At 38.7% G+C, this 57,671-nt stretch carries 57 protein-coding genes and 1 riboswitch (1 of these 58 running past the window's edge); of the genes, 25 read left to right on the top strand and 32 right to left on the bottom strand.

Going from position 1 to position 57,671, the window contains the following annotated elements:
• The 6 genes from I4641_RS05570 to I4641_RS05545 all read right to left on the bottom strand — a co-directional run.
• Positions 1–69 carry the 5' portion of a WecB/TagA/CpsF family glycosyltransferase gene (locus I4641_RS05570; protein WP_229639481.1) on the bottom strand. 720 nt of this gene lie to the left of the window's left edge, so the window shows 69 of its 789 coding nt (coding positions 1–69); its start codon is at positions 67–69; the stop codon falls past the left edge of the window.
• A 347-nt stretch (positions 70–416) separates the two neighbouring features.
• Positions 417–2,033: an Hsp70 family protein gene (locus I4641_RS05565; RefSeq protein ID WP_229639480.1), complete on the bottom strand. Its 1,617-nt coding sequence runs from the start codon at positions 2,031–2,033 to the stop codon at positions 417–419.
• 83 nt (positions 2,034–2,116) lie between these two features.
• Entirely contained in the window at positions 2,117–2,917 is an 801-nt protein-coding gene (locus I4641_RS05560; protein ID WP_229639479.1) for a hypothetical protein, read from the bottom strand.
• 29 nt (positions 2,918–2,946) lie between these two features.
• The gene (locus tag I4641_RS05555; RefSeq protein WP_369426729.1) at positions 2,947–3,963 is read right to left on the bottom strand and encodes a YegS/Rv2252/BmrU family lipid kinase; all 1,017 of its coding nucleotides are present in this window, start codon (positions 3,961–3,963) and stop codon (positions 2,947–2,949) included.
• Complete coding sequence (locus I4641_RS05550) at positions 3,941–4,159, bottom strand: acetyltransferase (RefSeq protein WP_229639541.1); 219 nt, start codon at positions 4,157–4,159, stop codon at positions 3,941–3,943. The genes I4641_RS05555 and I4641_RS05550 overlap by 23 nt, the downstream gene beginning before the upstream one ends.
• 54 nt (positions 4,160–4,213) lie before the next feature.
• Complete coding sequence (locus I4641_RS05545; protein ID WP_369426728.1) at positions 4,214–5,464, bottom strand: cation:proton antiporter; 1,251 nt, start codon at positions 5,462–5,464, stop codon at positions 4,214–4,216.
• 177 nt (positions 5,465–5,641) lie between these two features.
• Between I4641_RS05545 and I4641_RS05540 the strand changes: the two genes are divergently transcribed.
• Positions 5,642–5,959, top strand: a complete 318-nt coding sequence (locus I4641_RS05540; RefSeq protein ID WP_229639476.1) for a hypothetical protein — start codon at positions 5,642–5,644, stop codon at positions 5,957–5,959.
• Between the two features lie 167 nt (positions 5,960–6,126).
• On the top strand, positions 6,127–7,644 hold the full coding sequence (locus I4641_RS05535; protein ID WP_229639475.1) for an FAD-dependent oxidoreductase: 1,518 nt from the start codon (positions 6,127–6,129) through the stop codon (positions 7,642–7,644).
• 226 nt (positions 7,645–7,870) lie between these two features.
• Here I4641_RS05535 and I4641_RS05530 read toward each other — a convergent pair whose 3' ends face one another.
• The 3 genes from I4641_RS05530 to I4641_RS05520 are packed head-to-tail and all read right to left on the bottom strand — an operon-like array spanning position 7,871 to position 11,034.
• Complete coding sequence (locus I4641_RS05530; RefSeq protein WP_229639474.1) at positions 7,871–9,427, bottom strand: metallophosphoesterase family protein; 1,557 nt, start codon at positions 9,425–9,427, stop codon at positions 7,871–7,873.
• 16 nt (positions 9,428–9,443) lie between these two features.
• Entirely contained in the window at positions 9,444–10,523 is a 1,080-nt protein-coding gene (locus I4641_RS05525; protein WP_229639473.1) for a TIGR00341 family protein, read from the bottom strand.
• A 34-nt stretch (positions 10,524–10,557) separates the two neighbouring features.
• A complete protein-coding gene (locus tag I4641_RS05520; RefSeq protein ID WP_229639472.1) occupies positions 10,558–11,034 on the bottom strand; it encodes a TspO/MBR family protein in 477 nt (158 codons plus the stop codon).
• Between the two features lie 830 nt (positions 11,035–11,864).
• Between I4641_RS05520 and I4641_RS05515 the strand changes: the two genes are divergently transcribed.
• The 8 genes from I4641_RS05515 to I4641_RS05480 are packed head-to-tail and all read left to right on the top strand — an operon-like array spanning position 11,865 to position 20,423.
• The gene (locus I4641_RS05515) at positions 11,865–12,959 is read left to right on the top strand and encodes an acyltransferase family protein (RefSeq protein ID WP_263858150.1); all 1,095 of its coding nucleotides are present in this window, start codon (positions 11,865–11,867) and stop codon (positions 12,957–12,959) included.
• 7 nt (positions 12,960–12,966) lie between these two features.
• Positions 12,967–13,506: an acyltransferase gene (locus tag I4641_RS24025; RefSeq protein ID WP_304956520.1), complete on the top strand. Its 540-nt coding sequence runs from the start codon at positions 12,967–12,969 to the stop codon at positions 13,504–13,506.
• 10 nt (positions 13,507–13,516) lie between these two features.
• Positions 13,517–14,314 (top strand): sulfotransferase domain-containing protein, encoded by a 798-nt coding sequence (locus I4641_RS05505; protein ID WP_229639470.1) that lies wholly within the window; start codon positions 13,517–13,519, stop codon positions 14,312–14,314.
• A 41-nt stretch (positions 14,315–14,355) separates the two neighbouring features.
• On the top strand, positions 14,356–15,489 hold the full coding sequence (locus tag I4641_RS05500; protein WP_229639540.1) for an acyltransferase family protein: 1,134 nt from the start codon (positions 14,356–14,358) through the stop codon (positions 15,487–15,489).
• Between the two features lie 15 nt (positions 15,490–15,504).
• A complete protein-coding gene (locus tag I4641_RS05495) occupies positions 15,505–16,743 on the top strand; it encodes a glycosyltransferase family 4 protein (protein ID WP_229639469.1) in 1,239 nt (412 codons plus the stop codon).
• The gene (locus I4641_RS05490; protein WP_229639468.1) at positions 16,730–18,046 is read left to right on the top strand and encodes an O-antigen polymerase; all 1,317 of its coding nucleotides are present in this window, start codon (positions 16,730–16,732) and stop codon (positions 18,044–18,046) included. Before I4641_RS05495 ends, I4641_RS05490 begins: the two co-directional genes overlap by 14 nt.
• Positions 18,047–18,057: 11 nt before the next feature.
• On the top strand, positions 18,058–19,248 hold the full coding sequence (locus I4641_RS05485; RefSeq protein ID WP_229639467.1) for a glycosyltransferase family 4 protein: 1,191 nt from the start codon (positions 18,058–18,060) through the stop codon (positions 19,246–19,248).
• 2 nt (positions 19,249–19,250) lie between these two features.
• Entirely contained in the window at positions 19,251–20,423 is a 1,173-nt protein-coding gene (locus I4641_RS05480) for a glycosyltransferase (protein WP_229639466.1), read from the top strand.
• 88 nt (positions 20,424–20,511) lie between these two features.
• Here I4641_RS05480 and I4641_RS05475 read toward each other — a convergent pair whose 3' ends face one another.
• From I4641_RS05475 to I4641_RS05465, 3 genes are all read right to left on the bottom strand, one after another.
• On the bottom strand, positions 20,512–20,847 hold the full coding sequence (locus I4641_RS05475; RefSeq protein WP_229639465.1) for a hypothetical protein: 336 nt from the start codon (positions 20,845–20,847) through the stop codon (positions 20,512–20,514).
• A gap of 199 nt (positions 20,848–21,046) precedes the next feature.
• Entirely contained in the window at positions 21,047–21,928 is an 882-nt protein-coding gene (locus I4641_RS05470) for an ABC transporter permease (protein WP_229639464.1), read from the bottom strand.
• A gap of 64 nt (positions 21,929–21,992) precedes the next feature.
• Complete coding sequence (locus I4641_RS05465; RefSeq protein ID WP_229639463.1) at positions 21,993–23,276, bottom strand: TldD/PmbA family protein; 1,284 nt, start codon at positions 23,274–23,276, stop codon at positions 21,993–21,995.
• Positions 23,277–23,563: 287 nt separating this feature from the next.
• Here I4641_RS05465 and I4641_RS05460 point away from each other — a divergent pair, with 287 nt between their 5' ends.
• Complete coding sequence (locus I4641_RS05460) at positions 23,564–24,484, top strand: class I SAM-dependent methyltransferase (protein WP_229639462.1); 921 nt, start codon at positions 23,564–23,566, stop codon at positions 24,482–24,484.
• 26 nt (positions 24,485–24,510) lie between these two features.
• Here the strand turns inward: I4641_RS05460 and serS are convergent, their stop codons facing one another.
• The 8 genes from serS to I4641_RS05420 all read right to left on the bottom strand — a co-directional run bounded on the left by serS (position 24,511) and on the right by I4641_RS05420 (position 31,252).
• On the bottom strand, positions 24,511–25,791 hold the full coding sequence (gene serS / locus I4641_RS05455) for a serine--tRNA ligase (protein WP_229639461.1): 1,281 nt from the start codon (positions 25,789–25,791) through the stop codon (positions 24,511–24,513).
• Between the two features lie 70 nt (positions 25,792–25,861).
• Positions 25,862–26,899, bottom strand: a complete 1,038-nt coding sequence (locus I4641_RS05450; protein WP_229639460.1) for a hypothetical protein — start codon at positions 26,897–26,899, stop codon at positions 25,862–25,864.
• Positions 26,900–27,025: 126 nt separating this feature from the next.
• Entirely contained in the window at positions 27,026–27,319 is a 294-nt protein-coding gene (locus tag I4641_RS05445) for a hypothetical protein (protein ID WP_229639459.1), read from the bottom strand.
• Positions 27,320–27,337: 18 nt separating this feature from the next.
• Positions 27,338–28,390, bottom strand: a complete 1,053-nt coding sequence (locus I4641_RS05440) for a S1 family peptidase (protein WP_229639458.1) — start codon at positions 28,388–28,390, stop codon at positions 27,338–27,340.
• Positions 28,391–28,452: 62 nt separating this feature from the next.
• On the bottom strand, positions 28,453–28,989 hold the full coding sequence (locus I4641_RS05435; protein ID WP_229639457.1) for a COP23 domain-containing protein: 537 nt from the start codon (positions 28,987–28,989) through the stop codon (positions 28,453–28,455).
• 218 nt (positions 28,990–29,207) lie between these two features.
• Complete coding sequence (cobW, locus tag I4641_RS05430; RefSeq protein ID WP_229639456.1) at positions 29,208–30,257, bottom strand: cobalamin biosynthesis protein CobW; 1,050 nt, start codon at positions 30,255–30,257, stop codon at positions 29,208–29,210.
• 26 nt (positions 30,258–30,283) lie between these two features.
• A complete protein-coding gene (locus tag I4641_RS05425) occupies positions 30,284–30,958 on the bottom strand; it encodes a HupE/UreJ family protein (RefSeq protein ID WP_229639455.1) in 675 nt (224 codons plus the stop codon).
• Between the two features lie 156 nt (positions 30,959–31,114).
• Entirely contained in the window at positions 31,115–31,252 is a 138-nt protein-coding gene (locus tag I4641_RS05420; protein ID WP_229639454.1) for a hypothetical protein, read from the bottom strand.
• Positions 31,227–31,378, bottom strand: a riboswitch (cobalamin riboswitch). Its footprint overlaps the gene before it by 26 nt.
• A 138-nt stretch (positions 31,379–31,516) precedes the next feature.
• On the opposite strand from I4641_RS05420, the gene I4641_RS05415 reads away from it, so the two are divergent.
• From I4641_RS05415 to I4641_RS05405, 3 genes are all read left to right on the top strand, one after another.
• Positions 31,517–31,843, top strand: a complete 327-nt coding sequence (locus I4641_RS05415) for a hypothetical protein (protein WP_229639453.1) — start codon at positions 31,517–31,519, stop codon at positions 31,841–31,843.
• A complete protein-coding gene (locus tag I4641_RS05410; protein WP_229639452.1) occupies positions 31,776–32,558 on the top strand; it encodes a hypothetical protein in 783 nt (260 codons plus the stop codon). Before I4641_RS05415 ends, I4641_RS05410 begins: the two co-directional genes overlap by 68 nt.
• 79 nt (positions 32,559–32,637) lie before the next feature.
• Positions 32,638–33,180, top strand: coding sequence for an FKBP-type peptidyl-prolyl cis-trans isomerase (locus I4641_RS05405; protein WP_229639451.1), 543 nt, complete (start codon positions 32,638–32,640; stop codon positions 33,178–33,180).
• A 40-nt stretch (positions 33,181–33,220) separates the two neighbouring features.
• Here the strand turns inward: I4641_RS05405 and I4641_RS05400 are convergent, their stop codons facing one another.
• From I4641_RS05400 to I4641_RS05375, 6 genes are all read right to left on the bottom strand, one after another.
• A complete protein-coding gene (locus I4641_RS05400) occupies positions 33,221–33,811 on the bottom strand; it encodes a TerD family protein (RefSeq protein ID WP_229639450.1) in 591 nt (196 codons plus the stop codon).
• Between the two features lie 5 nt (positions 33,812–33,816).
• Complete coding sequence (locus I4641_RS05395) at positions 33,817–34,431, bottom strand: DUF1361 domain-containing protein (RefSeq protein ID WP_229639449.1); 615 nt, start codon at positions 34,429–34,431, stop codon at positions 33,817–33,819.
• A 4-nt stretch (positions 34,432–34,435) separates the two neighbouring features.
• Positions 34,436–34,744, bottom strand: a complete 309-nt coding sequence (locus tag I4641_RS05390) for a hypothetical protein (protein WP_229639448.1) — start codon at positions 34,742–34,744, stop codon at positions 34,436–34,438.
• A 161-nt stretch (positions 34,745–34,905) separates the two neighbouring features.
• A complete protein-coding gene (locus I4641_RS05385) occupies positions 34,906–35,403 on the bottom strand; it encodes a MogA/MoaB family molybdenum cofactor biosynthesis protein (protein ID WP_229639447.1) in 498 nt (165 codons plus the stop codon).
• 110 nt (positions 35,404–35,513) lie between these two features.
• Positions 35,514–35,849 (bottom strand): photosystem II reaction center protein Psb28, encoded by a 336-nt coding sequence (psb28, locus tag I4641_RS05380; RefSeq protein ID WP_229639446.1) that lies wholly within the window; start codon positions 35,847–35,849, stop codon positions 35,514–35,516.
• Positions 35,850–35,946: 97 nt separating this feature from the next.
• Positions 35,947–36,288 (bottom strand): histidine triad nucleotide-binding protein, encoded by a 342-nt coding sequence (locus tag I4641_RS05375; RefSeq protein ID WP_229639445.1) that lies wholly within the window; start codon positions 36,286–36,288, stop codon positions 35,947–35,949.
• A 112-nt stretch (positions 36,289–36,400) separates the two neighbouring features.
• Here I4641_RS05375 and I4641_RS05370 point away from each other — a divergent pair, with 112 nt between their 5' ends.
• The gene (locus I4641_RS05370) at positions 36,401–38,449 is read left to right on the top strand and encodes an amylo-alpha-1,6-glucosidase (protein WP_229639444.1); all 2,049 of its coding nucleotides are present in this window, start codon (positions 36,401–36,403) and stop codon (positions 38,447–38,449) included.
• Here I4641_RS05370 and I4641_RS05365 read toward each other — a convergent pair whose 3' ends face one another.
• The 3 genes from I4641_RS05365 to I4641_RS05355 all read right to left on the bottom strand — a co-directional run bounded on the left by I4641_RS05365 (position 38,450) and on the right by I4641_RS05355 (position 41,253).
• Positions 38,450–39,370 (bottom strand): N-acetylmuramoyl-L-alanine amidase-like domain-containing protein, encoded by a 921-nt coding sequence (locus I4641_RS05365; protein ID WP_229639443.1) that lies wholly within the window; start codon positions 39,368–39,370, stop codon positions 38,450–38,452.
• 94 nt (positions 39,371–39,464) lie between these two features.
• Complete coding sequence (locus tag I4641_RS05360; RefSeq protein ID WP_229639442.1) at positions 39,465–40,583, bottom strand: branched-chain amino acid ABC transporter permease; 1,119 nt, start codon at positions 40,581–40,583, stop codon at positions 39,465–39,467.
• A 163-nt stretch (positions 40,584–40,746) separates the two neighbouring features.
• On the bottom strand, positions 40,747–41,253 hold the full coding sequence (locus I4641_RS05355; RefSeq protein ID WP_229639441.1) for a hypothetical protein: 507 nt from the start codon (positions 41,251–41,253) through the stop codon (positions 40,747–40,749).
• A 303-nt stretch (positions 41,254–41,556) separates the two neighbouring features.
• Between I4641_RS05355 and I4641_RS05350 the strand changes: the two genes are divergently transcribed.
• The 7 genes from I4641_RS05350 to I4641_RS05320 all read left to right on the top strand — a co-directional run bounded on the left by I4641_RS05350 (position 41,557) and on the right by I4641_RS05320 (position 50,365).
• Positions 41,557–41,937: a hypothetical protein gene (locus tag I4641_RS05350; RefSeq protein WP_229639440.1), complete on the top strand. Its 381-nt coding sequence runs from the start codon at positions 41,557–41,559 to the stop codon at positions 41,935–41,937.
• 162 nt (positions 41,938–42,099) lie between these two features.
• Entirely contained in the window at positions 42,100–43,137 is a 1,038-nt protein-coding gene (gene fni / locus I4641_RS05345; RefSeq protein WP_229639439.1) for a type 2 isopentenyl-diphosphate Delta-isomerase, read from the top strand.
• A gap of 87 nt (positions 43,138–43,224) precedes the next feature.
• A complete protein-coding gene (locus tag I4641_RS05340; protein ID WP_229639438.1) occupies positions 43,225–45,003 on the top strand; it encodes a spondin domain-containing protein in 1,779 nt (592 codons plus the stop codon).
• A gap of 345 nt (positions 45,004–45,348) precedes the next feature.
• Positions 45,349–45,801: a hypothetical protein gene (locus tag I4641_RS05335; protein ID WP_229639437.1), complete on the top strand. Its 453-nt coding sequence runs from the start codon at positions 45,349–45,351 to the stop codon at positions 45,799–45,801.
• A gap of 77 nt (positions 45,802–45,878) precedes the next feature.
• Positions 45,879–46,370, top strand: a complete 492-nt coding sequence (locus I4641_RS05330) for a hypothetical protein (protein ID WP_229639436.1) — start codon at positions 45,879–45,881, stop codon at positions 46,368–46,370.
• 44 nt (positions 46,371–46,414) lie between these two features.
• Positions 46,415–47,509, top strand: coding sequence for a calcium/sodium antiporter (locus I4641_RS05325; protein WP_229639435.1), 1,095 nt, complete (start codon positions 46,415–46,417; stop codon positions 47,507–47,509).
• A 69-nt stretch (positions 47,510–47,578) separates the two neighbouring features.
• Entirely contained in the window at positions 47,579–50,365 is a 2,787-nt protein-coding gene (locus tag I4641_RS05320) for a cation-translocating P-type ATPase (protein ID WP_229639434.1), read from the top strand.
• Positions 50,366–50,368: 3 nt separating this feature from the next.
• Here I4641_RS05320 and I4641_RS05315 read toward each other — a convergent pair whose 3' ends face one another.
• The 3 genes from I4641_RS05315 to I4641_RS05305 form a co-directional block, all read right to left on the bottom strand.
• Positions 50,369–52,093, bottom strand: a complete 1,725-nt coding sequence (locus I4641_RS05315) for a CocE/NonD family hydrolase (protein ID WP_229639433.1) — start codon at positions 52,091–52,093, stop codon at positions 50,369–50,371.
• A 132-nt stretch (positions 52,094–52,225) separates the two neighbouring features.
• A complete protein-coding gene (locus tag I4641_RS05310) occupies positions 52,226–52,759 on the bottom strand; it encodes a hypothetical protein (protein WP_229639432.1) in 534 nt (177 codons plus the stop codon).
• A 475-nt stretch (positions 52,760–53,234) separates the two neighbouring features.
• Entirely contained in the window at positions 53,235–54,572 is a 1,338-nt protein-coding gene (locus I4641_RS05305; protein ID WP_229639431.1) for a hypothetical protein, read from the bottom strand.
• Positions 54,573–55,147: 575 nt separating this feature from the next.
• On the opposite strand from I4641_RS05305, the gene I4641_RS05300 reads away from it, so the two are divergent.
• The 3 genes from I4641_RS05300 (at position 55,148) to I4641_RS05290 (ending at position 57,473) form a co-directional block, all read left to right on the top strand.
• Entirely contained in the window at positions 55,148–55,336 is a 189-nt protein-coding gene (locus I4641_RS05300) for a hypothetical protein (protein ID WP_229639430.1), read from the top strand.
• A 36-nt stretch (positions 55,337–55,372) separates the two neighbouring features.
• The gene (locus I4641_RS05295; RefSeq protein WP_229639429.1) at positions 55,373–55,570 is read left to right on the top strand and encodes a hypothetical protein; all 198 of its coding nucleotides are present in this window, start codon (positions 55,373–55,375) and stop codon (positions 55,568–55,570) included.
• A gap of 271 nt (positions 55,571–55,841) precedes the next feature.
• A complete protein-coding gene (locus tag I4641_RS05290; protein ID WP_229639428.1) occupies positions 55,842–57,473 on the top strand; it encodes an alpha-D-glucose phosphate-specific phosphoglucomutase in 1,632 nt (543 codons plus the stop codon).
• Positions 57,474–57,671 lie beyond the last annotated feature (198 nt).

Here is a 57,671-nt window from a genome sequence, read left to right as displayed (position 1 = left end):
TTCTAATAGCTCTTGCATGCCTATATTATCAATTTGAATATCTAGTATATTTACTCTCTTCGCTTTCATAGCTTTTTAAGATATTTGTATAGTTTCTGGTGAATACTTAATTTATCAGGTTTGTCATACTTCTACGTTTATATTTTCGATTTATGCCTTTAAGTACTTATAACTAAGTATTTGTCAAGAAAAAGGTAGTATTTCGTCCCAGTCTAGTTGTAGTTTTATTAATTACCAAAGTGTATTTTTGAACGACTGTATCAATCTCAAGTTAGATTTTTACCATAGTTTTTACTTAAATTTGTCTTTAATCGGGATTTAACCGCATAAATAACTAAGTAATTACCACATTGATACTAAATCTTCAAAATATTGGCTCATGGTATTTACTTATCTACATATTACAGTATGGTTCATCAATTTAGCTGCACCACAATGTAATTATTCAGTAAAGTTTGTTGGGTCAATAAATCCTCTACAGTGATGCGTAAATATCTCTGAGAATCTATGTTGAAGAGAAGTTTTAGGCGATCGCTTCCAGGGTTTCCCAGAGGCTCTAACTTGGCGATTGTTCTTGCTCCTTCGCGATCGTTTAAAGGCTGAACTTGAGTATTATCAGCATCTACAGCATGAGTAATCAGCCGATCCCCATCAAAATAAACTTCTGTATTGCCAGTCTCGGCAGCTAATTCACCAATAATTAATTCGAGACTGCTTTGATTAGGGGTAGAAGCTCCCAAAACCAGTTCCACTGGGCGATTGGTTGGATAAGGCTGCCCTGTTTTAATAATTGGATGCCAATCGTGACGCCCGATTTTACGATTCCAATAACGAATGCCATAACTGTGGTATAAAAAGTCTTCTATTTCAACGCTTTGAGACACTTGCAATGCTCCCGTAGCGATCGCCTCAAAATGCCGTTGATTCTTTATCAAAGCTTCATCAAAGTATTGTTTGATCCAGTTTTGTACTGCTGGTATTTTTACTGATCCACCTACTAAAAGTATACTATCAATCTCAGTATTTTCCACACCATTACGTCTTGCTTGTTGTAAAACCTGAGTCATCAAATCGTCCAAGCGATCGAAAAAACCCTGTTGTTCTAAAATGCGCTCGAAAGTTGGACGATCTAACCCTAATTCATAAGTTTCTAAAGTTTCATCATTAAAGTAAACTTCTCTAGCCTCTTTCTCTTCAGACAGTTTAATCTTCAGTCTTTCTGCCAAACGAGTAGTCAAACTAGACTTGGGCAATTCTTGAGTGCGAGCAAAATAATCTACTAGCCAATTATCAATATCTGCTCCTCCCAGGTTAGCACCAGCTTTGGCAATTACCCGCGCGATGTTCTTTTTTTGGGCTGAGTTCTCCCCCAGCATTTTTTGCCCCCACTTGAGGATATAACCGCGAGTTTGAACCGCTGTAGTAGATAGTTGCACCAAGGAGAGATCGATCGTACCTCCACCAAAATCCACTACTAACAACAATTCTCCTCCTACTGCACCATATCCCAAAGCAGCAGCAGTCGGCTCGTCTAGAATTCTAATTTGCTCGACAGCTAAAGACTGACACACCCCCATCAACCAATTGCGATAGGATTCAAAACTATCAACGGGTACAGTTAAGACTAGAGACTCTAAATTCTCTTTTGTTTCTCCTTGAAGATTGACGATTAATTCTCGCAAAAACCATTCTCCTACCCGCTCGAAAGATAAATTTTGACCATCTAGCTCGGGTAAAAATCCTTGAATATCCGTGGCAATTCCTCTCTTGAAATTACGAAAAAAACGCGGATTATTGGCAAAATCCAAACCGCGATCGCGTACTGCTTGTCCTGCAATAATTTCACGCTTTTGGGCATTTTTTACATATATCAAACTAGGAATTAGAGGGGGCAAAGAAGCAAATTGTTGAGATAAACTAGGTAACCTGACTAATTCTCCTTCTTGGGTAACAGCATTCCAACGGGCGATCGCCGTATTGCTAGTACCAAAGTCAATTGCGTAAGAGCTAGTAGAATTAGAATTATTTACCATTGCAGAATTTGAAGCCAGTCTAATAAGTTTATTAATTGGGAATTAGTGTATCGCATCTTGGTTGATTAATTAGGTAACAAGACTTATACGGGATACATTTCCTCAAGTAGATTGGCAGTTATTTGAGCAATGGGGATTATTTTGGTCGTTGTGGGAGTCAAAGATAAATCTTGATATCGAGCAAAAGCTAAATTATTTTTCTTGACGGGAATAGATAATGGGGATTGGGTTTCTAATAAACTACGAATATTATTAGCGATCGCTTGTATTTCTGAATCCCTTGATTGACAATTTATCGTACCCAAGCGTAGATAAAAGTCATTATCTATGGCATCGGTAGTTTCATGATATTTATGTAGCAAATTGAATTGCTGAAAATTACGACGTAGCTTATCTATCCCTAAAGTTACTCGATTATCTTGCCACGACCAACCAATTAAGATGGGTATGACCCCCTCTTTTGCTGGCTGGAGTTGAAACGAGCGATAATAAAGATGTTCGTTACGACTGAAATAATTATATTCCCCGTCGCGATCGTATCCCCCAAAACGAATAGTTAAAGGTAAATCTACTTGATGTTGAAGATAATTAATTAAACCAGGAAAATCTATATACCTAGTTTCTTGTCTGCGATCGCAAAACCATTTATTTATTACCCCCGATTGAGTTTTCAAGCCTTCACAACCAATAACAGTGGCATGGACTTGTTCTAGTTGGTAGGGAATAAAACTATCTCCTCCCAGACTACTGGTTATCTCTCTTTGTAGTTGTTGAATTAATTCTTTTAACTGGGGCGATTTATGACCATAGAAAGCTACCAAACTAACATTAGGAATGCTAGGAATTTCTAAATTAGTTTCCTTTACGATCTTCTCTGATTTCATCCTGACTGTGGTGTAATCCCAGCAATAAACTACTTCAATTTAACGTCTATTCCAGGCAAATTATCTAACTGTTCGTCAGCCTGTTCTTCAGACTCTAAAGGAACAAAAACAGTCAATCCACCAGGAATACATTTGACTTCGATGGGAGTCTTACCAATAATTTCGCCGTCTAACACTACCTTTTGTGAGGGATCGGTAGTTACCTTGACCCATTTAGCACGCAGATATCCCACTCCCTCTCTTTCTACCGTCTCTTCATTAGCAGCGCTTTGCAATAGCTGAATCGAAGTAGCGATCGCGCCTGCTGCGGTTTGTGGGGAAAGGATAGTAATATCCAATAGTCCATCATCAAAAATTACACCTGCCGTTCCCCGGGCTAGTACAGAAGAGGGCGGAGCAGCATTGGCAATAGTTACCGCAGCAGTATCTACCGTAATTATTTTATCTGGAGTTTCAATTTCGGCAGTAAATTGAGTCATTTCTCGAAGCTGTTTTAAGCCAGATAACACATAAGCCAGCATACCCAAGCGATCTTTAGCTTCGCGATCGGCATCTTCGACGGTTTCTGCTTCAAAACCTACTCCTGCTAAGAGAATCATCGGTTTATCGTTGCACATTGCTGCATCCACTTTTCGAGTAGCACCATCAACAATTACTTTGCAAGCTGCCTCAACCGTATCTGGTATTCCCAGAGCATTAGCAAAGGCATTCGCTGTTCCTCTAGAGATTGCACCTAAAGGAATGTCAGTGTTGATTAGAGCCTCGGCTACCGCTGAAACCGTACCGTCTCCTCCAGAAGCAAGAATTATTTCGGCATGGCCCTCGACTGCTTGGCGGGCTAACTCTCCGCCACTGACTTCTTTGGTTGTAAACTGAATATCAAGGTCAAATTCTGGTTCTAAGATGCTTTTTATCATAGCTAAATCTTGGTCAGAATCACCCTGTCCCGCGACAGAATTAAAGATTAAACAGGCTGAACGCTTCATAGTTTTTGAGGAGAATAGGTTTGACGGTGAAGTAAGTCTATTTAGATTTTTTAGATTTATAGTTGCTATCGAGCCAGCATTGAGGAAGATTTTCACCAGAAGGAAAAACTAAGTCTGACTTCTTAAAAGGTTCGGGTGGTTGTTCCTCTTCTCCTGCCTGAATTTGAGCTGTTACTTCTGCCCTGGAAGGATTAATCAGTTCGATAATTTCAGTAATTTCGACTAGTACATCATCTTTTTTGATTTTTAATAGCATCACGAAGTTCCTAATTATTTTTTTGGGTTTGTATTGTTTTGAAATTTAAACGTTTTAAGAAACTGCTTTTGTAGGAGAAGCTTTTGATTTCTCTTTAACTCCCTCATACCAAGCCATTAAAGGAGATGCGCTGATTCCATGAACCAGTATAGACAGCACTATTACCGTATAGGTAATCCAGGCGATCTGTTCTGCCACAGTTCCCGAAAGTCCTTTACCCAATGAGTAGGTAAGATAATAAATCGAACCTAAGCCTTTAATACCAAACCAACCCATAAGAGAACGAGTTGTTTTAGGTAAATCGCCTCCTAACATAGCTAACCATACTCCTACAGGACGAATCACTAAAAACAGCAACCCCGCAACGAGTAATGATTGTCCTGCATATTTGAGCATCGGCTCGATTAACAGCATAGAGCCTAAAATAACGATCGCCGTAACTTCTAATAGCTTCTCAATCTGTTCGGTAAATTCTAACTGTGCCAGGCGTTTATCCTGCTGGGTGAAATAACTGCGCTGCACCACCAACCCCGCTACGAACACTGCCAAAAAGCCATAACCGTTCACAAGTTCGGTTAGGGAGTAAGTCAGCAAAATAATGCTCAGTGCCACAAAATCTTCCATCAAGTCATCGGCAGGACGACGCTTTTGCAGATGGCGATCAAGCCATACTATGGCTTTAGCGACAATAATACCCATGATAATCCCTGATGCGATCGCCCAGAGCAGATCGATTCCCACCCACTTGGTAAACCAGTTGTCCCAATTGTCATCTTTAAAGGCATAGATGCCGAAGTAAACGAATGGAAACGCTAAAGAATCATTTAGACCGCCTTCGGAGGTTAAGGCAAAGCGCAACTCGTCTTTATCTTCTACATGAGATAACTGTACCTCTGAAGCTAATACGGGGTCTGTCGGTGCAAGTATAGCTCCCATCAGTACCGCAGCCCCCCAACCCATACCCAGAACGTAATGAGCGATCGCTGCTAATGCCAAGATAGAAATAGGCATCAGCAGCCCAATCAATCTAATCGTAGACTGCCATCCCCAAAGTTTTAAGGGGCGATTAATTTTTAATCCGCAACCAAATACAGAAACAATAACTACAAATTCGGTCAGTCTTTCCAAAAATTCGGTGTTTGGTCTTATTTCAATTAATCCAAAGCCATATGAACCTAATACGATACCTACTATGAGATAAATTAGGGCATAGGAAAGAGGTAAGCGTTTTATCCAGCCCGAACCTAAAGTTACAGCTAACAATAGCAAGCCAATAACTAAAAGACTGAGAATATAGGTATTCATCATTATTTATTAGAGTTGTCCTAACCTATCACAGTAAGTATTGTTTACCTGTCAATCATTAGTTGGATTCTGATTCTGAATTGAACGAATAATTAAGTATGTCTTGAGGATGATTGCGGAACATCTCAAACAATAGATTAATAAGAGATTGAAACCTTAGTAAATTTGGGTAAAAAAATGTTTCTATTGTCAAAAACTCAGCTTCGTCGAGTTATAGCTATTGGTTTGATTTCAATTACTCTATTTTTTAGTTCGGCATGGGGTCTCAATAGCGATCGCGCTTTGGCAGAAGTACTTAAACAAGATATCGTTGGTATTTCTGAAGATAATGTATTAAACGATGCAGAATACGAATCAGCAAAAATAAGTCGCAATCAAGAGCAAGCACAAAGATCTAAACAGGCTGAAGAAAAAGCCGAGAGAAAAGCGGAACAAGAAAGTATTGCCGAAAAATTAAATTTAGATGAAATTGAAGAAACTTTAGATTTAGATTAAACAAACCAGCAGCAAATATCTGTTTATTTTTATCCTATATTTCTCTAAAAATAGGCAGATACACTTTAGTTCTATTCTTTACAAATAAGGCTATTGATAGATAGATTTTTTGATGATAGTTATTTAGGCTTAAAAGACGATCAAATCCTCTCTACTAATTAAAGATTATGACAACTTTACCTGGGAAACCAGTTTCTTTTTGGCTCGATTCTACTGCCAAAACGACTTATCCCCAAATGGAAAATGTCACCGTTGATGTAGCAATTGTTGGTGCGGGCATTACAGGTATCACCGCAGCTTACTTACTCAAAAAAGCTGGTAAGAAAGTAGCTTTGATCGAAGGACAACATATCGCAGCCAGTGCTAGCGGACATACAACGGCAAAGGTTACTTCTTTACACCAGTTGATTTATGCCGAGCTGATTGACAGGCATGGAGAAGACAAGGCTAGACTGTATGGCGAATCTAATCAAGCAGGGGTAGAGTTTATTGCTTCTACCGTAGAACAAGAAGGGATCGACTGTGATTTTCAACGCAACGATACCTATTCTTTTGCTGAAGATAAAAATAATTTAGATAAGGTACAAAAAGAATACGACGCAGCCGTCAAATTAGGTCTTCCTGCGGAATTTGTCACCGATACTACCCTGCCTTTTGATATTGCAGGAGCAGTTAAATTTAACAACCAGGCACAGTTTCACGTCCGCAAGTATCTACTGCATCTAGCAGATTTGATTCCTGGTGATGGTAGCTATGTATTTGAGAATAGTCGAGTTAAAACCGCAGAAGAGGGAACACCCTGTAAAGTGTTTACAGACAATGCAACCTTACTGGCAAATGACGTCTTGCTGACTACTCATCTGCCAATTATGGATCAGGGACTGTTTTTTGCTAAAACCTATCCTCAACGTTCTTATATTATTGGTGCCAAGATTAACTCTGCCAAAGCTCCTGAAGGGATGTATATCGGCGTAGGTAATAATTATTACTCTATTCGTACTACTCCTACAGAAGGTAAAGATTTACTGCTAATGATTGGTGGTGGCAGTCACAAAGTAGGTGAGAAAAGTGAAACCGAAGAGTCTTACCAAGAATTAGAACGCTACGCCCATTCACACTTTGAAATTGATAAGATTGACTATCGTTGGTCGAGTCAAGATTACGAGTCTTTCGACCAACTGCCTTTTATTGGTAAACTAACCCCTGCCAACGATCGCATTTATGTGGCGACAGGCTATAGCCTATGGGGTATGAGTAAAGGGACAATGGCGGGTATGATCTTGTCTGATTTAGTTCAGGGTATAGCTAATCCTTGGGTAGATTTATATGATTCGCTGCGGGCTACTCCCTTTGTAACCAAGGAATCAATGAAAAATAATCTTGACGTAGGAATGCACTGGGTAGGCGATAGATTAAAAGGATTAACAAGCTGGTCAACGGATGATGTTAAACCAGGAGAAGGCAAGCTAATCAACTATAAAGGTGAAACCGTAGGCGTTTACAAAGACGAAACTGGTAAAGTCACGGCAGTAAATGCTACCTGTCCTCATCTTGGCTGTATTGTTAATTGGAATAGTGCTGAGAAAAGTTGGGACTGTCCCTGTCATGGTGGACGTTTTACCTGTGAAGGAAAGATTATTCAAAGTCCTGCGACCAAAGATTTAGAAGTAAAAACTTTGTCTTAAATTCTCTACAAATAGATTCTGCCAAGGCGATCGCTTTGTAAATGCGATCGCCTTTTTCATTAATTTCTACTACTAAACTATGGCTTAGGTATCCAAAAAGAAATTTTATTGCTTCACAACAATTAAAGCAGATTTTAAATGATCAAAATTTGCCTTGGTCGAATCATTTATCAGTAGTCGTATAAGAGTCTCAAAGGGATTCCCTCGCGGGAGAGCGATGGGAGGTTCAAATTTCAAAAGAGTCGATCGCATATTCGTGCCATTGACGTTGATGCCATTCCGCTACAAAAGGATTAATCGTAAACCTAGGTTTATCCCCATCTTCCACATCAATACGTAAAAAAGAATAAGGGCGTTTGTGATGTCTTCCGCTACCACTGCGCCCTACATATAGGTGCGACTGGCCGATAGGTTCGGAGTTCAAGTCTGCATCTTGATACAATACTGTTCCTTCATGACGTTGACGGCGCAAACTATGACCGCTACCACCGCAGACGATCCAATTAGTATAGGAGTCCCCATGTCCCGTCTCTTTAGTATAAAGATATTCCAGACAGTGAGCGTGACCCGATAATACTATATCTACTAGAGATCGCCCTTCGGGTAATGCACCTATTTCTTTAGCTGCATCATCAAATACTTGACGCAAGCGATCTCGTACCGCCAAAGTCTGCCCCTGATTCCATTTGGTAGTTTCCGTAACATAGGGAGGGTGGTGTAAGAAAATAATTCTGCCTCTAGCTGCTTCATCTTGCCAAGATGCAACCAAACTATCCTTTAACCATTCTAATTGCTCCCAATCAGTTGCTTGGTTCTGTTTATTGAGTTGTTTATTAATATCTCGCTGGCTTTCACTGATATGCTCTAGTTTTGCATAGTAATCGTCAATTTCTTCGAGATCTTCGGGATTGTTGCGATCGAGTCGATCCAATGACTCTTGAATTTTTTGTTCGCGATTTTCTAGTTCCCTTTGACGAGTTAATAGTTTTTCTCTCCTGCTTTCTCCTTCTTCTGTATCGGGAATAGCCAGGGGTTGATTGAAAGTATTAGAATCTAAAGCAAAAAAATCAATCCCACCATAACGAAAAGTATAATAACGGTTGGGTAAACGGGTAAATTTTCCTGGCTGATAATGCAAACAGCGATCGCCTGTATGGTTAGCGGTATAGTGATCGTCTAGATATTGTTTTAAACTAGACTGGTCTTTGAGATCGGCTAAGTAATTTAGAAAAGCCCTTGCATAAGCATCTCCACAATCCGAACCATACCAACCTACATCTAGATCGATTCTTCCTCGTAACAAACGTCGCGGTAGCCAGGTAGCCTGGGCTAAAATTCCAGAAATTAAAGGAAGATCGTAATAGTCATGATTTCCAGGTACGAGAAAAAACGGCGATTTGAAAGTTAGAGAATCATATTTAAGCCGACTGGAATTTTCTCCTCCCACTAAAAATTCTTGGTAAGGATCGATAAAATTTTGTGGATAATATTCCCTCGAACCCACCTGATATATAACATCTCCAGTATGAAGCAGAAAAGAAGAATCATCCTGTTGCAGTATCATCTCAGCTATCTTGCGTTGGGGATGGTGTTTGAGATGAGATCCGCAGCCACTATCACCAATTACTGTAAAAGAGAAATTAGGATTGTCCGTATCTTCCTGGTCAATTACTAGTTTGGTTTGGGCGATCGCTCTTTGTTTGATTGGATCGTCTTGCCAACGCACTCTGCGCTTCATGCGGTGGATTTTGACAGATATATCGGGATCCCTTACAAATTTCATTTTTTATCTAATAAATCTAATCTTGGTGGGACTTAATCACTCGCAGAGGAATTACTTCTACTCTCAAATCAATCGGCTGATTAATGTTTTCTGCCAATATTCTTCTCAAGCGATCTATATCTACTTGAGAGATAGAATCTAAAGGTGCAGCAACTTCTATTTTGATCTGAAGAAACTTATTTCGAGGAGTAACAGTAATAAAATTAACATCTGCATTCTTAAAAATATCTGTTTCTTCCACAATTAAATTGGAAATTTGAGAAGTAACATTCTTTTTAAGGATCAAATCTCGCATGGAAAGAGTTAATGGTACCCCCAGGGCAAACATGACCGCAGTAGACATTGCTAGTCCTTTCTTTGCCCGATTTAGATTGCCATAAGACTGAAATAAAAATACTAAACTACCAAAAAATATAATACAAATTAAATTGGTTAAAAACAACAAAAATGCCCCAACAGCAATTTCTTGTTCTCCCAAACCCAAACCAATACCAATCACACTGAGAGGAGGGACTAATGCTACGGCGATCGCAACACCAGGAATCGCATCAGCAATACTGCGACGAGTTTGAGTAAAAGCCCCAGCCAGCCCTGCTGCCATAGCAATACCAAAATCAATTAAAGTAGGGTTAGTACGAGAAAGTATTTCAGATTCAACTGTTTCTAAGCCAATAATTGAAGCGGTCAACCAAGAAGCGACAATGGTTAAAATTATGCCCTTAAATAAAGTTAAACTAGAGCGACGCAATAGCTTACGATTGCCCATCGCGACGGAATAAGCCATCCCGATAATAGGTCCCATTAAGGGTGCAATGATCATCGCCCCAATAATGATAGCTACGCTGTTTGCCAGTAGTCCCAATGTAGAAATAATTGCCGACAACACCAGCATAAAATGAAAACTAAAAGTGGGGACAGACAAACGCCACAAGGTACGATTGAGACTGGCAATGGGAGTTGCTTTTTCTTTGACCCACTTCCAATCGCCGTTATCTTTTTCCCACAGTTTCTTGAGGTGTAATTGACGAGTAACTATTCGGAGGAAGTATTTGAAACGAGTAACGTATCTGGGAGTCGCAGCAAATATAGGTATCATAGCTTTTGATCAAGAAATTAAAATAAAATTATCGTTAGGCATCAATAGGGTTTAGCTGCATCATTTGCCAAGTAACAAAAGTTCCCACGGGACTCCATAGTAAATAGGGAACTAACAACCAAAATGCAACGCTAGATATGGGTAATATAATTACTGCCAACATTGCCCCCAAGAAAAACCCCGTTCCGCCAATAATCGTTCCTACCTTGAGGCTGCGAGTTTTGCACATCACTAGAGTATACAAAGAAATTGCTGTCTCTACTAGCAAATAAAACCCCATCAACAACCACGTTGAAGTCTCTCTTGGATTTGCTTCCCAGACATTGTAAGCCGACCAAGCACCACAAATAAATACGACTGTCCAGATAATCGGAATTGCCCACTCAAAGGTCAGCCAGTTGGGACGACGCAAGCGTTTAAACCAGCGAAAATCTCTACTACTGATTAAACGATTAAAAGCAAAGGGAACAGCTAGGGTAACAACCCCAATTGCCAGCCAGGAAGGAATCATAATTGTTTATTTTTTTAAAAAATTAGTTACCACTATCAAAGATTTTGGCATCAAAAGCTACATAAAAATTAACAGCACCTTATGATGCTGTATTTTTCATCCTAATAACTTCCCTCTGGAGATAGAATTTTGAGTTGCGTTTGTCGAACTGATTCGCGATCGCAAATTGTGGCAAACATTACAAACCAATAGTCGTCAATTAGTTGAAGCTGAATATGATTGACAAGCTATATTTTCTAGCTACGAAGATATTTTAGAGAATAAATGCAACGTTACTTGATTTTATCCCCAAACAAATCCTCGATTAGCTTTATGTTCAGCAAATAGTTCCTCATTATCTTGTAACCAGCGAAAGAACTTGTAAGACGATATTTTCTTTTAATTGTTTGATTGACTAATTTTAGAGCTATATCTGGCTTTTTGATGAAATCTTTATCCTCTTTTCCTTCAAGGAATGAATCGGCTTTTTGAGATAATTCAACGATATGATGGAATACTTCGGCTCTACCAGACTTGTGATGTAAAACTAATAAACAAGCAGATAAGCTAAAAGAAGTCAAAAAAGTGTGTCCAAAAATTCTATAAAGCGTTTCATAGGTCGAGCTAAAAATATAGTTTGGTGGACTATAGTCAATATTTGTCTATAATTTTTTTTGACAATTATCATTATTTTTTATTTGATATATTTGTAACGTAATTAAATGAAAACTCTAATAGTAAAAATACTAGTATATTCTGAACGTAGTAATTTTACTTATATTGTAATTACTGAAGTCAAATGAAAATTAAAATGCTAGAAATAACTAAAAAGATACACTTAATCAAAAACACTGAATATTGCAGTATGTTTTTATTTACTCATTGAATTCAATGTTTACTCGGAGAAGATTGTATTTGGCACTTATCGTACTTTATTAGCATTTATGGTTGTTGCTCTTCATTTGGGAGGAATTAAGCTAATTGGCATATATGCAGTTTTTGGCTTCTATATTTTGAGTGGATACTTGATGACCCTAATTATGCACAAAAGTTATGGATATTCTATTAATGGAATTATTAAATTTACATTTAATAGATTTCTAAGAATTTATCCACTTTATTGGTTATCTTGCTTAATATCTCTCTTGCTTATTTTGTGGGTAGGGAAAAACTATGCTTTTAATTATCATGAAGCACTATGCCTTCCTCAAAATATTACTTCGGCAATCAAAAATATTTTTATTTTATTGTCTACCCAAGAAACTCCTCGCCTAACTCCTCCTGCATGGGCTTTAACTGTAGAAATTTTTTATTATATGGTTATTGCTTTAGGATTATCTAAAAATAAAACATTAACCATTGGTTGGTTTTTATTTAGTGTTTTATACCATCTGTTAATTAATTTCAAAGGACTAGGATTAAACTATCAGTATTTTATAATTCCTGCTGCGTCACTTCCTTTTGCTATTGGAGGTTTGACATATTTTTATCAAAATAAACTTATTTCAATCTTGGAATCATTAAAGTATTTTGAATATTTTATCTCTCCAATTACTTTAATGATTTTATTTATTTTTAACTGGCTTTTAGGTTTGAACTTTGAAATATTTGGGAATTTTAGTTTTTATACTAATTGCTTAATTCATGCCCTAATAATTATCAGCCTATTAAATATAGATAGCTTACCTTACATATCTAAAAAAACAGATAAATGGATCGGCAGTTTTAGCTACCCTGTGTATTTAATTCATTACCAAATCGGCTTATTTATCCTAGTCATCTTTGATAATTTAGGAATTGGGTATCAAAGACCAAGTATAGCTCTTATGTTTGCTTCTATATTGCCAATTTTAATTGTTTCTTGGCTTTTAAATACTTACATCAAAAACCCAATTGAAACCATCCGACGTCAAGTAAAAGCTAATCAAAAACTAGGACAAGCGTAATAGATAAATGAGAAAAAAAGTTTTAGCTGGCAGCACGTTGAGCTATATTTATTGCCATTTTGTTAGCTACTTACCATCCAACAAACTAAGAATGTCTTATCTTCAAGCTTATTTAGCTGAAGTAGGAGAAAAAACTTCCGTACAGATGGGGTGTCGGTTTCTCAATGGTCGTAAAGTATCTCTAGGCGATCGCAATGTAATTAATTTTGGTTGTTTATTTGATGGTCGTCACTACAAAATTAAAACAGGTTCGGATGTCTCGATTGGTCCTGAAGCTACAATTCTTACTCTTGGACACGATCCTCAGTCTGCTGAATTTGCCGACCAAGGAGGTGATGTTGTTATAGGCGATCGCGTTTGGATTGCTTATCGAGCAATTATTTTACCAGGGGTAACTATTGGCGATGGTGCGGTGATAGGTGCGGGATCGGTAGTGACGAAGGATGTTGAAGCTAATACTATAGTAGCGGGTAATCCTGCTCGCATTATTAAAAAGCGCAATCCCAACTTAAAGTATCAATTGAATTATCAACCTTGGTTAGTTTAGGCATTTAATTATGGAAACATTCAAAGATATTGGTAAGCCAATTGTAATTGCTAGTCATCCGCGATCGGGTACTCATTTGACGATAGATTTATTGCGGAAACAATTCAAAGAATGTCAGTCTAGCAAAAAACTAGGAGAACCTTTAAATCGACTCTATTGTGGCTTAGATCCACAAAATTTACTATCCGATCTACAAGCATTCAATATTTTACAGCAAGTAAAAAGACCTTTAGTAAAGACTCACTGTTATCCTCAGTTTTCTTATTTATCTTCTGAAAAAATATCTTGGGTCAATTGGCTAAAAAAAGAAGCAGATATTTATTATGTGCTTAGAGATGGACGTGATGTAATGTGTTCTTTGCACTTATTTATGCAATCCTACGATCCGTCTACTAGATGTTCTCTTAGTGAATTTATACGTCAAAAAACAGGAGATACGAGCAGAATCAAAAACTGGGCTAATCATATTAAAATGTGGCTTGACGAACCAAAAGTTAAGATATTAAAGTTTGAAAATGTTATTAAAAATACTGAATCGGTGTTGGAAAATATTCAACACGATTTGGAATTAACTCCACTGCATCAGCAACCTATCTTACCTACAAGAATTAAAAGTTTATGGCATGGTCGCTGGATTATATTAACCCAAAGAAAAGCAGAAAGTACTGCAATCATTGGTTACTATCGCGGTCAAAAAGTATCAAAGTGGCAAACGGCTTTTACCCTTGAAGATCGCAAGTTCATAAATTCAGAAGTAGGAGATTTATTAATTCAATTAGGCTATGAAAAATCTAATAATTGGATGTAATTAATATTGTTTTTATTATTAAGAATTTTAAAAAAGTGGCAATGTTAACTGAAACCAAAAAATCTTTAAATCTAAAAAGCTTAGATGCTTTGCGAGGTATATTAGCTGTTTATGTCCTTTTGGGACATTGCCGTTGGTTACTTTGGGCTGGTAATAATGAATGGAACAAAATAGATCGTTCTTGGTGGTCTGATATTTTGGCGACTGCTTCGGCTAGTCTCAGATATGGTCATGAAGTAGTCATGATTTTCTTTGCTCTTAGTGGTTTTTTTATTCATTTAAGAATATCTAAGCAGTTAGCAGAAAAAAACAGCTTTAGTTTCGATCTGACTCGCTTTTTCAAGCGTCGTTTACATCGACTAGTTCCACCTTATATATTTGCTTTAATTTTAACTTTAATAGTAGATTTAATTGGTTATTATTTATATCCAACTCTTTATCATGCAGCCACAGGAGATATCTTATTAGATACTAATTTCATCAGAAAAGATTTCTCTCTCACTTCTATTATTCCTGCTTTATTTCTATTACCCAGTAGTTTGGGTAAAGACTTTGGTACAAATGGCCCTTTTTGGTCTCTTGGTTATGAATTTGTTTACTATCTTTTGTATCCTTTATGGCTAATGGTGCGCCGTTTGGGAGCGTGGCAAGGCTATATAACTGGCTTTACTTTGGCGATCGCAGGAAATTATTTTTTACCGCCTAGTTTTATTCGCGCCATTTTAATTCATTATCCTATCTGGTTAAGCGGTGCATTAATTGCTGAATTTTTGGTTAAAAAGCAATTACCTAAATGGATTATATTTATTAGTTATTTGAGCTTATCAATTAGTTTTATTGCAATTAATTATAATTTTCCCGACTCATTCAACTTCTTTTTGTATTGTTTACTTGGTTCTAGTACCTTATTAATAGTAGTAAGTTTGCCAAACTCAATTTTCAATCATCCTATACATCGTTTATTTGAATTTATCGGCATGGAATCTTACACGATTTATATCTGTCATTTTCCTCTAGTAGCTTTTGTTAGTGCCTGGACTATTGAAAAATTTGGAACAAGACCAATGCACGGTTGGCTAGCTTTAGTCACAGCTATTGCTACTTTATTGTTGTGTCATTTGTTTTTCCTATTGTGCGAACGTAACTTCATGCACTCCCGTTTAAAAGTAGAATAATTTATTGTATTTTTTATGCTAGCTCAAAACTCTCCCGACTCAACCTGGATCTGCTGCCAAATAGGAGCAAGAGAGCATTATGCTATTCCTAGAGCTTTGCATCAACAAGGACAATTAGAGTACTTAATTACAGATACATGGATCGAACCTAATTCACCTTTAAATCGGCTACCAAAGCCCTATTTAGCTAATTTACGAGAAAGATTTCATCCAGAATTAAATAACGTGTTAGTTTATTCTTTTAATCAATCTTTGTTTCAATTTGAATTAACTCAAAAACTCAGACAGAGTAGAGGCTGGAAGAAGATTATTGCCCGTAACGATTGGTTTCAAGATCGAGCTTTGAAGGTACTTAAAAAATATCCTCCTAAGCTTAATTCCAAAATTACTATTTTTGCCTATAGTTATGCAGCTTTAAAACTATTTCGCTATGCAAAAAATCGAGGTTGGCAAACTGTTTTAGGTCAAATAGACCCTGGTATCACTGAAGAACAAATAGTAAATCAAGAACATCTCAAACATCCCAATTATCAATCCCATTGGCAACCAGCACCATTTGAATATTGGTCTGATTGGAAACAAGAATGCAATCTAGCCGATAAAATTATTGTTAATTCTGCATGGTCTAAGAATGCTTTACAAGCCAATACTATTGCCCAAGACAAGATAGATATTGTTCCTCTAGCGTATCAATCTCCAAAAGTAGGTCAAGATTTCATTCGCACCTATCCCCGTATTTTTACTCACCAACGTCCCCTACGGGTTTTATTTCTCGGTCAAATTATTTTACGTAAAGGTATTGCAGATCTAATTAAAGCTGCCGAAGTACTTCAAGATGAGCCTATTGAATTCTGGCTGGTTGGCTCGTTGGGAATCACTCAACTAGAAAATATCAGTCCAAACATAAAATTGCCAGGAGCAGTACCTCGAAGCGTTACAGCCCAATACTATCAACAGGCGGACATCTTTTTATTTCCCACTCTTTCCGATGGTTTTGGACTAACTCAATTAGAGGCACAGGCTTGGCAATTACCGATTATTGCTTCAGAAAACTGTGGTGCGGTGGTCAAAAACAAAATTAATGGGTTAATATTGCGTGAGTTAACTCCAGACGCGATCGCAAATGCTTTAAGGTTTTGTCAGCAAAACCCCCAACAACTACAAGAATTCGCTACTCAATCTTATATTACTTCTGAGTTTAGTCTCCAGAATTTATCCTCTCGTCTTAAAGCTATTACTCATGGCTGTACTTGAATATCCAGTATTACTTTTCGCTCAAATTATATTAATTATTGTTAGTCTTTATTGGTTGATCCGACGCAATGATGTTGTTCCTTTACTAGTCAGTAGTTTTTTATTCTATGTTGCATCCTATCGCTATTGGTCGGTAACATCAGATTTAGGCAGATGGGTAAATGTTACGGCTTTTCTGAGTGACAATCCTGAGGTTGATGGTTTAAATGCCTTAGCTTGTATCATCTTTGGTCAAATCTGTTTATTGAGTACCTATTGGTATTGTCAAAAGCAAGCTATATCTGTCTCTAAAGCAGGAAATGACAATTCCCTACTAACTTGGTTAAGACCAAAAGTATTATTTCTAGGTTTACTTTGTTTTCCTTTGGTAATTGCTACTCGTTCCGGTATTCTTGCTCAAATTAATAGCGGTAAGTCAGCAGCATTTGAAATCAGCGGTTATCTGTATCTATTTCCAATGGTTTTAATTGGAATTGCGGTATTGACCATAACCCTGTGGAAATTTGGTGGATTGCCCAGCACATTACATAAATTATTGGCAACTGTAATTTTGATTGGGGTATTTTACTTAACCTTCAGTCCAGCATCTCGTTTCCAATTCATTGGCTGGATTGTAGCCAGCGCAATTATTCTTTCTTCTTCTTTCAAACCTCAAAAAAGACTATGGGTTTTTAGTATAGCTGCTGTTGTTGGTTTGGGCTTATTTGCTTTTGCTGGTGCCATGCGTAATGTGGCGTTGTCCGAAGTATCTTTAGAACAGGCTGCCATAGCGCGGGCTATGAGTGCAGAGGATGGCAATATGCTCGATGGCTTTGTGATTGTCCGCAGTCTTTTTCCCAAACATCTAGATTTTCGTTATGGCATGGAACACTTGGAAATTTTGATGCGCCCTATTCCCCGTAGTCTTTGGGCGGGCAAGCCTGTAGGAGGAAGCTACATGGAGTATTTGGGATTGAGTGATGCTTCAACAGGAATGACGGTAGGCTTTTCTCCTACTTTGTTTGGTTCTTTTTATATTGACGGGGGAATATTCGGTATTGTCAGTTGGTCGTTAATCTATGGTTGGGCTTTAGCAAAAATAACTACCTATAGTATTCGTCTCAAACCTTTTGCAGGAGTAATTGTACGGGCGGTAGTCTGTGCTTGTTTGATTCCCTTATTACGAGGCGGAGATTTACCTGGTATCTATGCTTGGGTGGGTATGGCTTTTTGGCCTTGTTTTTTATTGTTATGGATTAAGCGTCGTGAATTGAACAAAGCCAGATTAATTCCCAAACGCTTATTGTTGCAACATTATCGTTAAATGAATTTACTATGCACTTAGTTATTGTTTTCTATAATATTGGCGGTTATCATGCTGCACGTCTGAGAGAAACTTATCTTGTCTGTCAACAAAAAGGTTGGGATTTTACAGCAATAGAAGTTACCGACAATACGACAGATCGTCCCTGGGGAAAAATGGATGATTTGTTGTCGTTTGAAGTTAAGACTTTATTACCCATTGCAGCGACACCCAATACTATAGATCGCAGTCCTTTTTCGCAAGTCGCTGCGTCTTTAATTACTGAATGCTTGACAGATATCGACCCCGATATTGTTGCTATTCCTGGTTGGGGTTTTCCTGTCTCTCGTGCTGCTCTTAGTTGGTGCCAAAAACATCGAGTACCGACAATACTAATGAGCGAGAGCAAACAAGATGATGAACCCCGACAATGGTGGAAAGAGTTATTAAAATCGCAGTTATATATTAAAAAATACGATGCGGGTTTAGTGGGTAGTCAACAACATAAAGATTATTTAGTCAAATTAGGTTTTGCCGAGGAAAAGATTTTCTTGGGCTACGATGTGGTTGATAATGAATATTTCTCTACTGGTGCTAGCCGAGCCAGACAAGACATTATTAGTACTAGAAAAAGAGAACCTAATATTCCTCATAAATCTTATTTTTTTACAGCTAATAGATTGATCGAACGTAAAAATATTGCCAGATTAATAGAAGCTTATGCTTTGTACGATCGCGAAATAAATTCAGAAGATAGTTGGGATTTAGTTGTCTGTGGTAGCGGACAAGAGTTAGACAATATCCAAACAATTGTCAATAACTATAAGCTAGAAAATCGGGTTCACTTTCCTGGTTTTATTACCTACGATCGCACTCCCGATTGGTATGGTCTAGCTTCTGCTTTTGTTCATCCTGCAATTCAAGAACAGTGGGGATTAGTTGTTAACGAAGCCTGTGCTGCGGGATTACCAATTTTGAGCAGTAATACAGTAGGTGCTACTCGTGAATTAGTAGTAGAAGGGAAAAATGGCTATTTATTTAACCCAGAAGATAAGCAGGATATGGCTAATGCTTTATTAAAAATTCATCGCTTAGAGTCAGCTTCCCGCGATCGCTTGGGAATTGCCAGTCAAACAATAGTTAAAAAATATCATCCTTCAGTATTTGCCAGGGGGATTTTTGCAGCTATTGACTCTACTTTACTAGTTAAAAATAGTAATTAAAAATGAAAATTTTAGCGATCTCACCTTATATTAGCTCGGTTTATGGCGGTACTTCTAAGATGGTTTTGGAGTTAGTTCATACTTTAGCTAAATTTAATATCGAGATAGATTTAGTCACTACCAATGCTAATTATAAAGAGTGTATTTTAAATCAATGGATATCAAAAAATAATTATCGGATTCGCTATTTTAATTGTTGGCATCAAGACGATCTAATTATTAGTCTTAGTTTAGTTGGCTGGCTGTTTAATAACGTATCTAACTATGATTTAGTTCACACTCATACCTTATTTTCTCCTTTAATTTCGATCGCCCATAGTATTTGTCAACTAGCTAAAATTCCATATATTATTACTCCTCATGGAATGTTAGAGCCTTGGGCTTTATCTTATAAAGCTAGAAAAAAGCGCATTTATTATAATTTATGGGAAAAACCTGCATTACAAAAAGCAAGTGCCATTCATACTTTAGTCAATTCTGAATCCAATAATATTAAATCTTTGGGAATTAGATCGACTACAGCAATTTTACCCAATGGTATTCATCGCGAAGACTTTAGGGAAAAAACCGACCCTAATATTTTTTATCAGCAATATCCTCCAACAAAACATAAAACTTTAATTCTCTTTCTCGGTCGTATCGATCCGAAAAAAGGTTTAGATTTATTAGCAGCAGCTTTTGGTAAAATACACCATCAATTTCCTAATACTCATTTAGTTGTTGCGGGTCCAGATAATATTAACTACTTACCAAAAGTCAAAGATTTTTTTAGCCAAGAAAAATGTCTAGAAGCAGTTACTTTTACAGGAATGCTAACAGGTGAAATTAAAAAATCTGTCTTATCAGCAGCCAGTTTATACGTCGCTTCTTCCTATTCTGAAGGATTTAGTATGTCGGTATTAGAAGCAATGGCATCGGGCTTACCCTGCGTTATTACTACGGAATGCAATTTCCCCGAAGCAAATACAGCTCAAGCAGCTAAAGTCGTGGAAGTTAACGATAAGGAGATCGCCACCGCACTCACTGATTGCTTAAACCATCCTCAACAAGCAAGAGGTATGGGCGATCGCGCGCGCGCGTTTATATTGCAAAACTATACTTGGGATATTGTGGCTGAAAAATTAATTAGAGTTTATCAAGATATTTCAACTCCTCAAATTATTTCAACAAAATAAAAAAGAAGACTAGATAAAATACATCACAGTCTCCATTGTAATTAAATTAGGCGAAAGTTATGCGATCGCTAAATGGTGAAATAGTTAATTAGCTATTAGGTACAGTTTGAACGTCAGTTGCACCATCCACACCTTGGGCAACTTTTTCTGCTTGGGCTAAAACTCCTTCTGCATCGGGATTGTATTTTAAAACTACGGTGCTACCAGTTTGAGCTACCCAAAGTCCGACGCTATCAGAAATATTGGCATCGTCTAGTGCTTTAGCAACGCGCTTTGCCAAGCCACTTTCGTCGAATTGACCGTCTAGACCCACTTTTTCAGGAGCAATATCATTATCTTTGGCTGCTGCCGCAACAGATACATTACCCGCTGCTGCTGCTTTATCTTCTTCTTTTTTACCAAATAGTTTTCCTAGAAAACCCATATTTATATCCTCTTAATCTTAATTTCAGTTCGTAAGCACAAAACATAGCTGCACTCTGTTAGGCAGTATAAAGGGCAATCGTAAAAACACAGTCAAGAATTGACGCTTCTCGTTACTGTTAACCAACTACAAACTGAAGTGCGGAATGATAATTAGATAATCATTACGTTCTTTTGCAGGTAATGATATCCACGCTTCGTTACGTATTGCGCGATCGCAAATTCCGCGTACCAGGATTTAACAGGTCCCCTAATCCTTCTCCTACCAAAGACAAACCCGTCACCATCAAAGTCATAGCTAAACCAGGAAAAGTAGCCGACCACCAAATTCCTGTAGGCAAAGCATCTAAAGCAAGTCGCAGATCGTGACCCCATTCTGGTACTTCTGGAGGTAGCCCCAAACCAAGAAAACCCAAACCACCAAGAATGAGAATTGCATCGGCAGCATTGAGGGTAAATAAGACAGGGACGCTTTGAATTACATTGAAGAATAAGTAGCGGGATAATATTCTACTAGTGGGCGCGCCCATTGCTTGTGCTGCTTCGATAAATAATTCGGTTTTAACGCTAGTGGTATGATTGCGAACGATACGATAATACTGAGGGACATAAGCAATACTCAAAGCCAAAGCTGCGTTTAATACTCCCTTTCCCACCACAAATGCTAAAGTTACTGATAATAACAGCCCAGGCAAAGTATAGATAGTGTCCATAAAAAATATGAGAACCTTATCTATTTTACCTCCCAAATAACCGCTGACTAAACCTAAGGGAACACCAAGGATTAAACTGATGGTAGTTGCCAAGACTACTACTTTTAATGCTGCTTGAGTGCCGTAGAGAGTGCGAGAAAATACATCATATCCCTGTCGAGTTGTGCCGAACCAATGTTTTGCCCCTGGTGCTTCGTGTATGGGGTTAGCTAGGGCTTCTAAGGGATCTTGCAGCCAACCAATATCTTGTAACCCAGAGGCGAATAAAGCGATCGCAATAAAGGTTAGAGTAATTATTAGACCAATAATAGTCAAGCTTTGAGACAGGGTAAGACGAAATCGACGGGGAAAAGGAATGCTAATAGTCATATTAGAGATAAGGCGTATCTATCAGTAGGAGGTTGGGAACTATAATAATTAGATGTTTGGCAGTTTAGCCCACAACTGAAATACCATCAACCATAATTGAAGGAGTAAAACAAGAACCATTCCAAATGGAATCATTGCCTAAAACAAGTTCTTGTTTTAAGATTTGATAAACATTACCTGCGATCGCAGTATCTTTAATCCGACCAGTTATTTTGCCATTTTCTACTCGATAACCCAGGTCGACATTGACAGAAAAGTCTCCACTAATATCTGCACCGCCACCCAATAGTTGATCAACAATAATTCCATTATTTAACTGAGCGATCAATTCGGCAAAACTAGCATTGCCAGAATTAACAATCAAATTGACTAAAGAAGGACTGGGATAAGTGTCCAAACCAGGACGAAAACCATTTCCTGTCGATTGAATATTTAACTCCCTAGCAATAGTGCGATCGCAATAAAATTGATTTAAAACTCCTTTGTTGATTAGATTTAATTCTTCAGTGACCATTCCTTCATCATCAAAAGGACAGTCATAAGGTAGTTTATCGGGCTGCTGGGATAAACTAATTTGTTCGGAAATAACAAGCTGTTGCAGTCGATCGCTCCAGGGAGAAGACTTTTCCTTGACTCTCTTGCCATTTAAAGCAGAAGAAACCGTACTCCAGAGTAAAGTTGCAGCATTAGCTGTTAACAATACGGGGACTTTGCCTTGGGGTGGATTAACATTTTGCTTTGCCCAATTTAGACGCTGAATAATCTGTTCTACAATTGAATTTAGATCTAGTTTATCTTTGGTATATTCCCCGTCATAAATACCTAAAAAATCTTCTCCTCTAACCAATTCTGCACCGAGATAATAACTCAATGCAGACTCACTATACTGACAGGATAATCCCTGAGAATTAATTAAAATAGTGGTTTCTCGTTCCGATTCCAATTCTGCCGAACAAATAAGTTCGGGACATTCTTTCCGTAATTGAGTAATTGCTTGATCGCCTAACTGAATCAATTCGGGTACAGAAGCTGTAGCACCTTCTAAATTATGAATGGCTGTTCTAGGTGGTGCTAATTCAATAATTTCAGGATCGTTAAGTTTAGCCAGAGCGATCGCTTTTTTTACCAATAATTCGGGATCTATTTTGCCATAGGCTACTGCCAAACCAGGACGATTATCTTGCCACAATCTTAAAGCCGTGCCGATTGATTGAGAGCTTTCTAGCTGCTTGAGGCGGTTTCCCTCAAAGAATACTGGCTGAGACTGGGATGTTACCTGATAAACTTCTGCATGACTCGCTCCTTGACGAGATGACAATTCTAGAAGTGATTCTAATTCATTACTCATTAAATTTAGATAATTTGAGATCGCTAACTTAGATAGTAGTTCTGAATTTGGCAATCTGCCGAAATTTACTAGCTCCAATTCTAATATTGTTCTCGCTGAAGTTGGTATGGATAAAACTAATTTTGCGATCACTCTCCATGATGAGATGTTCGGAGAGTATCAGTCTGCTGTTACTACTATTGGACTTTGGACAAAATAGTAATTTATTACCTCAGGAAAAAAGAAAAGACCGGGATTATATCTTAAAATAATTGAGCATTTAACAACTCAATACCAATTCCTTTTTAATGACTGTCACTACATCCCAAACCAAAATAGGAATAGCTTCTCGTCTCGTCAATGGTGTTCTGGCGATCGCACCTTTAGCCAACTTTGCCAAAAATCGCGCCCGTAACATGATGATTAAACGAGCCGAATCAATTGGCGTACCCTGGCGAGAAAATGTTCGGCAATTAAGCGATCGCGATTGGTCAGAAGATTTAACCGCAGTCGAAAACCCCGATCTAGAATATCCTGCATATTACACCACTTCATTTCATGCTTATGATGAAGGTAATTTAAGCTGGAAAGCTGCTTGGGAAGTGGAATCTGCTTCTCGTGCCGTTCACGCTCAAATTTGGTCGAGTGGCGATGTCAGTGGCGATCCGATGCTACGCCAAAGCTATAGTCAAGCAATTCTAGAAAACATTGCGATCGCACCCCATAATATTCTCGATTTGGGTTGTGGGGCGGGAATGAGTACTTTTGAATTGCAAAATATTTACCCCCAAGCTCAAGTTACAGGAGTCGATCTTTCTCCTTACTTTCTGGCAGTGGCAAAATATCGCGGGCAACAGAATAATCAAAATGTTAGATGGGTTCATGCTGCTGCGGAAACCACAGGCTTACCCGATGCTAGTTTTGATTTCGTTTCTGCTTGTTTGATGTTTCACGAATTGCCTACTGATGCTGCGGAGGCAATTATTAAAGAGGCGCATCGCTTGTTACGCCCAGGGGGATATCTAGGGATTATGGACATGAATCCCCAGTCAGAAATATTTCTCAAAATGCCTCCCTATATTCTTACCTTGCTAAAAAGCACCGAACCCTATTTGGATCAGTATTTTGCTCTAGATATGGAACAGGTATTTACTAAAGAGCGTTTTACAACTCCTAGTATTACGATCAATAGCCCCCGACATAGAGCGATAATCGCTCAAAAACTATAACCCTATCTAAATCTAACTTTGTATAGCTATAAAACATCCCTCTTTAAATAAGGCTGTAAAACATCAGGAACTTTAACAGTACCGTCTGGCTGTTGGTAATTTTCTAAAACTGCTGCCATAGTTCTACCAATAGCCAACCCCGAACCATTGAGGGTATGGACGTACTGCGTACCTTTTTTTCCTGCTTGCTTAAAACGAATATTGGCTCGACGAGCCTGAAAATCTCGAAAATTAGAACAGCTAGAAATTTCGCGATACATTTTTGCCGAGGGCAACCATACTTCTAAGTCATAGCATTTTGCAGCCCCAAAACCAATGTCTCCCGTACATAGTTCGAGAATGCGATAGGGCAATTTTAAAGCTTGTAAAATAGCTTCCGCATTTTCTACTAAAGCTTGATGTTCGGCATCGGAAGTTTCGGGGGTGACTACCTTGACTAGTTCTACCTTATTAAATTGATGGAGTCTGATCAAACCTCTGCTATCTCTGCCCGCACTACCAGCTTCGCGACGGAAACAGGGAGTGTAAGCACAGTGATGAATAGGCAGTTGGCTATCTTCGATCACTTCATCTCGATAAAGGTTGGTAACGGGTACTTCCGCAGTGGGAGTCAACCAAAGATCGTCATTAGTGCATTTAAAACTGTCTTCGGCAAATTTGGGTAGCTGGCTTGTACCAATCAGAGAAGCACTATTAACCAAGACGGGAGGCATAACTTCTAGATAACCAGCAGCAATTTGAGTATCAAGCATAAAGCTAATTAAAGCTCTTTCTAAAGCTGCTCCCGCACCAACAAGATTGACAAAGCGACTTTGAGCCACTTTCACTGCTCCTTTGAAATCGAGAATGCCTAGTTTTTCACCAATTTCCCAATGGGGCAAAATATCCTTATTTTCGGGGATATATTCATCGCCCCAACGTTTAATTTCTACGTTGTCTTCTTCTCCTTTGCCCAAAGGAACGGATTCGTCGGGTAAATTGGGCAATTCCAACAGCAAAGCTTCAATTTGAGTTTTTAATTCTTTCTCTTGGGGTTCTAAATCGCTTAACTGAGTTTTAATCTGGTTTCCTTCAGTTTTTAGCTGGGCGATCTCTTCTCCCTGAGGATCGCTACCGCTACCAATTTTTTTGCCAATTAATTTGCCAATTTCGTTACCCCGCGCGCTTAACTGACTGCGGTTGGTTTCTAGCTCTCTTGAAGATCGATCTAATTCTACAATCGATCGCACTTCGTAATTACCATGACGGCGATCGATTAATTCTTGGATTTTTTCGGGGTTGGATCGAATTAGTTTTAGGTCTAGCACCGCTTTTATCTTGTTAAATCATTGGCTTGTTTTTCTCTATGTTAGGATATCCTGTTTTCGATCTTTAAAGTCAAAAAGGAAATTCTAATTTAATCGAAGATTCAAATTCGCCATCTTTTTCTAAATCGGCATCTAAACCTACTAAACCCAATCCAGTTTTAGCTTTCCAGAAAGCACTCCCCCCAGTGAAAGTGGTTTCGCCATCGACGTTAGCCTTGACTCCCAAAGTTCCTAGAGCAGTCTTAGCACCTAGTTTGAGACTACCTCCAGTAAAGGTTGTGTTTTCGTCGAATTTGCCACTCACGCCAATATTTGAACCAAATAAGAGATTGGCATCCCAAGCAGCATTCCCTCCACTAAATCTAGTTGCTTCATCTAGTTTGACATCGGCAACTAAAGAACCAATCAAAGTCTTGGTGGATATTGTGACATCACCTCCTGTAAATACGGTGTGGCGATCGAAGTTACCTTTTAATGCCAACGAGCCTAACTTAGTTTTGGCTTTCCAGGCTGCATTTCCTCCCGTGAATGTTGTTTTTTCGTTAAAATTTCCTTGGATTGCGATCTCTCCTAGTTTTGTTTTAGCTTTCCAAGCGGTATTTCCCCCAGAAAAGGTAATTTCCTCGTTAAATTTGCTTTCTACGATGAACGAACCCAAAAATGTCTCGGTTTGCCATCCAGCAGTGCTTTTGATGGGTTTAAGCTCGTCGTTGAGGTTGATACCCAAATTTACCGAACCAAGTTTGGTTTTAGTTTGCCAAAAAGCTTTTCCATCGGTCAATTGGGCGCGATCGTTAAACTTACCATCAAATTTTAGAGAACCTACGGTAGTATCGGTTTTCCAAGATGTTTTTCCTGGCTGGAAAGAACTTAATTGTTCGTCAAAATTATAAAAATTAGCATGACTCAAGCTAACAAAGTTCCGATCGATCGCAAAACTAGAAATCAAATCGGGAGCATAATTTCCTTCTTTATCGGTAATTGTCAAACCCTCAAGGCGATCGCTTTGAACCTTGTTCTGGGGAAGATTGAAGTCACTATCTAACTGAACTGGTTCGAGAAAATTAATCTGCGTGCCAAGAAATATTCCTGTTGCTATTAACCACATAGTATAAATCTTTTATAAAATCGATCGACTAAAATTTCTTATATGTCTTCTAGTTTAATTTTTTGCAGATGAAGATGGTGTAATGTCGATCTAAAGTTTCCCTCGATTGCTCTATTGTAGCAATAGTTAAAAATAGCTAGAAACAGAACGTAATTGGGAAGGAATGGGAGTATCTGCGGAAAACTCCAAGCTGGTTTCGCGATCGCCTAAATATCCAGATTCGGTAAAAGAGACTAGCATTCTAGCCAGCGCAACCCACACTTCTCGATCGTACTCCCAATCTTTGTTTCTAGAGGTAAAACAGGCTATGGATTTTAAAGCCCAAAAATAGCTATTTCGAACTACCGAACCACCTTTTTTATAGGGTGGTAAATCTTCATGGGCAATCAACAAAATATTTTCTTCTATTCTGACTCGCATCAACCTACAGTAAATTTCTTAAAATTCGTTTTCTATTTTGCCTTCGCGATCGAGAGAATTGATTCCACGCTCTTGGCAGTCTCTAACAAGTGATTCTGCTTCTTGTTGCATTGTGGTAATTATTTTAGAATCTTCGGCTGCAAGATTGGATTTGGGAGTTGTTTTTATATTGGAAGATGGTCTAAGAGATTTTAATTGAGGATTCAACTCAATAGTTTTTTCAATGGGAATAGCCAAACTAGAGCGAGTAATCAATTTTTCTAAAGCCGAACAAAGTTGAGTTCCATCTTGATAAAGTTCTGGAGATTCCCACAAAGGATAAGCGTGTTTACCATTTACCCCGACAACCTCCCCTTGACTGTTTAACAACGCTCCTCCACTCATACCCTTCTTGACATCGTTTGTATAGCCTATTTGATAGCCTTCTAGTAGAGCTTGATTTAAAATAATAGTTATTCTACCTGTTTTAACAGCCAGTCCTGTTAAGGGGTTGGTTTGAGAATTTTCTCTGTCTCTTTCCGCAGGATTTTTGACTCCGACTTCCGAATAAGGAAAACCCGCAGCATAAATAGGCTCTCCCACTTCCAAATAAAGCGAACTACCGATTTTTGCCACGGGATAATTTACATCAGCAGAAAATTGCAAAACTGCTAAATCATATTTGCGATCGCTCTCAACTAAAGTAGAAATAACTTCGGCAGAGTGAATTTTTCCATCGGGGGTTTGGACGTTGTAGGGTGCTTCTCCCGCCCTTAAGACATGCTGGTTAGTAATCACAACATATTTATTCCCTTGTTGCTGCACTATAAAACCAGAGCCTAAAAACTCTTTATCCAACACTTTGATACTTATGTCCGCAGCAATTTCTTTGATTTCTGGAGATGACTCTTGGAAAGAATTAAGGGCAAAAATCTTTTTTAGCCCAAATCTATTCAGGGAAAAAAACGCCCCCGTACTTATTAAACAAGTTAGTCCAATGACGAGGGGAATTGATTTGGGCAAGTTTTTGTCAGAAGCAGTTTGTCCTGCTTGATTTTGCTTTTGTGACCCTCTACTGGGTAGCCATTTCATTCACTAGTGTTGATAAATGTTTGCGAGTTTAGATGGTGAAAATTCAATTTTTTAACGGTAACTTAGTTATTTACGGGGACTGATTCGATAAATTTATCCATATCTACATAAAACTCCCCGCCAGAATAGAAGCCCGCATCATCAGCACTTAGAGTTAAAGTTTGACCGCTGACGCTGCGACGGAAATCGACTAATCTGATCAAAACCCCTTCAGGATCTGTTCCTGGTTTGAGAGTAATGAGAACGTTATCTTCAGGACAAGCACCACCACGAGCGTTAGCTACGCAGAGTACGGGCATTTTGTTGATTTCACCCGTACGAATAAATTTTAGGTTGCCATCGTCGAGAAAATTTTGAAAACGCTGGGATATAGTCGAACATCTTTTTTGAGGAGTCCAGGTTTCGGAAAACTTGTTTGCCCAATTAATTAGAGTTACTCGACCTCTGGGAGTGTTGACAAAAGTATTCCAGTTGCCATCTAATTGGGCGCAGTAATAGGTGTTGTTATTTTTGGTTTGTGCTTTGGCGGGATTTGCGATCGCGCTGCCAAGAACAACGCTTAATCCAGCAAGCATGACTGCTAACGATCTGATTTTCATAGTACTTCTTGAGATATAGGAGCTATTACATTTAAAGCAAAGTAAATTATATAAAATAAACTACATATTTACTCCATCTTCATTTTAGCTGAATTTGATTCAGCCGAAACTATACTATACTGACAAATTGTGAAAATTTTACCGTAAATTCACACATATATCTGGGATGGCAGTTTCTAGTGATTGGTGATTTTGCGGGAAAATCAGTTAATTACTGACTAAGCTAGTATTTTGTCTCCTAAAATTGCTTGTTCTATAATATTGCGCTCTAATTTATGTCCGATTAAGACTAAACGGGTTTGTCTAGATTCGTCGGGTTGCCAAAGGCGATCGTAAAACGTATCAAAACGATTGCCTACTCCTTGTAATACCAAACGCATGGATTTATTTGGCACGTCTACAAATCCTTTGACGCGATAAATTTCTTGTTCTTGTAGTAGTTGTTTGAGCTTATCTGTTAAGACTTGGGGGTCAAAAGCTCTATCTAAAATAAGCTCGATTGAGTTAATATCATCGTCGTGTTCGTGTTCTTCTTCGTCGTCGTGATGAGAATGACGGCTTTCCAGATTATCTTCTACTGCTGCATTAAAACCGAGTAATAGATCTGGCTCGATTTCTCCTTGGCTAACAGTGACTATTTTTACCCCAGGCTTTAATTCTTGTTTGAGCCAGGCTTTAATTTTGTCGAGTTGCGTGCGATCGACTAGATCGGTTTTGGTCAACAAGACCATGTCCGCACAGGCTAATTGATCTTCAAATAGTTCTTCGATGGGGGTTTCGTGTTCTAGATTGGGATCTGCTTGTCTTTGAGATTCTAAAGCATCTAGATCTCCCACCAAATTCCCCGTTGCTAAGGCGTAACAGTCTACCACTGTAACTACTCCATCTACCGTAGCACTATTGCGAATTGCTGGCCAACGAAATGCTTGTATTAAAGGCTTGGGCAGAGCTAATCCCGAAGTTTCGATCAAGAGACAGTCAATTTTATCTCGTCGCTTGAGTAACTCTTGCATTACAGGATAAAACTCTTCCTGCACTGTGCAGCACAAACACCCGTTCGTTAATTCTACGATATTGCTATCGGGACTTTCTGATTCGTCGCAAACTTGGCAAGATCGCAATAAGTCCCCATCAATACCAACTTCGCCAAATTCATTCACCAAGACAGCAATTCTTCTTCCTTGGTTATTTTGCAACAGGTGGCGGACTAAAGTTGTTTTCCCTGCGCCGAGAAATCCTGAAATTACAGTAACGGGTATTTTATGCATTATGTATTATTTTTTTGGAGAAAGAATTAGCCTAAAATTGTGTTGGAAAGAAATCCCAAACCAATGCCACAGATAGTAAACCCAGCAAAACGCAGGGGAAGATTGGTTGGTAAAGTTGTGCGGTGGAGCATTTGCTTGCCTAAATAATAAGCAACGATACTGATGCCTAATTGAATAGCGCAAAAGCCTAATAAATAAGCTCCCAGAGCAGTAGTTTCTGCCCCTACAATCGACTCGCCATAAGCATAGCCATGAAAAATTCCTGCGATCGCGCTAACTGCCGTCAATAAAGCTAGGTTAGCTTGTTTTTTTCTCGTCAAAAAGATGCCCATCCCTAGCACTGAAGCAGAAATAATTAATTCGACTAAAGGTAGATCGATGCTTTGTAGGTGTACTCCCGTACCAATCGCCGTAGCTACAATAAAAGCTATAGGAATAACCATGCCCAATCTACTGCTCAAAGCTGCCAATAAACCGATCGCAATCACAAATACTAGATGATCGATGCCGATCACAGGATGACCTAACCCTGAGAGAAATCCTGCCATCAAGGTGCTAGGAATTTTACCTCCATTGGGATGATGTGCCAACACAGGAGAAGCATTAAGGACAAGACTTATCGCCAATGCGATACTAGAGACGAAACTGACTAGGGCGATTGCCTGATGACTAGGCTGAATCGACACTTTATTTTTATTCATATTTTGCCCAATTTAATTTTAATCAAATACAACCAAATTACTTGCAAGATGATTGGAGTAACTGGTTGTTTGCAAGCGCAAAGCATTATAGTCTAATTAGTTCGACAGAACTATTAAACGTAAGAATTCACAGTTGTTAACTTTCGTTTGTTTTGCTTAATCGTTAGTAACAAATGCTGAATGAAACTGATATTTTGTAGAGTAAGTAGAAAATCTTTTTGGTTGTTGCGGATCGACAAAATCTGTACCTCGCAGATCTAGAATAGTATTCCCAGTTGTAATATCGGCGGGCATTCTGACTATAGAGATTGTCACAGGCAAACTCTTCACAGTTGCGGGACAGTGAGAGATTTTCACTCTTGCTTTCCCCCTTACGTTTAATGAAGGATTTCCATTAAAACCGATTAGCTTATCTTGATACTTATTGCTACTTAATGTCAATCTATATTTGTTTAAATTATTATGATGAAGGAATTTTTAATACTTTTGTAGATCGGATTGATTTTATGATTAAGCGCGATCGCCAGAAAAAAGTACCGCAATAACTTATTCTTCGTTATGGAATCAGCAGAAAACCGAGAGAAATCGCCTCCAGCTAATCAGCCAGAAGAATCTAATGATTCTCGATCTTTGTCTAAAACAGAAACGATTAAGCTATTAAATGAAAGTATTGATCGCCTAGAATCGACGATCAAGGATATCAGCCAAAATTCTGTCAAAGATTTGCCTTCCTCTGACTCGATTAATACTTTATTGAACACCACTCAAGAATTGGCAGATTCTGTAGCTCCAACTGCTCCAAATCCCCCCCCCCGTTGTGGAAGAAACAGCACCGCCAGGAGTAACACCACAAGAGACTATTACCATTGCTCCAGAGGAAATTAAAGCAACTCCTCCTTTAGATCCTCCGATGGCAAAAAACCCGACTCAAGAAAAGAAAAAAGAGAATCGAGGTTTGGCAATTATTGGCGCGATCGCCATTTCTATAGCAGTTATTGCCCTAATTTGGTTATGGCTGCCCCAAAACAAAAGTATAGTCTCTTCAATTCCCGAACCAACTGAAATTATTGGCGATCGATCGATTGAACCCCAGCCAACAACCATCGATATTCCTGCAAATATTCCCGAACCTACCCTCGATGCAGTACCAGAGGCAAAATCTCCCCTTGAAGAACAATCTACCACCCTGGAGATAGACACTCCTCTAGAAACATCAATTCCTCAAGACTTAGTTTCCCCAGGAAGAGCCACCCAACTCAAAATAGTCACCATCGAACCTGAATTAACTTTTACCCCCGAACAAAGCCTAATTGCTGCGTTGCAAGCCAAATTAGCAGAGGTGATCGACAACTACGATCCCGAACTGTTTGAGACTGTGCGAGTAGACTTGCCTAACAACAGCCTTTTAGTAGAAGTAACAGATAATTGGTACGAGTTAAACGAATCTCGCCAAAATAAATTTGCTAATGAAATTCTTAAACGATCGCGACAGTTGAATTTTGGTCAGCTACAACTTCAAGATTCTACGGGTACATTAGTTGCTCGAAACCCCGTGGTTGGCGATCGCGCTATTATTTTGCAAACTAGCAAAAATAATTAATCGAATATGCTTCATCCTGCGAAAAATGTACAATATCTCTGGAGTAATTCTTAAACTTTAAACAAGGATACAGTAACAGGTGGTCAAAAAATTGAGTAATGAAATCTTAGCGAGCATTGTTGTTGTTGTGATTTGTAGCTCTGTATTAATCTTTTCTGCTTTTGCGGGTAACACTCCTGGGCAACAAGCGATCGCATCTGAAAGACAACAGTCTACAAATACTCCCCAACTAATCGCTCAAAATAATATATTTGAAGAGGAAACTTCTATGGATTTATCCAACGCTGTCACTACAGAATCGGGATTGAAGTACATTGTCGTCAACGAAGGTGATGGTGCATCTCCTCAAACTGGCGAAAATGTTACCGTTCACTATACGGGTACATTAGAAGACGGCAAAAAATTTGATAGTTCTCGCGATCGCAATCGTCCTTTTTCTTTTAAAATTGGTGTCGGACAAGTTATTAAAGGTTGGGATGAAGGAGTTGCTGATATGAAAGTCGGCGACAGACGAACTTTGATTATTCCTCCCGAATTGGGTTATGGCGCAAGAGGTGCAGGTGGAGTGATTCCTCCCAATGCAACTTTGATTTTCGATGTGGAATTATTAAAGATTGGCTAGTAGCCAATAGCCAATAGCTAATAGCTATTGGCTCGAAGATTTAAGTGTAAATTTTAGCAATATCAGCTAAAGTAGCTACTTTAAAACCATTTCCAACTGCTGCCATTTTCCATTCATCATTATGACGATAGACATCCGCTAGAATCATCCCCGTCATACCTTGATATTCTGTTCCTGAAAGGTCATAACGAGCAAGCTCTTGATTAGTCGTACGATTCACTAGCCTAACAAAAGCATTATTAACCATACTAAAGTCTTGCTTGCGTTCTTGGCACTTATAAATATTGATCGCGAGGACTAAATAAACAATATTAGACGGAATTAGAGGTAAATCGATATTAATTACCTCGTCGTCTCCTTCTCCCGCGCCAGTTAGATTGTCTCCTTGATGGGAGATCGCGCTAGAACTATGTCTTAAGTTGCCAAAGTAAATTATATTTTTAACATCGGTCAGCTTTTTATCGGCATCGAGGCAGATTACCGAAGAGTCGAGATCGAATTGTTTGTTATTGCCAAAGAATCCACCAGACTTCGGTGCGACATCCCAACCCAGTCCGCACATAATCTGTTTGAGGCTAGGATCTTCTTTGGTGAGAGAGATTCGTTGTCCTTTTTTTAAATTGATTGCCATCGTAATTAGTCATTGCCCGAATTAGGCACAGCAAAAGAATTATTTACTAGTTTAATCAATTCTGAAAGCAGCCAGATTAAGAAAAAAGCGATCGCAATACTAAATATTTTCCAGATATCGAACAAGTCTTCGACTGTGGTGAGAATTACCTTTCCTGGTTTGGTAACTAAATCCCAGCTATTAAAACGTTCAAATCTACCTAGATAGATGCCAACCACGCATAAAAAGTGAGCCAGCCCATTAATTAGAGTTATATATTTGCGATCGATAAAATCAATAAGATATCGATCTAATTTAATTAGAGAAACAACATAAGTCCCAAATCCTACGGTGATAAAAAATGTATACTGAGGAATTAAAATAAAAGCAATTGCCCAAAGAGGATAGTCTTTTTGGCTTAATTCAATAATATGAATTGAGTCGGTTAAAATATATGGCGCGTTGGGTAAAAATGCCAAAAAAACAATTAATGCTATCCACCAAACTAGATTGCGAATAGCTAAGGGACGAAATAAATAATAACTAAGTATCAGGGGAATAAAAGCTAGAAATAAATTCCAAATAATGCGATCGCTACTTTGGTTAAATAAGTCGAGAGATATTCTAATCCAATCAGTCATTTATTTATTTATTGCGCGAACTTAATTTGTCCTGTTTGTATTCGTTTTCAAGCAAGTCGTCACAATCATGAGAGTCGATCTCGGCTTCAGTATCTTCGCTTTTCTCTTTTGCTTCGGGGTCTGAAATTTCTCGATCGCATTCGTAAAAAGGATAATCTTCTGCTTGTTCTCGTATCTCGATCACTTCATTATCGACTTCAGGAGGCGCGCTAAATACATATTCTGTAGAATTAGCTGGAAATGCTCTAACTGCAAACAGTACTATAGTTAAAGTTCCAGAGCATTTTAAAGTAGTAAATAATCGATTAATCATAATTAACTAACTTCGTTGGTAACTACAAAAAAAGAAAGAGACTTTGCAATCATTAATTGTTTTTTTTTGCTCTAAACTTATTTAAGCACAACATTTAACGATGTCTCTTGCCAAGAATTTATCTAATTTATTATTAATTAATAATTGTTGATTATTGGTAATTATCCTTTTAGTTGACTTACTAAATGATTCAACTCAGGTAAAATAAGTTCCCTCACTGCTAGTTTTACTGCATTAGAAGAACCAGGCAAAGAAAAGAGTAATTTATGATTTTTAACTCCTGCAACAGCGCGAGAAGCGATCGCTCTCGAACCGATTTCTTGATAGCTGAGATAGCGGAATATTTCTCCAAAACCAGGCAAAGTCTTATCTAACAAACCACTAATAACGTCGTAGGTAGTATCTCTGGGAGCAATTCCCGTACCGCCATTAAAAATAATTACATCTAACTCCAAATTGCGATCGAGTTTGATCAACCACTCTTCAATAGCAGCAGGTTCGTCTTTGACGATACCGTAAGTAACTACATTGTGACCTGCATCGGTTAACAATTGCCTAATTAATTGACCGCTTTTATCTGTTTCGGGGGTACGAGTATCGCTAACGGTAATAATGGCACAATTAATCGCGATCGCTTTACTGTCGGGATGGGGAATCATAAACGCTAAATAATTAACAAACAACAAACAAAATAGGGAAATCTCGTACAAACTACGAAATCTCCCGTGTTGTTATCTATATTGATTTTTTTAAGGTTGCTTTGGATAGATTAATTTTTATCTAATCCCAATCCGTTTTCTGCGGCATACTTGTCCATAAAACGCACAAAGCGTTCAAATTCAGCTTCCGACTTCATAATCAATACAGCTTCAATGCCCCTAGCTTCACCATTGACAAACTTCCCCTTGACTTCACGGCTGACAATTTCACCTTCGTCATCAATTAGATACATCCCAGTAATTTCATCCGAGCTATCTTTACTCAAAATTTGGGGATCTGTAAAATAAAAAGTTGCCGTGCCAGTATTACCCGTTTTAGAACGAGTAACTTTAATTTCAGGAATTACCTCCTCTTTGATACCTCGGGAAAATTGAATTTCTGCCACACTCCGACTCCTAATATCTTGACAATCTGTTAATAATCTTTAATCATCTCATAAATTAAGGGAGTCAAGAGCATTAAAAATTGGCGTTGTTATAGACCTAACCAGGAGGCCAACTCATCGAGCGATCGCCTAAAATATGCAGATGGAGATGATCTACTGTTTGTCCCCCATCGCTACCATTATTGATCACTACTCGATATCCATTGGTGAGATTAGCTTGTTGGGCAACCTTTTGAACTGTCATCAACAAATGTCCCAACAGTTCGGTATCCTCTGCCGTAGACTCGGATAAACGAGGAATGGGTTTTTTAGGAATTACCAAAATATGAGTGGGTGCTTGAGGGTTGACGTCTTTAAATGCCAAAGCCAGATCGTCTTCATAGACAATATCTGCGGGTATTTCGCGACGGATGATTTTGCCAAAAATAGTATCGCTCATAAGTCAAAGTTAATTGATAACTATCGTCAATTTTATTAACAGCCATTATTGTAGTAGTATTCTTCTCTACCTTTATTCTCTTTATCTTTATACTTAACTTTCGTTAGGAATTATGGGTGACAAACTTAGCAGTGATATATTGTACAGTGATTTGGCAAATTCAGAATCAAGGGAATGGCTGATCGCTAATGGCATTGGTGGCTATGGTGCGGGGACTATATCAGGTCTTTTGACCAGACGCTATCACGGCTTATTAATAGCTGCCCTGAAACCTCCTTTGAAACGTACTTTATTGCTCTCTAAGCTAAATGAAACTGCCGTCTATGACACGCAAAAATATCCACTATATTGCGATCGCTGGGCAGATCGAGTCGTTCATCCTAAAGGTTACGAACATATAAGCAATTTTTTTTTGGTTGGCACTACTCCAGTTTGGGAATATGAATTTGCCGATGCCTTATTAGAAAAGCGCATTTGGATGCAGCAGGGAGAAAATACGACTTATATTCGTTACACCCTTCGCCGTGGCGAACTACCTCTGACATTATCCCTACAGGCGTTAGTTAACTATCGCGATCATCATGGCGATACCCATAATAATGACTGGCAAATGGAAATTAAGTCCATCGCAGAAGGAATTGAAATACAAGCTTACTCCGACGCTGCGTCTTTATATCTTTTTGGCGATCCTCACCAAGAAATTAAGATTGCTTGGCAACCCAATCATATTTGGTGCCACAATTATTCTCTATCAACGGAAAAATATCGCGGTCTGATTCATTGTGAAGATCATTTGTTAGGTGCTACGGGTACGGTAACTCTCTACGAACAAGATTCAATTACGGTGATTGCTAGCACTGAACCTCGACCAAATTTAGATGGCGAATCAGCTTGGAAAAAGCAATATAAATACGAACAAGAATTACTCAATAAATCTCAAAGAGTCACCTTAAACAAACCAAGCAGTGGGCGATCGATTCCGCCTCAGTGGATCAGCAAACTAGTACTCGCCGCAAATCAGTTTATTGTCGATCGCCCGACTAAAGTTGCCCACGATGGTAAGACTATAATTGCAGGTTATCCTTGGTTCAATGATTGGGGTAGGGATACCATGATCAGTTTACCAGGATTAACTCTAGCGATCGGTCGTCCTAGTGTAGCTCGTTTTATTTTACGCACCTATGCCGAATATGTCGATCGCGGAATGCTACCCAATGTTTTTCCCGATGGTAAAGAAAAACCAGACTACAATACTGTCGATGCTACTCTATGGTACTTTGAGGCTATTTTTGCCTACTATCAAGATACTCTAGATAAAAGTCTGATTAAAGAGCTATTTCCCGTTTTAGCTAATATTATTACTAGTTACAGTCGAGGTACTCGTTACAATATTCATCAAGACTCCGACGGCTTGTTATATGCAGGAGGAGACGGACATCAGTTAACCTGGATGGATGCCAAAGTAGATGATTGGGTAGTTACACCCCGCACGGGAAAGCCAGTCGAAATTAATGCTTTATGGTACAACGCTTTGATTGTGATGGAGCAATTGGCGATGGAAATCGATCGCCCCCACTCAGAATATACCAAATTAGCAAGTTCTGTGAGGGAAGGCTTTCAAAAGTTTTGGCATCAAGAACTAGGTTATTGCTACGACGTAATAGATACTTCTGGGGGTAATGATGATACCTTTCGCCCCAATCAAATTTTCGCTGTCTCTTTGCCATCCGTGAGCCAGGCACCCCCTCTACTAACTCTCGAACAACAGAAAAGCATTATCAATCTAGTTACCCAAGAATTAGTAACGCCTTGTGGATTGAGGACTCTTGCTCCCAGCCATCCTGACTATCACGGAACTTATGGAGGCGATCGCAAAGAGAGAGATGGAGCGTATCATCAAGGCACTGTCTGGGCTTGGCTTATCGGTCATTTTGTCCAGGCTCATCTCAAGGTTTACCAGCAACCCGAAACCGCACGGGAATTTTTAACTCCTATGGCAAATTTGTTGGAAACTGGATGTATCGGTACGATTGGAGAAATTTTTGATGCCGATCCTCCCTTCGCTCCCAGAGGATGTTTTGCTCAAGCTTGGAGTGTAGCAGAGGTGTTGAGAAGTTGGAAGTTAATCGACGAATACGAACGAGTAATGACAAATAAGTAATTATTTGTTTGCTCTGCTGACAACAATACCGATCGCTTGGTTAACTTTGCCCACATAATTTTGTAAGTCTGGAGCGATCGCTACTTTTCCTGCGGGGGAAGCATGAATTAAGCCGATTTTGCCATTAGGCTGACGATAAACAAATCCTGTATGGGTAAAGTCTAATCCTGCAATATTGGTAGCTACCCCCACAATATCCCCTGGCTGTAGTCGGTCATATACTCGATGGATGTTTTTAGTGGGAATATAGTTAAAGTTATCCGACAAGCTTTCTTCTACTTCCGCAATACATTTAAAATTGGCATCGCTTTTGACTAGGTTAGGATAACTATGGCTATGACTGGTCATAAAGTTGAGTTTTTTGACTGTATCGACTCCACCCAATTGCTCGGTAATATTTTGGATGTTACCTCTTTTTTGATTGTCTTCAATCCAATCTGAGAAATAATGCAAACGGCTACAATAACCGTTCATTTTACCATTCCAATAACGTTGATTTTCTACGGCTCTACTAAAGGCTTGATAACCATAGTTTTGTTGCTTAATATTATTGGCGATCGCTAATACTGTCTCGACAAATAATAAACAATCAAATTGCTTGAGGGAAATAATTAATGTTTCGTGGGGCGATCGATCCAATAACCCTGCTTTATATTCTGCACCCAGTAATTCTTGGGCTACTTGCTGCACTATTTCTCCAAAAGATACTTGCTCTAAATTATTATTAATGATGCCTTCAATGATAGTTTGATATTTTTCTCGATCTTGTAAATCAGAAAAATCTAGACTATTTTCAGATGTATTTGTCGTCAAGGCAAATAGTTCGTTGTCCTTGGCGATCGTTTCTATGGCAAAAATAGCAACCAGAATACCTAAGACTAAGATCGGTTGCATCGATAATCGAGAAATTATTCGTTTCATCTTACTAATTATTTTATTGTGTCCCCAAGCTTTTGAATGCGATCGTGTGGAGTCATCAATCTATAGAATCAACAACTACCTAAGAAATAACCGATTATTTCCCTAAAGTTAATTCCTCTTTTTTACCCAAAATACCTTGTGGTCGCCATACCATCAGCACCATCAAAATTAAGCCAATTACCATGACGCGAAATGCACCTTCTTCCGAACTGCTAAACCAACCCAGTTTGGGTAAATAAAAGCGAGTTAGGGCATCATAAGCCCAAAAAACGATCGCTCCTAAAATTGCCCCAGGGTTATTACCCGCACCGCCCAAGACTACCATCGTCCAAACATTAAACGTAATCAGAGTTTGAAAATTACTAGGATAGATAGTTGTCAATTGCCAAGCATAAAATGCTCCTGCCAAACCTGCGATCGCGCCACCCAACATAAACGCCTGTAGCTTATACCAAAATACGTTTTTGCCCAACGCCCTGGCTATTTCTTCGTCTTCTCGAATGGCTTTGAGGACTCGACCCCAAGGTGACTTAACTAGTAGCTCCAAGCCCCAATAAACCACTGCTAAGGCAATTAATACAAGCAGCATCAACCCCGCTTTATAATTGTAGTCGAGGAGGGCAGCGCAACCATTAATATAAACAGTTAAAATAATTCCTAAACCTAAGATTCCCCAGATAATCAAACTAAGGATTTTAGTAGGCTGATAGCTTTTACCTTGAATTGATTTTCCTTCGCGATATTGCGATCGCAATCCTTGACCCAATTGCCAAGCAGCAAATATTGCCAGCAAAGTTAAAACACCAATTAAAAGATATTCTTGAACTAAATTAGGTTCAAAGCGATCGAGAGGAAGGGGAAAACGTTGAATCCCAAAAGAGCCTTTAGTCAACCATTCTTCATTGAGAGCAATTAAGCGCAGTAATTCGGAAACACCAATAGTAACGATCGCTAAATAGTCTTCGCGCAACCGCAGGGTAGACATGCCAATCAATAGCCCCAACAATGCTGCGATCGCAATACCTGCAATAATAGCTAAAATTAAAGGAACACCTTGAGAGCTAAGTAAAACCGTCGTATATGCCCCAACCGTCATGAAAGCAACATGACCAAAATTAATTAAACCTGCATAGCCCCACTGTAGATTCAATCCCAAGGCAAACAGGGAATACAACCCCACATATATTGTCAGAAAAACTAAATATCCAACCATTGATATTTCTCAGCCGTTAAATCCATTATCGCAGCCGATTGTAACCTAGTTAAATACTTTCTTCGGATTAATTAATACAAAAAAGCACGATATACCCGATGGAGTATACCGCACGTCAAATATTTGCCAGGAAATTATTCTGACGTTAATTTATGCCCAAACTTTATGCCAAAACAAAATCAACTTCATCCGCGCCATCAGTAGCACCTGTTCCGCTAACTAGCTTTTCGCCGTTAACTTCTACTGCGAAATCCGTACCGTCTAATTTAAGATTGTAATCAGTTGCATCTCCTGTATAGCCAACGCTGGCGACCATTTGACGACCCGCATCAGTATATTTAAACGCCATCATCTGGTTTTTATCTTTCTCATTATCTTTTGCCCAGATAACCATATATTGTTCGTCTTGATATTCAAACACTTTAGGCGATCGAGTTGGAACATAACGACCAGGGTTGCCAAAACTTTTATCCAAAAAGTCTTGAACCGAACTAGGTTCAACCACAGCATAGGCTACTTCGTCTGCTGCTACGATTTCTGCGTCGCCTTCACTTTCTTCGACAACTTCTTCCTTGTCGCGATTACGCATATAGTCTACTGCTTTTTTAGTTCCGATCGCACCGACGGCTGCTACCCCAGCACCAATCAAAATATTACGTAGTTTACTCATGTTTTGCTCCAAGATTAACAACTATATCCTTTAATAAATAGCATATTGGTCGATAATCCTTGATTATCTTGCTTTTTTTTAATAGTTAATCTGAGTTTAAAGAATCAAAATCATAACTGTAGTTTAAATCTATTAAATCTATTCCGCATTTTTATTGACTATTAACATTACTTATGTGTAAAATAATACTTAACTTTATTTAATCTTTGGTTACTTTCCGCAACTTAACAAAGAAAGCGAAAGTATTTAACCTAAAGCAATTATCAAATTAATCAAAACAATATCAAGAAATAGGAGATCGAAATGGGAGATAAAGATTTTTTCTTAAGTCCTGATGATGCTCAGACTATGGGCGACATCAATTACATGAGAACAAGCAAAAGAACTAGAAGAACTTTTCCTAAAACTTTAAAAAACCCTAATGGGTTTGCCATTGAAAACGAAGTTTCTGCTATGGAAGACAGATCTGGAATGTACAAAAATAACAACAATAACCAAAATATTGCTGTTAATACTTTATTCAACCCTACTCCCAGCACTCAATCTCAGCCTGGGATAACTGGCGGTTCTGCGGTCAATCAAACTAATTCGGTACAGCCTGAAGCACCTGCACCTCAAGCTCGTCGTAAGTCTGACAGCAGCATGGATATGTTCCGTAATATGGCGAAAAACATCCGTAGATAGAAACTATAGAGCGATCTACAGTGTTAGTTACTGACATTAATTAAAAATTAAAAGCATAGTTGGGGCGAATTATTACAGTTCGCCTCTTTTTTTTGATATTTTGCGGGATCTGACAAAAATTAAATTACCATATTGAAGTTATTTAATATGGAGTCAAGATCGATGACCAATACGCAAACCAGAAAAGCCGATCACCTGCGTATTTGTCTGGAAGATGACGTACAATTTCGCCATTTGACTAATGGTTTGGATAAGTATCGTTTCGATCATACTTGCTTGCCAGAATTAAACTTGAGCCAAGTCGATCTTCGTACCAAGTTTTTAGCTAAAACTCTTAATGCTCCTCTTTTGATATCTTCTATGACAGGAGGGACAGAACAAGCAAAAACAATCAACTGTCGTCTGGCTAAAGCAGCCCAAAAACATGGTTTGGCAATGGGTGTCGGTTCACAACGAATTGCCGTAGAAAACCCCGATGTCGCTCATACCTTTGCGGTACGATCCCTCGCTCCCGATGCAATGTTGTTTGCCAACTTAGGAGCAGTACAACTGAATTATACTTATGGTTTGGAACAGTGTTTGAAAGTAGTAGATATCTTACAAGCTGATGCTTTGATTTTGCATCTCAATCCTTTACAAGAATGTATTCAACCCAACGGAGATACTCAATTTAAAGGATTATTAGCCAAGATAGAACAGCTTTGTCAACAAATAGATGTCCCCGTCATTGCTAAAGAAGTCGGCAATGGTATTTCCGCTAAGATGGCAGCCAAATTAATTGATGTAGGAATAGATGTAATAGATGTGGCGGGTGCTGGGGGAACATCTTGGGCAAAAGTAGAAAGTCAAAGAGCAGAAAATAACCTACAACGTAGATTGGGTAGAACCTTTGCTGATTGGGGCATTTCTACCGCAGACTGTATTGTTGATATTAGAACGCAATATCCCGATCTACCTTTAATTGCTTCTGGAGGTTTGCGAGATGGCATGGAAGTCGCTAAAGCGATCGCCTTGGGGGCAGATTTGGCAGGTTTGGCTTTTCCTTTTTTACAAGCAGCCTCAGAGTCGGAAACAGCTTTAGATGAATTGATTGAGCTATTAATTGCCGAAATTAAAACCGTCATGTTTTGTACGGGAAATCAGGATTTATCCCAGTTAAAGAGATCGCCATCTTTGATTGAAATAACAAATAACAAGTAGTTTGATAATTTTTCTCAATTGTGAAAATAAATAATAAATTTTGGGCATTCTAATTTCAGTCAATTACATTGAGATGAAAGCGAGACGATGCCAGAAACTGTATATATTTCAATTGAGAATCTATCAACTGAAGCAGGAACTTTCCTAACACCTACCTGGATTGGAGTACACGATGGTAGATTCGACCTATTCGATCGCTTTCGTCCCGCTTCGGTTGGCTTAGAAAGATTAGCCGAAGATGGTAATACAGAAGTTTTAAGCCAAGAATTCAACTATCAGTCTGGGATCGATCGCCTTATTGTGGGTGGAGATAGAACTCCATCGGTAATAGATCCAAGAGAAATTGCCCAAATCAGTTTGGAATTAAATACTGAAAATCCCAATCATCAGTATTTATCCTATGCCTCGATGTTTATCCCTTCCAACGATATTTTTATTGCTAACGAAGATTCTCGGAGTATAGATTTATTTGATGACACGGGAAATTTAAACTCTGGGGAATATATTATTTATGGCGATCGCTTATGGGATGCGGGAACAGAAGTTAACGATGAAAATGAAAACAGTACGGCTTTTGCAGGACAAGAACAACCCAATACAGGAACGTCAGAAGGTGGGGTAGTCAGCCCAAGTTCGGGATATATCAACGGCGGTAGACTAGAGAGTCTTTATCCTGGTGCGGAAAATCTGGTAGATAGCGATCGCGAAATTGCCAAACTTACCGTACACGATGGTAGCGGAATAGTTACTAATCCCAATTTAGTCGAGTTAACCATTACTGTGACTAATTTAGCCCCAGAGAACGGCACTTTATTATCCCCTGTTTGGTATGGCTTTAGCGATGGTACATACGAAACTTACGATCCTAATCGTCCTGCATCTCCTGGTTTAGAAAGTTTAGCCGAAGATGGTGATGCGAGCATCTTAGCAAATGAATTTTCACTAGGAGATTGGGGTTACGTCCAGGGAACAATTAATGGAAATAAAGGGGCTGATCCTGGAATTTTAGACACTGAAGAGACAGTAACCCACAAAGTAATCCTAGATCGTTCTCAAAGTTCTAGTCGTTACTTTAATTACGCCTCAATGATCTTACCTTCCAATGATGCTTTCGTTGCTAATGGTAATGGTATTGCTCACGAAATATTCGATCGCAATGGTAATTTTTTGGGCGTAGATCTGACTGTTAAAGGTTCGGATGTTTTAGATGCAGGAACAGAAATAAATGACGAATTACCTAGCAATACTGCTTTTTTTGGACAAACAACTCCCAATACAGGGGAAAATCAAAATAGAGTAGTTACACCCCATCCTGGGTTTAAACCAGAGGGGAGTATTTTAAATGCGGCAGATTTTAGCAATGCTGATTTTACTCAGCCTAACTACGATTTAGCCCGAATTACGATTACTTCTTCCCAAGTGCCAACTCGCCGAGAAATATATGGCTTTTTGGATATCGTTTCTTTCCGACAATTCTATACCCCATCTATTATTGAACGAGACTATATTGTGAACAACCTACCTCAATACCGTTCCCAAGGTATAGCATTTTTGGGAGGAGATGAAGCGACGGGAGATCCTATATATCGCTTCTTCAATACTTCTACAGGTCAACATCTTTATACCCCTTCTGAAGTAGAAAGAGACGCTGTTCTGGGACTAAAGAATTATAATTTTGAAGGGATTGGTTTTTATGCCTATAAACAACAAATAGAAGATACCGAACCACTTTATCGCTTTTATAATACAGAACTAGATACCCATTTCTACACAACTTCCCCAGCAGAGAGAGACGGATATTTAAGTAATGAAGATTTTGTGGCGGAAGGAGATGGGGGAATTGCTTTTTACGTAGATACTATTTAACGCTTAGTATAGTGATTTTTGTCTTTTCCTAAAAGCGATCGCTTTTATCATCCCTTTTTTTGAGAAGATAGTTTGCGACTGATGCCCGCAAACTATCTTTTCTTTTTGTCCAAAGTCCAATAACCAAGCTGTTGAAGATTTATCAAAACTGACATACAACTGTCACAGCAATGCTAAACCTAATTGGTATATTTAGTGACCGAATAAAAAACAGATAAGGTTTTTGTCCTTAATTATGAAGATGCGATCGCTACTTTTAATACTTTTATTTTCTTAAAACCATTACGCATTGGGGTTCGGCAACTAGCAAGTAAGTCTTATTTATTTCCTTATAAGGTATTCTCAATGAAAATTAAGCCTTTGTTTGTGCTTCCTACTTCGCCTCTATCATTCTCTCAATCTTTACCCTGGCTGGGAATATATTTGCTATTGGCAATCTCTTTTGGTTTTACTCAATTTATCTCTTCTATTGATGTTACTGGAATAGATCTGGCTTTAGCATTGGGCATTGCATTGGGAATAATTTTGGAAATTAAATTTGACTTGGAAACCTTATTTGTCGGGGGGTTGATTGGAGTAATGATTTTGGCTTTTGTACTGATGGTGTTACTAATGTCTCTATCTAACTCTTTTTTTAAACTGATCTTTATTTTGGCATCAACCACAACTGTGGTAGCGATAGGGTGTGTTTTGGTGCAGTGGTTGATTAAAAACTGGATTTGTCGTTCCTGGGGAAAAGCAACGGGAATAATTATTTCAGAGATCGCTATTAGCTTGGGAGTGGGACTGCATTATTAATGCTTAGATTCGGTTTGGATTTTAGCAATATATCAAAATTGGTTCAATAACATTTCTACAAGCGAGTAAATACAAAAATGTTTAAAGCTCTACTGTGTCTGATAATTGTCTGTTTTTTTTGGTTGAATTTTGACCTGAGATCGGCAACAGCCAGACAAATTAAGCCTGAAATTTCTCCTGGGATTATCGTTTGTTTTTCTGGCGGTAGAGAAATTTTACGGGAGGAAATGATATCGGGTCCCTTTGCCGATGAATATAAATTTGCCCACAAAGTCAAAGTGAAAACCGATAGGGGAGAACAAAACTTAAATTTTGCTGGGGGACTGTGTATTATAGATCGCCCTGTCGCCCAAGCTCCAAAGAATTTGACCAAATCCGATCTCTTGAGCTGTTATTCAGGAGCTGATGAGATAGTTAACTTTGAAGTTTATGGCAGAGAAAGCACTGTAGATGAATACGTCGAAGGGCGAACATTTTTAGCCAAAGCCAAAGGCAAAGGATTTGATACAGATTCGATACATGAATATTTAGTGTTTAGCAACGGAGCTTGTATAGGCAGCGAAGTTTAAGCACAAAAATAGCTATATTTATTTCTTTTATTTCTTTTTAATTTATGACTTCAATAACATTTTTGCTTTTAGTGGCAGGACTAGTGTTGCTAGTGGCTGGAGCGGAATTCCTAGTCAGGGGTGCATCCCGCATCGCTGCTGTTTTACAAATCTCTCCTTTGATTATTGGACTAACTATTGTGGCATATGGTACAAGCGCGCCAGAGATGTTCGTTAGCGTTATGTCTGGCTTGTCAGGGCAGGGTGATATTGCTATGGGCAACGTTGTCGGTAGTAATATCTGCAATGTGCTACTGATTTTGGGCTTATCTGCTTTAGTTACCCCTCTAGTTGTGACAAAACAGATTATTCGTTCTGATGTGCCCATTATGATTGGTGTTTCGGTGTTACTGTTAATGTTTTGTCTGGATGGGAAATTAAGCCGAGTTGACAGTCTTATCTTATTTACTGGTGCCATAGCCTATACTCTTTCTTTGATGTATCAAAGTAAAAAACAAAAGACAACCCAGGATGAATTTACCCAAGAGTATGGTTTTGATGGTAATGTAACTTCTGGCTTGTGGTTGAAGAACATTATTTTGATTGTTGGTGGTTTAGCTTTACTAGTGTTAGGTTCGCGTTGGCTAGTTGATTCAGCAGTAAATATTGCTACGGCTTTAGGGGTCAATGAGTTGCTAATTGGACTAACTATTGTCGCTATTGGAACATCCTTACCTGAACTTGCTACTTCCGTTGTCGCTAGTTTTCGAGGAGAGAGAGATATTGCGGTGGGAAATGTCTTAGGCAGTAATATTTTTAATATTTTAGCTGTACTAGGGGTTTCAGGAACAATTTCTCCCGACGGCATTCAAGTCAGCGAAACTCTAATTCAGTTCGATCTTCCAGTCGCGATCGCAGTGGCTTTTGCCTGTCTGCCAATTTTTTATTCTGGTCAACGCATTGATCGCTGGGAAGCTTTGCTATTTTTATTTTATTACCTAGCCTATACTGGCTATCTTGTCTTAGATGTCACCAAACAAGATACTTTGCCTACATACATAGACATTATGCTTTGGTTTGTGATACCTCTTACTGTCATTACTCTAGTTACTATTAGCATACGAGAAAAAAGAGCAGCAGGGAAAAGAAGATCGTTATAAATTCAACTAAAAAATTGGCAAATTGAGTTACTTAAAGACAGCACGACATTGTTATAGAGAGCGATAATTATGAATTTTCCTACTACTTCCAATTCGGCTACTATGCCTCGGACTGATGAACTTTGGCATACCTTGAGCGGAGAAAAAACTACCGAATTATTAAAAAGTGATCGCGATCGGGGTTTAAGTATTGATCGGGTTTACGAGCGACAGTTGTACTTTGGCAGCAACGAATTAAAAGAGACGGCAAGGCGGGGTGCTTTGGGAATACTTTGGGATCAGTTTACCAATATTATGCTGGTGATGCTGATTGCGGTGGCAATAGTTTCAGCGATTTTAGATCTGCGTCAGAATAATTTTCCCAAAGATGCGATCGCAATTTTTAGCATTGTCATTTTAAACGGCATCTTGGGCTATTTTCAAGAAAGTCGAGCCGAAAAAGCTCTGGCTGCCCTTAAACGCTTATCGTCTCCCCATGTAAGGGTTGTAAGAGATGGAGCTACCCAAGAGATAGAAGCCAAAGAATTAGTACCTGGAGATATTATGCTCCTGGAGGCAGGAGTACAAATTGCTGCCGATGGACGTTTACTCGAAACCCGTAACTTTCAGATTGCCGAGTCTACCCTCACGGGAGAAACTACTGCCATTGCCAAGGATGCTGGTGCGGTTTTAATAGAGAATGCACCTTTGGGCGATCGCACTAATTTGGTCTTTCAAGGCACGGAAGTAGTTCAGGGCAGGGCTAAAGCGATCGTCACCAGAACAGGTATGGAGACAGAGATTGGGCGAATAGCTGCCATGATTCAGGCAGTAGAAAGCGAACCCACTCCCCTACAGCAGCGAATGACTCAACTGGGTAACGTGTTGGTAGGGGGGTCGATGGCATTAGTAGCTTTGGTAGTCATTGTGGGAGTGTTGCGATCGGGTTGGTCGGCTTTTGCCGAACTGTTAGAAATTTCTCTCAGTATGGCGGTAGCAGTAGTTCCTGAAGGTTTACCTGCGGTAGTAACTGTCACCCTAGCAATTGGAACGCAAAAAATGATTCGCCGTCAGGCATTAATTCGCAAACTGCCAGCAGTAGAAACTTTGGGTTCGGTAACGACGATCTGTTCTGATAAAACAGGAACGTTGACCCAAAACAAAATGGTGGTACAAAAAGTATATACTGGCTCCGATCGCTTTAGCGTTACGGGAGAAGGTTACGAACCATCAGGAACATTTTACTGTCAGGACAATAATCAAATAGAAATTTCTCTAGAAGTTAGAAAACTCTTCCAGGCTTGTGTTTTGTGCAACGATGCCCTTTTACAAAGTACACATAATCCTGTTACTAAAACTACAGATTGGACTATCTTAGGCGATCCCACCGAGGGAGCATTATTAACTTTAGCGGGAAAAATAGGCATCTTTAAAGAAGAGCTAAAGCAAATGCCTCGGGTAGAAGAATTTCCCTTTGATTCTGAGCGCAAGCGGATGTCGGTCATCGTAGCGGATGAAAATAGACTATCCTACCAGATGTTTACCAAAGGCTCAACGGAGTCAATCTTAGAAAGGTGCGATCGCATTTTTATTAAAGACAGTCCCGAACCCTTTACTTCTACTCAAAAGCAAGAAATTCTAGAAACTAATAATCATTTAGCTAGCATTGGTTTGAGAGTATTAGGTTTCGCCTATAAACCCCTAAAAGAAATTCCCCTCGCGAGTACAGAAGATGAGAGCGAAAGAGATCTGATTTGGTTGGGCTTAGTGGGAATGCTCGACGCACCCCGTATAGAAGTAAAAGAGGCAGTACAACGCTGTAAAAGAGCGGGAATACGTACGATGATGATTACTGGCGACCATCCTCTAACGGCCATGGCGATCGCTGGAAAATTGGGTATTGCTGCTCTGACAGATTCTTCTTTGACTGGACAAGAATTAGAAGTAATGTCTACAGCAGAATTAGAACAGGCAGTCGAAAAAGTAAACGTTTATGCTCGCGTATCTCCCGAACACAAGTTACGCATTGTTCAAGCCCTACAAAAGCGGGGGGAATTTGTGGCAATGACGGGAGATGGGGTTAATGATGCCCCTGCCCTCAAGCAAGCTGATATCGGTATTGCCATGGGCATTACAGGAACAGATGTCAGTAAAGAAGCCAGTGATATGATTTTACTAGACGATAACTTTGCCACCATCGTCGCTGCCACCGAAGAAGGACGAGTAGTTTACGACAATATTCGTCGCTTTATTAAATATATTTTAGGCAGCAATATCGGAGAGGTATTGGTTATTGCAGCAGCACCCTTACTTGGTTTGGGTGGCGTTCCCCTCTCTCCTTTGCAAATTCTCTGGATGAACCTAGTTACCGATGGTTTACCCGCCCTGGCTTTGGCATTAGAACCCGCCGAACCCAATGTAATGAGTCGTCCGCCCCATAGTCCTAAAGAAAGTATCTTTGCCCGTGGTATGGGCTGGTATATGGTCAGAATCGGAATTATTTTTGCTCTATTGACTATTACCTTAATGGTATGGTCTTACAACTATGATAGTGCCGACCATAACCCAGATCGCTGGAAAACTATGGTATTTACTACCCTCTGTCTGGCGCAGATGGGTCATGCTCTGGCGGTTCGTTCTGATATTAAACTAACTATTGAGATGAATCCCTTTTCTAATCTTTATTTATTAGGGGCAGTAACCCTAACTACCGTATTACAGCTACTATTAATCTACGTCGAACCCCTACGCAATTTCTTTGACACTCATTTACTTAGCCCTACGGAGTTAGGAATTTGCATTGGCTTTAGTATGCTGATGTTTGTCTGGATTGAAATGGAAAAACTATTCCAGCGATGGTTCTTAAATAGAAGTTAAATCTTACAAATAAGAATTATTCTTATTTACAGTAGTAAGTTTGATTTGTGAAGGATAATCCGCACCAGAATGGATGGCGATCGTAATAATTTCCCTTTCCATTAAACGAGTTTCAAAGGGTAATTTACCCGTACCAGGATTAACAGGATAAGCAGGAAAACAATCCGCACTAATACTAAGACGCAGACTATTTCCTGCTGCAAGACACATACAAGTATCCTGTAAGGGAATATTAACCGCTTGGATTTCTTGAGAAGTTGAATTAACAGTAATATAGCCTTGAGTAAAATTAAACACTTTACCGTCAGGTTGGACTACAGACAAAACCGCACATAAATCAAAACTAGGTTTTTCTACACTACAATAAACTGCTAAATTTACTGTTCCTGCAATATGTAAATCTGATGCTATGGGTGCAGAAGTGTAAGTTAGAATATCCGAACGACTATCTAAAGCACTGCGATCGAACGAACCTCCAGGATAAGTTGCGTGTCCCCCTAATGCCATTACAGGTCGCCAGGGATCGCGAACTATAATATCAATATTATTATCAAATTCCGTCATTTGTTCGGCTAAATCTGTTTCTAATAATTCGCGAGGAGAAATAGCATCCCCATCCCCTGGTTCTTCATATTGCCACAGCATTCCGCTATCTTCTCGAATACTAGCCAAACCATCACTAGCTAAATAATATACTCGATCGCTTTGAGGAAGACTGTCAAACTCTCGCCATTTATTGCTACCCATTTCAAACAAACTAATGGGAGATTCTTCCAAAAGCCCCGTATCAATACCCTTAAGAAAATAATCGAACCAACGAATTTGAATCTCATCTATGGGATTTTGAGCTTCTATTCCATAATCAATCCTACCTAATTTTCTGCCCCAAGGGAGATGCGCCCAGGCTCCTACTAAAAGATGTTGGGAATATTTGCTTTTAGCTGCCATAGTTCGATACAAGTTTAACGTACCCCGCAGATAGGGATCGAACCAGCCTCCCACATGAAGCATGGGCAAATCGATATTTTCTAATAAATATTTAGGCGATCGCTTTTGCCAATACTCAGCATCTGGATGGGGATTATTTAACCAGTGATGATAAAAAGAATCTGGTGCTAACTTCTGCATTAGTTCGGGGTTAGCAGGAATAAGATCGTTAACAGGTAGATTGCAACTGGCTTTATATAATTCTAGATAAGTAGCCTCATCCTCTTTTAAACGGGCTGTTTCTCCTGCTAATTGAATTGCCCAAGCCAAACTAGCATGGAGGCAAAACGCACCGTTTTCATAAGCCCAGTCAGTATAAAGATCGTAAGCAACCATTGCGGGAGCGATCGCAACTAATGCTTCGGGCTGATGTACTGCTGCATATAATTGAGTCATTCCCTGATAGGAAAAACCATACATTCCTACCTTTCCATTACTATTAGGTAGCTTTGATACCCAGGCGATCGTATCAAAACCATCTTCAATTTCATAACTAAAGAGATCGAAGTTACCTTCTGATGTTCCTCTTCCTCGTACATCTTGAATTACTACAATGTACCCTTGGGCTGCATACCAGCGAGGATGAGCATAGACTACAGTCGAAGCAATTTCCCTACCATAAGGCTGACGCATCAATAAAATTGGTAGTTTTTCCTTTGTATCAGGACTATATATATCTGCATCCAACCTCACCCCATCACGAGTTTGCATTGAAGCGGTATGTTTGATAATTTTGACCATTTATGGAACTGAATTTTTCTCCTGCCATAAATTACCCTATCGCTAATTGGGATAAGTATTGATAATTTTTTTCTTTTTCTAAATCTACCAAAACAACATTTAAAACTTCTAGCTCAAACTTCTCCGTGATTTTTAAATTAATTCGGAAATCAAATTATATTCGCCAACTTTAATAGCATCAGCACTATTAGTCCCTCCCATGACACTAATCAAATAGTTAGCATCTGCTTCAACAATAAAAGTAGCAGTTTCAGTAGTACCAATACCTATAACTTCGTTAGTTTCATCAAGAATAGATTGAATACTTCCTGTTGAATCGATTTGCAATAGATCGAGTTTTCCATCAAAAACATCACTGCTAAAGCTTACTTTAATCTCTTGTCCGACTTCTACATTTTTTATCAAATAACTATCTTCTTCAACAATTTCAATAGATGATTCAAGATCTGTATCCGTTAAACTGCCCGTTACAGTATCTATAGTTTGAATTGAATCTATTGCTGTTAGCGATTGATTTTCTAGATTAAAATTATTTACATTAATACTGTCTACAGTCAGATTATATTCTCCTATCTGATTCGCTCCTTTGGTTTCTACCGAGACAAAAAATGATTCTTGCGAACCTACTTGAAAAGTTAATTCCGAATAACTGTTCGTCAGAAGCAAATTTAATCAATAAAATTTGAGCATTAGCTTGAGCTAAATTGACTAATTGCTGTTGATAATTATTTTGAATATTTTTGTTGGTAGTCATAAGAATAGAGAATTAAAAATTTAATATTAGAAGATAAAATTATTGAAAACGATAAATAGGCGATCGCTTTAGTTCATTAAATATTTATAATTCCTCTCTAATATCACACCGGCTAGCATCACCGAATCCATCAGAGCATTCTTGCTGGGTTTCAATAGAATCATTATCTTCTCTTTCTCCTGAGTGCGCTCAAAAACAGTTGGTAATGTCAATCAGGCGATCGCGGTCAAGTAGAACTAAAAAAAGTCTAATCGTCTCTCTCAATGATTGATTTTTCAAACAGCACGAAGATGGGGAATTTTTGTAAATGCCCTAGAAATTTAAGGTTAATTAAAAAGCAGAAGAAAGGCTTTTTAGCTTAATTTTGTAGCCAAATTAGAAGTAAAATCAAGCCAGCTTTTTCTCGATGAGATGAGTCCAAAAGTCTGACCACCATTCATTGGCTCGGATAACTCGTAAAGCTAACATGGGATTAATTGAATCGGGGTGCCATGTCGCTCCTGGAATTTTTAATCGCTTTTGAGGAATATAACGATGGGCACTTTCAACTTCTCCAGAACCGATTGGTAATCCTTGGATTTTATAAAGCTCGTAGTGGCAAGCGTCTGCAAACCGTTGTAAATATTGGGACAGGTTGTCTAATTTGTTCAGTGCTGGACTGTTGTGAAAATAACGATTGACGAATTTAATCGCTTTTTTAGCTTTTCCTCGGTCAATCAGGCTCAGAAGATGGCTAGTCCAAATTTGACAATGTATACCAGTTAAGCTGAGAGCATCAGCAGTTTGATAAATATGTTGTTTGAGATGAATACGGTCGAGAATAAATTTAAGATTAGGAAATCCCACTTCAAGAGCCTCACGTAAACCATTTCCTCCATCGGCAATGGCAGTCACTTCCGTTTCTTTGCCCATCCCTTGATTAATAGCTGCACCTACCAGTTGTTTTACTACAGCAGGATATTTGTCCATTCGAGCGATAAAAGTTCGCTTTTGGCGGTCGTCAACTGGACGTGCAAATCCAACTCTGACTTCACGCCAATTAATTGTTCGCTCTTTTTGGATGAGCTGACGTTTCGGAGTTAATTCTGCTTTTTGAGCACACCCATAGACTCCTGTGCGAATCTGACAACCATCCAATTCAACTATCAGTCTGGGTAAACTTTGGGTTTGATTTTTATGGTCGTCGGCTTGCTGTTTAAGACTATCCAAGCGATGCTCAATATATTGCTGTCCTAAATTAGCGATCGCTTCGACTTCTCTTCTAACTGCATTTTTTTCAACCCAAAAGCCGTAATGTTCTTGAAACCTCTTGGCTGCTCCTTCAAAGGATTCTTCTGCTCCAAACTCGGTTAAGATTCGTTTCACTCCTATAGAGTAATCTCCGTGAGCAATTCCTAATTTTTCAGTAACAGGACGAATTCCTTGTTGATTTTTTTTATTCCATAAATAGGGTGACTCTATTTTCAACTGCCCAAAGATTACTGTATATTTAATTTTCGGTCTTCTATGGATAATCCAACCAGGTTGTTTTACTTGGCTTGTAACTTGATTAACTAACAAACTTAATAACATTGACATCACCCTCAAGCCAATGGCTCGTAACAATGATAATAAGTCTGTGTCAACTTGATTTACTTTTTCAGCTAGATTTGGCTCTTCCTCTACTATCTTTTCAAATAGAAGATTGCTGATTTGTTCAATAAGATCGTTATAATTTTGATTCATGGCAGTGTCTTAATTGATTCATCTCTTTAAACACTGCCTTTTTTTGGCTTCTTTAATTCTGTTGATTTCGGCTTGAAATTTCTATTTCCTCAAAAGCGAGATCGTTAATAAGCGATCGCCTGATTGACATTACCAACTGTTTTTGAGCGCACTCCTTTCTCCTCTGCTATTACTCGAACTACTACCACTACACGAAATTAAAAATAAAGATAAGAAAATAGCTAGAGAAATTATGTATTTATTCTCTTTATGTTTTTCCTGAGACATTATTTAGTCACTCCATTTAAGCTTTTATCTAAGTAAAAATAGCATTTTTTTGCTAATAAAATTAGTCTTAGTTTGCCCAACTATATCAATAATCAATACTAATTATTAATGTCACCAATTAATTATAAGTAAAAATAACTACTAAAAATTCAAAAGTTTGATAATTCAAGGATTTTATTCTTTTGTAATATCTTCAGTAAAAATACTTAAAAAAAATTCAATTCTAAAACAATTACGTATAATTACGGTTTAAAAAAAAAGAGACATATATCTTAATTTAAGTAAATCTCACGATACTAAGGTTTAATATGACTTATTCAATCCAACAGTTATCAAACCAACGATGGGGAATTTACGTACAAACAAAACTACTGGCAACTTATGGTTGTCAGCACAACTGTTTGAGAGTGTGGGAACTATTAGAAAAAAGAAATAAAACTGGTTTCAAAACTTATAAAATGACTGCTTCTGCTTCAGCAGTTAAACAAGCTGCATAAAAATAACAAGATATATAACAAGCAAATAATAAAAAAATGATGACTATCGAAATTTTAGTAGGAATTGATGACTGTACCCTTGCTGTTTATCGATGTGTCGATCAAACATATCGCTTTAGCGTATTCAACGTCATGGGTCAAATATATACTTGCAATAGCAGCTTTCCCACATTGAGTAGTGCCAAATTGATGGGTAACTCTACGATTAAAAGACTAGCCATTGAAAAAAACTAAGAAAGTATTGGTAAATACATAATGAACTTGTTTAGTAGTGGGACAGTGGGGTAATTCGCGTAATGGGGAGAATCCTACAAAGGTTAAAAACTTGAGTAATGTTTAATAACCTGGGAATTACTGTAGACCTGTAAAATTAACTTTATATTTTCCTAACGTTTACTACATTTTTCGTAAAACAGTAGACCGCAACCTATCCCTTGATAGTGGTGCAATTAGGAGTATGTAGTTTCGATCTACAGTAATTAAAGCTCTATTTTTAGATATCTTCATGAACATAAATACTGTTTCCACAACTCCTTTTTCAGATCAGAAACCAGGAACATCAGGGCTGCGTAAGTCCGTTGCTGTTTTTCAAAAGCCTCACTATTTAGAAAATTTCGTTCAATCAATATTTGATTCTTTAGATGGCTGTGAAGGTCAAACGATAGTTTTAGGTGGGGATGGTCGTTACTATAACCGCGAAGCAATTCAAGTCATTATGAAAATGGCTGCTGCCAATGGTATTGGACGTATATTGGTAGGTAAAAGCGGAATTATGTCTACTCCTGCGGCTTCTGCTATTATTCGCCAATATAAAGCTTATGGTGGAATTATTCTTTCTGCTAGCCACAACCCAGGTGGGCCAGATGGAGACTTTGGCATCAAATATAATATTACTAGTGGTGGCCCCGCACCAGAGAAAGTAACTGAGGCAATTTACGATCGCTCTAAGGTTATTGATAGCTATAAAATACTGGAAGGGGATGATATTAATTTAGATAAACTAACCGTGACGCGCTTGGGTGAAATGAGCGTTGAAGTTATCGATCCTGTTGAGCCTTACGCTCGCTTGATGGAGTCTTTATTTGATTTTGACAAGATTCGTCAGTTGATCAAAAATGACTTTAAAATGTGCATTGATTCTATGCACGCAGTTACAGGTACATACGCCAAAGATATCTTTGAGAAGCGTTTAGGTGCAGATTCAGGTACGGTGCTAAATGGCATCCCTTTAGAGGATTTTGGTGGGGGACATCCCGATCCTAATTTAGTATACGCTCACGATTTGGTAGACATTATGTTTGCTAAAGACGCGCCCGATTTTGGTGCAGCTTCCGACGGTGATGGCGATCGCAATATGATCTTAGGCAACAACTTTTTTGTTACTCCTAGCGATAGTCTGGCTGTATTAACCGCCAACGCAACTTTAGTCCCAGGATACAAAAATGGTTTATCTGGCGTTGCCCGCAGTATGCCTACTAGCGAAGCAGTAGATCGAGTAGCCGATAAGTTAAATATTTCCTGCTATGAAACTCCTACTGGCTGGAAGTTTTTTGGCAACTTGCTAGATGCGGACAAAGCTACCCTTTGCGGAGAAGAAAGTTTTGGTACTGGTTCAAACCACGTCCGCGAAAAAGATGGACTATGGGCAGTACTATTCTGGTTAAACATACTAGCAGTAAAAGGAGAATCCGTTGAAGCGATCGTCCAAGATCACTGGAAAACTTACGGACGCAATTTCTATTCCCGTCATGACTACGAAGAAGTAGCTACTGAACCCGCTACCGAACTTATGGAGCGTTTGCGCAGTATGGTCGGTACAATGGCTGGCAAAAAATTTGGTAACTATGAGGTAAAATACGCTGATGACTTTAGCTACAACGATCCTGTAGACAATAGCGTCAGTAAAAAACAAGGTATTCGTATTGGTTTCACCGACGGTTCGAGAATTGTTTTCCGTCTTTCTGGTACGGGAACAAAAGGCGCAACGTTGAGGTTATATGTAGAGAGTTACGAACCCGATGCTAGCAAGCATAATATCGACACCCAAGAAGCGTTGAAACCTTTGATCGATTTGGCGCAAGAGATAGCTCAAATTAAGGAATACACCAAGCGCGATGAGCCTACTGTAATTACCTAATTAAAGAACGAGTAATTAGGAATTGGAATTATATTGAGAAAGAGGGAGTTTGGCGGGAAGATTTGCCAGATTTAATCTGTAATTAAAGTGAAATCCTGCCAAACTTCCCTCTAGTCATTAAATAGGGGTAATAGACATACTACCAGGGGCGACGCACCTAAATCTCAAAAGCCAAGCAGAGAAAGGGTTTAAATTAAA

The organism is Waterburya agarophytonicola KI4, assembly GCF_020640915.1.
Classification (GTDB): Bacteria; Cyanobacteriota; Cyanobacteriia; order Cyanobacteriales; family Xenococcaceae; genus Waterburya; species Waterburya agarophytonicola.
The sequence above is the reverse complement of the archived record's forward strand: the minus strand, read 5'-3'. Positions and strand labels throughout refer to the sequence as shown.

What these genes read in the sequence shown, in the direction of transcription:
- I4641_RS05435 (WP_229639457.1), bottom strand. Translation starts at nt 28,989, where the DNA reads ATGAAAATCAGATCGTTAGCAGTCATGCTTGCTGGATTAAGCGTTGTT.
- I4641_RS05390 (WP_229639448.1), bottom strand. Translation starts at nt 34,744, where the DNA reads ATGATTAATCGATTATTTACTACTTTAAAATGCTCTGGAACTTTAACT.
- I4641_RS05565 (WP_229639480.1), bottom strand. Translation starts at nt 2,033, where the DNA reads ATGGTAAATAATTCTAATTCTACTAGCTCTTACGCAATTGACTTTGGT.
- I4641_RS05330 (WP_229639436.1), top strand. Translation starts at nt 45,879, where the DNA reads ATGTTTAAAGCTCTACTGTGTCTGATAATTGTCTGTTTTTTTTGGTTG.
- cobW (WP_229639456.1), bottom strand. Translation starts at nt 30,257, where the DNA reads ATGCATAAAATACCCGTTACTGTAATTTCAGGATTTCTCGGCGCAGGG.
- I4641_RS05460 (WP_229639462.1), top strand. Translation starts at nt 23,564, where the DNA reads ATGACTGTCACTACATCCCAAACCAAAATAGGAATAGCTTCTCGTCTC.
- I4641_RS05550 (WP_229639541.1), bottom strand. Translation starts at nt 4,159, where the DNA reads ATGCTATTAAAAATCAAAAAAGATGATGTACTAGTCGAAATTACTGAA.
- I4641_RS05290 (WP_229639428.1), top strand. Translation starts at nt 55,842, where the DNA reads ATGAACATAAATACTGTTTCCACAACTCCTTTTTCAGATCAGAAACCA.
- I4641_RS05505 (WP_229639470.1), top strand. Translation starts at nt 13,517, where the DNA reads ATGGAAACATTCAAAGATATTGGTAAGCCAATTGTAATTGCTAGTCAT.
- I4641_RS05325 (WP_229639435.1), top strand. Translation starts at nt 46,415, where the DNA reads ATGACTTCAATAACATTTTTGCTTTTAGTGGCAGGACTAGTGTTGCTA.
- I4641_RS05475 (WP_229639465.1), bottom strand. Translation starts at nt 20,847, where the DNA reads ATGGGTTTTCTAGGAAAACTATTTGGTAAAAAAGAAGAAGATAAAGCA.
- I4641_RS05420 (WP_229639454.1), bottom strand. Translation starts at nt 31,252, where the DNA reads ATGCCCGCCGATATTACAACTGGGAATACTATTCTAGATCTGCGAGGT.
- I4641_RS05485 (WP_229639467.1), top strand. Translation starts at nt 18,058, where the DNA reads ATGCACTTAGTTATTGTTTTCTATAATATTGGCGGTTATCATGCTGCA.
- I4641_RS05305 (WP_229639431.1), bottom strand. Translation starts at nt 54,572, where the DNA reads ATGAATCAAAATTATAACGATCTTATTGAACAAATCAGCAATCTTCTA.
- I4641_RS05535 (WP_229639475.1), top strand. Translation starts at nt 6,127, where the DNA reads ATGACAACTTTACCTGGGAAACCAGTTTCTTTTTGGCTCGATTCTACT.
- I4641_RS05315 (WP_229639433.1), bottom strand. Translation starts at nt 52,093, where the DNA reads ATGGTCAAAATTATCAAACATACCGCTTCAATGCAAACTCGTGATGGG.
- I4641_RS05530 (WP_229639474.1), bottom strand. Translation starts at nt 9,427, where the DNA reads ATGAAATTTGTAAGGGATCCCGATATATCTGTCAAAATCCACCGCATG.
- I4641_RS05370 (WP_229639444.1), top strand. Translation starts at nt 36,401, where the DNA reads ATGGGTGACAAACTTAGCAGTGATATATTGTACAGTGATTTGGCAAAT.
- I4641_RS05450 (WP_229639460.1), bottom strand. Translation starts at nt 26,899, where the DNA reads ATGTGGTTAATAGCAACAGGAATATTTCTTGGCACGCAGATTAATTTT.
- I4641_RS05400 (WP_229639450.1), bottom strand. Translation starts at nt 33,811, where the DNA reads ATGGCAATCAATTTAAAAAAAGGACAACGAATCTCTCTCACCAAAGAA.
- I4641_RS05415 (WP_229639453.1), top strand. Translation starts at nt 31,517, where the DNA reads ATGGAATCAGCAGAAAACCGAGAGAAATCGCCTCCAGCTAATCAGCCA.
- I4641_RS05335 (WP_229639437.1), top strand. Translation starts at nt 45,349, where the DNA reads ATGAAAATTAAGCCTTTGTTTGTGCTTCCTACTTCGCCTCTATCATTC.
- I4641_RS05385 (WP_229639447.1), bottom strand. Translation starts at nt 35,403, where the DNA reads ATGATTCCCCATCCCGACAGTAAAGCGATCGCGATTAATTGTGCCATT.
- I4641_RS05295 (WP_229639429.1), top strand. Translation starts at nt 55,373, where the DNA reads ATGATGACTATCGAAATTTTAGTAGGAATTGATGACTGTACCCTTGCT.
- I4641_RS05465 (WP_229639463.1), bottom strand. Translation starts at nt 23,276, where the DNA reads ATGAGTAATGAATTAGAATCACTTCTAGAATTGTCATCTCGTCAAGGA.
- I4641_RS05395 (WP_229639449.1), bottom strand. Translation starts at nt 34,431, where the DNA reads ATGACTGATTGGATTAGAATATCTCTCGACTTATTTAACCAAAGTAGC.
- I4641_RS05480 (WP_229639466.1), top strand. Translation starts at nt 19,251, where the DNA reads ATGAAAATTTTAGCGATCTCACCTTATATTAGCTCGGTTTATGGCGGT.
- I4641_RS05545 (WP_369426728.1), bottom strand. Translation starts at nt 5,464, where the DNA reads ATGAATACCTATATTCTCAGTCTTTTAGTTATTGGCTTGCTATTGTTA.
- I4641_RS05320 (WP_229639434.1), top strand. Translation starts at nt 47,579, where the DNA reads ATGAATTTTCCTACTACTTCCAATTCGGCTACTATGCCTCGGACTGAT.
- I4641_RS05360 (WP_229639442.1), bottom strand. Translation starts at nt 40,583, where the DNA reads ATGGTTGGATATTTAGTTTTTCTGACAATATATGTGGGGTTGTATTCC.
- I4641_RS05445 (WP_229639459.1), bottom strand. Translation starts at nt 27,319, where the DNA reads ATGCGAGTCAGAATAGAAGAAAATATTTTGTTGATTGCCCATGAAGAT.
- I4641_RS05470 (WP_229639464.1), bottom strand. Translation starts at nt 21,928, where the DNA reads ATGACTATTAGCATTCCTTTTCCCCGTCGATTTCGTCTTACCCTGTCT.
- I4641_RS05350 (WP_229639440.1), top strand. Translation starts at nt 41,557, where the DNA reads ATGGGAGATAAAGATTTTTTCTTAAGTCCTGATGATGCTCAGACTATG.
- I4641_RS05375 (WP_229639445.1), bottom strand. Translation starts at nt 36,288, where the DNA reads ATGAGCGATACTATTTTTGGCAAAATCATCCGTCGCGAAATACCCGCA.
- I4641_RS05365 (WP_229639443.1), bottom strand. Translation starts at nt 39,370, where the DNA reads ATGAAACGAATAATTTCTCGATTATCGATGCAACCGATCTTAGTCTTA.
- I4641_RS05490 (WP_229639468.1), top strand. Translation starts at nt 16,730, where the DNA reads ATGGCTGTACTTGAATATCCAGTATTACTTTTCGCTCAAATTATATTA.
- I4641_RS05340 (WP_229639438.1), top strand. Translation starts at nt 43,225, where the DNA reads ATGCCAGAAACTGTATATATTTCAATTGAGAATCTATCAACTGAAGCA.
- I4641_RS05425 (WP_229639455.1), bottom strand. Translation starts at nt 30,958, where the DNA reads ATGAATAAAAATAAAGTGTCGATTCAGCCTAGTCATCAGGCAATCGCC.
- I4641_RS05355 (WP_229639441.1), bottom strand. Translation starts at nt 41,253, where the DNA reads ATGAGTAAACTACGTAATATTTTGATTGGTGCTGGGGTAGCAGCCGTC.
- I4641_RS05520 (WP_229639472.1), bottom strand. Translation starts at nt 11,034, where the DNA reads ATGATTCCTTCCTGGCTGGCAATTGGGGTTGTTACCCTAGCTGTTCCC.
- I4641_RS05440 (WP_229639458.1), bottom strand. Translation starts at nt 28,390, where the DNA reads ATGAAATGGCTACCCAGTAGAGGGTCACAAAAGCAAAATCAAGCAGGA.
- I4641_RS05495 (WP_229639469.1), top strand. Translation starts at nt 15,505, where the DNA reads ATGCTAGCTCAAAACTCTCCCGACTCAACCTGGATCTGCTGCCAAATA.
- fni (WP_229639439.1), top strand. Translation starts at nt 42,100, where the DNA reads ATGACCAATACGCAAACCAGAAAAGCCGATCACCTGCGTATTTGTCTG.
- I4641_RS24025 (WP_304956520.1), top strand. Translation starts at nt 12,967, where the DNA reads ATGAGAAAAAAAGTTTTAGCTGGCAGCACGTTGAGCTATATTTATTGC.
- I4641_RS05560 (WP_229639479.1), bottom strand. Translation starts at nt 2,917, where the DNA reads ATGAAATCAGAGAAGATCGTAAAGGAAACTAATTTAGAAATTCCTAGC.
- I4641_RS05500 (WP_229639540.1), top strand. Translation starts at nt 14,356, where the DNA reads ATGTTAACTGAAACCAAAAAATCTTTAAATCTAAAAAGCTTAGATGCT.
- I4641_RS05540 (WP_229639476.1), top strand. Translation starts at nt 5,642, where the DNA reads ATGTTTCTATTGTCAAAAACTCAGCTTCGTCGAGTTATAGCTATTGGT.
- I4641_RS05525 (WP_229639473.1), bottom strand. Translation starts at nt 10,523, where the DNA reads ATGATACCTATATTTGCTGCGACTCCCAGATACGTTACTCGTTTCAAA.
- I4641_RS05300 (WP_229639430.1), top strand. Translation starts at nt 55,148, where the DNA reads ATGACTTATTCAATCCAACAGTTATCAAACCAACGATGGGGAATTTAC.